Source organism: Microbacterium sp. NPDC086615, assembly GCF_040686055.1.
Taxonomy (GTDB): domain Bacteria; phylum Actinomycetota; class Actinomycetes; order Actinomycetales; family Microbacteriaceae; genus Microbacterium.
The window spans coordinates 55,684-103,383 of the sequence record NZ_JBFBJJ010000014.1; the positions used below are offsets into that span (position 1 = coordinate 55,684).

The 47,700-nt window shown below is 70.9% G+C and carries 39 protein-coding genes (1 of these 39 only partly in view); 14 read left to right on the forward strand and 25 right to left on the reverse strand.

Annotated elements, in window-relative coordinates; translation table 11 throughout:
- Positions 1–1,115, reverse strand: partial view of an MFS transporter gene (locus AB0O24_RS14180; protein ID WP_275799790.1) — the 5' portion only. Its footprint begins 556 nt before the window's first position; the window shows 1,115 of its 1,671 coding nt (coding positions 1–1,115); the start codon lies at positions 1,113–1,115; its stop codon lies off the left edge, out of view.
- 166 nt (positions 1,116–1,281) lie between these two features.
- On the opposite strand from AB0O24_RS14180, the gene AB0O24_RS14185 reads away from it, so the two are divergent.
- Positions 1,282–4,569 carry an adenylate/guanylate cyclase domain-containing protein gene (locus AB0O24_RS14185; RefSeq protein ID WP_275799791.1) on the forward strand — a complete coding sequence of 1,096 codons (3,288 nt, stop codon included), beginning with the start codon at positions 1,282–1,284 and terminating at the stop codon, positions 4,567–4,569.
- A 49-nt stretch (positions 4,570–4,618) separates the two neighbouring features.
- On the opposite strand, the gene AB0O24_RS14190 is transcribed toward AB0O24_RS14185, so the two are convergent.
- The 9 genes from AB0O24_RS14190 to AB0O24_RS14230 all read right to left on the reverse strand — a co-directional run bounded on the left by AB0O24_RS14190 (position 4,619) and on the right by AB0O24_RS14230 (position 16,016).
- Positions 4,619–7,417: an FAD-binding and (Fe-S)-binding domain-containing protein gene (locus AB0O24_RS14190; RefSeq protein WP_363375740.1), complete on the reverse strand. Its 2,799-nt coding sequence runs from the start codon at positions 7,415–7,417 to the stop codon at positions 4,619–4,621.
- Entirely contained in the window at positions 7,414–8,451 is a 1,038-nt protein-coding gene (locus AB0O24_RS14195; protein ID WP_275799795.1) for a PfkB family carbohydrate kinase, read from the reverse strand. The genes AB0O24_RS14190 and AB0O24_RS14195 overlap by 4 nt, the downstream gene beginning before the upstream one ends.
- Positions 8,448–9,320, reverse strand: a complete 873-nt coding sequence (locus AB0O24_RS14200) for a class II fructose-bisphosphate aldolase (protein WP_307384922.1) — start codon at positions 9,318–9,320, stop codon at positions 8,448–8,450. Before AB0O24_RS14200 ends, AB0O24_RS14195 begins: the two co-directional genes overlap by 4 nt.
- A gap of 234 nt (positions 9,321–9,554) precedes the next feature.
- The gene (locus AB0O24_RS14205) at positions 9,555–10,544 is read right to left on the reverse strand and encodes an ABC transporter substrate-binding protein (RefSeq protein WP_307387561.1); all 990 of its coding nucleotides are present in this window, start codon (positions 10,542–10,544) and stop codon (positions 9,555–9,557) included.
- Positions 10,545–10,588: 44 nt separating this feature from the next.
- Positions 10,589–11,671, reverse strand: a complete 1,083-nt coding sequence (locus AB0O24_RS14210; protein WP_307387560.1) for an ABC transporter permease — start codon at positions 11,669–11,671, stop codon at positions 10,589–10,591.
- A complete protein-coding gene (locus tag AB0O24_RS14215) occupies positions 11,668–12,447 on the reverse strand; it encodes an ATP-binding cassette domain-containing protein (protein ID WP_363375746.1) in 780 nt (259 codons plus the stop codon). The genes AB0O24_RS14210 and AB0O24_RS14215 overlap by 4 nt, the downstream gene beginning before the upstream one ends.
- Positions 12,448–12,449: 2 nt before the next feature.
- A complete protein-coding gene (locus AB0O24_RS14220) occupies positions 12,450–13,841 on the reverse strand; it encodes an FGGY family carbohydrate kinase (RefSeq protein WP_363375749.1) in 1,392 nt (463 codons plus the stop codon).
- Positions 13,838–14,875: a hypothetical protein gene (locus AB0O24_RS14225; protein ID WP_275800775.1), complete on the reverse strand. Its 1,038-nt coding sequence runs from the start codon at positions 14,873–14,875 to the stop codon at positions 13,838–13,840. The genes AB0O24_RS14220 and AB0O24_RS14225 overlap by 4 nt, the downstream gene beginning before the upstream one ends.
- Positions 14,876–15,023: 148 nt before the next feature.
- Positions 15,024–16,016 (reverse strand): aldose 1-epimerase family protein, encoded by a 993-nt coding sequence (locus tag AB0O24_RS14230; RefSeq protein WP_363375752.1) that lies wholly within the window; start codon positions 16,014–16,016, stop codon positions 15,024–15,026.
- Positions 16,017–16,143: 127 nt separating this feature from the next.
- On the opposite strand from AB0O24_RS14230, the gene AB0O24_RS14235 reads away from it, so the two are divergent.
- The 5 genes from AB0O24_RS14235 to AB0O24_RS14255 all read left to right on the forward strand — a co-directional run bounded on the left by AB0O24_RS14235 (position 16,144) and on the right by AB0O24_RS14255 (position 22,022).
- Positions 16,144–16,983, forward strand: coding sequence for an aldolase (locus tag AB0O24_RS14235; protein ID WP_275800773.1), 840 nt, complete (start codon positions 16,144–16,146; stop codon positions 16,981–16,983).
- On the forward strand, positions 16,980–18,134 hold the full coding sequence (locus tag AB0O24_RS14240) for a Gfo/Idh/MocA family oxidoreductase (protein ID WP_363375755.1): 1,155 nt from the start codon (positions 16,980–16,982) through the stop codon (positions 18,132–18,134). The genes AB0O24_RS14235 and AB0O24_RS14240 overlap by 4 nt, the downstream gene beginning before the upstream one ends.
- A gap of 127 nt (positions 18,135–18,261) precedes the next feature.
- Positions 18,262–19,257 (forward strand): LacI family DNA-binding transcriptional regulator, encoded by a 996-nt coding sequence (locus tag AB0O24_RS14245; RefSeq protein ID WP_363375757.1) that lies wholly within the window; start codon positions 18,262–18,264, stop codon positions 19,255–19,257.
- A 181-nt stretch (positions 19,258–19,438) separates the two neighbouring features.
- Positions 19,439–20,596, forward strand: a complete 1,158-nt coding sequence (locus AB0O24_RS14250) for an ROK family transcriptional regulator (protein ID WP_363375759.1) — start codon at positions 19,439–19,441, stop codon at positions 20,594–20,596.
- Positions 20,597–20,774: 178 nt separating this feature from the next.
- Positions 20,775–22,022, forward strand: coding sequence for a D-arabinono-1,4-lactone oxidase (locus AB0O24_RS14255; protein WP_363375761.1), 1,248 nt, complete (start codon positions 20,775–20,777; stop codon positions 22,020–22,022).
- Here the strand turns inward: AB0O24_RS14255 and AB0O24_RS14260 are convergent.
- From AB0O24_RS14260 to AB0O24_RS14275, 4 genes are read right to left on the reverse strand one after another with little or no spacing between them, the layout of a single operon-like run.
- Positions 22,019–23,152 carry an alpha/beta hydrolase gene (locus AB0O24_RS14260; RefSeq protein WP_363375763.1) on the reverse strand — a complete coding sequence of 378 codons (1,134 nt, stop codon included), beginning with the start codon at positions 23,150–23,152 and terminating at the stop codon, positions 22,019–22,021. The two genes, AB0O24_RS14255 and AB0O24_RS14260, sit on opposite strands and share 4 nt — an antisense overlap.
- On the reverse strand, positions 23,149–24,075 hold the full coding sequence (locus AB0O24_RS14265) for a hypothetical protein (protein ID WP_363375765.1): 927 nt from the start codon (positions 24,073–24,075) through the stop codon (positions 23,149–23,151). Before AB0O24_RS14265 ends, AB0O24_RS14260 begins: the two co-directional genes overlap by 4 nt.
- Positions 24,069–24,530, reverse strand: a complete 462-nt coding sequence (locus tag AB0O24_RS14270; protein WP_307384902.1) for a hypothetical protein — start codon at positions 24,528–24,530, stop codon at positions 24,069–24,071. The genes AB0O24_RS14265 and AB0O24_RS14270 overlap by 7 nt, the downstream gene beginning before the upstream one ends.
- 22 nt (positions 24,531–24,552) lie before the next feature.
- Positions 24,553–25,140 carry a helix-turn-helix transcriptional regulator gene (locus AB0O24_RS14275; protein WP_307384901.1) on the reverse strand — a complete coding sequence of 196 codons (588 nt, stop codon included), beginning with the start codon at positions 25,138–25,140 and terminating at the stop codon, positions 24,553–24,555.
- A 424-nt stretch (positions 25,141–25,564) separates the two neighbouring features.
- Here AB0O24_RS14275 and AB0O24_RS14280 point away from each other — a divergent pair, with 424 nt between their 5' ends.
- The 7 genes from AB0O24_RS14280 (at position 25,565) to AB0O24_RS14310 (ending at position 35,685) form a co-directional block, all read left to right on the forward strand.
- A complete protein-coding gene (locus AB0O24_RS14280) occupies positions 25,565–28,648 on the forward strand; it encodes a chitobiase/beta-hexosaminidase C-terminal domain-containing protein (protein WP_363375768.1) in 3,084 nt (1,027 codons plus the stop codon).
- 227 nt (positions 28,649–28,875) lie between these two features.
- Complete coding sequence (locus AB0O24_RS14285) at positions 28,876–30,036, forward strand: nucleotidyltransferase family protein (protein ID WP_275799672.1); 1,161 nt, start codon at positions 28,876–28,878, stop codon at positions 30,034–30,036.
- Entirely contained in the window at positions 30,003–31,163 is a 1,161-nt protein-coding gene (locus tag AB0O24_RS14290) for a glycosyltransferase (RefSeq protein WP_275799673.1), read from the forward strand. The genes AB0O24_RS14285 and AB0O24_RS14290 overlap by 34 nt, the downstream gene beginning before the upstream one ends.
- A 79-nt stretch (positions 31,164–31,242) precedes the next feature.
- A complete protein-coding gene (locus AB0O24_RS14295; protein ID WP_275799674.1) occupies positions 31,243–32,145 on the forward strand; it encodes an SDR family oxidoreductase in 903 nt (300 codons plus the stop codon).
- A 158-nt stretch (positions 32,146–32,303) separates the two neighbouring features.
- Positions 32,304–33,665: an alpha/beta fold hydrolase gene (locus AB0O24_RS14300; protein ID WP_275799675.1), complete on the forward strand. Its 1,362-nt coding sequence runs from the start codon at positions 32,304–32,306 to the stop codon at positions 33,663–33,665.
- Positions 33,662–35,212, forward strand: a complete 1,551-nt coding sequence (locus AB0O24_RS14305) for a GMC family oxidoreductase (RefSeq protein WP_275799676.1) — start codon at positions 33,662–33,664, stop codon at positions 35,210–35,212. Before AB0O24_RS14300 ends, AB0O24_RS14305 begins: the two co-directional genes overlap by 4 nt.
- A 128-nt stretch (positions 35,213–35,340) precedes the next feature.
- Positions 35,341–35,685 carry a LysR family transcriptional regulator gene (locus AB0O24_RS14310; RefSeq protein WP_275799677.1) on the forward strand — a complete coding sequence of 115 codons (345 nt, stop codon included), beginning with the start codon at positions 35,341–35,343 and terminating at the stop codon, positions 35,683–35,685.
- Between the two features lie 107 nt (positions 35,686–35,792).
- On the opposite strand, the gene AB0O24_RS14315 is transcribed toward AB0O24_RS14310, so the two are convergent.
- From AB0O24_RS14315 to AB0O24_RS14365, 11 genes are all read right to left on the reverse strand, one after another.
- Positions 35,793–37,433 carry an ABC-F family ATP-binding cassette domain-containing protein gene (locus AB0O24_RS14315; protein ID WP_363375774.1) on the reverse strand — a complete coding sequence of 547 codons (1,641 nt, stop codon included), beginning with the start codon at positions 37,431–37,433 and terminating at the stop codon, positions 35,793–35,795.
- Between the two features lie 12 nt (positions 37,434–37,445).
- Entirely contained in the window at positions 37,446–37,928 is a 483-nt protein-coding gene (locus AB0O24_RS14320) for a hypothetical protein (protein ID WP_275799679.1), read from the reverse strand.
- A 65-nt stretch (positions 37,929–37,993) separates the two neighbouring features.
- Positions 37,994–38,923, reverse strand: a complete 930-nt coding sequence (xerD, locus tag AB0O24_RS14325; protein WP_275799680.1) for a site-specific tyrosine recombinase XerD — start codon at positions 38,921–38,923, stop codon at positions 37,994–37,996.
- 1 nt (position 38,924) lies between these two features.
- Positions 38,925–39,503: an NUDIX hydrolase gene (locus AB0O24_RS14330; RefSeq protein WP_363375777.1), complete on the reverse strand. Its 579-nt coding sequence runs from the start codon at positions 39,501–39,503 to the stop codon at positions 38,925–38,927.
- Position 39,504: 1 nt separating this feature from the next.
- Positions 39,505–41,205, reverse strand: coding sequence for a CTP synthase (locus AB0O24_RS14335; RefSeq protein WP_275799703.1), 1,701 nt, complete (start codon positions 41,203–41,205; stop codon positions 39,505–39,507).
- Between the two features lie 132 nt (positions 41,206–41,337).
- Positions 41,338–43,035, reverse strand: coding sequence for a DNA repair protein RecN (gene recN / locus AB0O24_RS14340; protein WP_275799682.1), 1,698 nt, complete (start codon positions 43,033–43,035; stop codon positions 41,338–41,340).
- On the reverse strand, positions 43,032–43,952 hold the full coding sequence (locus AB0O24_RS14345) for an NAD kinase (RefSeq protein ID WP_058626887.1): 921 nt from the start codon (positions 43,950–43,952) through the stop codon (positions 43,032–43,034). The genes recN and AB0O24_RS14345 overlap by 4 nt, the downstream gene beginning before the upstream one ends.
- Positions 43,949–44,746 carry a TlyA family RNA methyltransferase gene (locus AB0O24_RS14350; RefSeq protein ID WP_275799683.1) on the reverse strand — a complete coding sequence of 266 codons (798 nt, stop codon included), beginning with the start codon at positions 44,744–44,746 and terminating at the stop codon, positions 43,949–43,951. The genes AB0O24_RS14345 and AB0O24_RS14350 overlap by 4 nt, the downstream gene beginning before the upstream one ends.
- The gene (locus AB0O24_RS14355) at positions 44,743–44,913 is read right to left on the reverse strand and encodes a hypothetical protein (RefSeq protein WP_275799684.1); all 171 of its coding nucleotides are present in this window, start codon (positions 44,911–44,913) and stop codon (positions 44,743–44,745) included. The genes AB0O24_RS14350 and AB0O24_RS14355 overlap by 4 nt, the downstream gene beginning before the upstream one ends.
- 19 nt (positions 44,914–44,932) lie before the next feature.
- Complete coding sequence (locus AB0O24_RS14360) at positions 44,933–45,967, reverse strand: HAD-IIA family hydrolase (protein ID WP_275799705.1); 1,035 nt, start codon at positions 45,965–45,967, stop codon at positions 44,933–44,935.
- Entirely contained in the window at positions 45,967–46,572 is a 606-nt protein-coding gene (locus AB0O24_RS14365) for a hypothetical protein (RefSeq protein ID WP_275799685.1), read from the reverse strand. The genes AB0O24_RS14360 and AB0O24_RS14365 overlap by 1 nt, the downstream gene beginning before the upstream one ends.
- Before the next feature lie 42 nt (positions 46,573–46,614).
- Here AB0O24_RS14365 and AB0O24_RS14370 point away from each other — a divergent pair, with 42 nt between their 5' ends.
- Positions 46,615–47,415 (forward strand): hypothetical protein, encoded by an 801-nt coding sequence (locus tag AB0O24_RS14370; protein ID WP_363375781.1) that lies wholly within the window; start codon positions 46,615–46,617, stop codon positions 47,413–47,415.
- Positions 47,416–47,700 lie beyond the last annotated feature (285 nt).

The window sequence follows — 47,700 nt, forward strand, 5'->3', positions numbered from 1 at the left end:
TCGAGGGCGCCGAACACTCGCGCCATCCGGTGCTCGGGCGTCATACGCTGCACGATGGTGTCGAGGTTGATGTCGACGACCGGGTTGGCCGCCCCCACGATCAGCAGCACCGCGATCACGATGCTCACGTGGGGCACGAGCGCGACGAGCAGCAACGGCACCGACCACAGCAGCACGCCGAGGGTCATGTCCCAGCCGAGCCGCTGCCGCGACGCGCGCGCGATCGCAACGAGCCCGCCGACGAGGGCGCCCACACCGAGAACGGCCTCGAGCAGCCCCACCCCCTCGGCGCCGGTGCCGACGATCTGCACAGCGATCACGACGAGCAGCACTTTGGCTGCACCGCCGAGGAAGGTCTGCGCGCACACCTGGCCGGTGACGACACGCAGATCACTGCTGCCGAACACCGTGCTGAAGCCCGCCGACAGCTCTCGCACGAAGCTCCCCGCCTCTTCATGTGCAGCGACGGCCACCGGATTGAGCCGCGAAGGGGGACGTATCAGCACGATGGCGACGACGGCGATCGTCAACGCCACGACGGTGACCCCGAAGACGACGGGCACGCTCGTGACGAAGAGCAGCAGACCGCCCAGGGCCGGTCCGATGAAGACGGCGAGACTCTCGAGGGTCCCGCTGGTGGCGTTCGCGGCGGCGAGCTCACGCGGATGCGCGGCGAGGGTCGGCATCCACGCGCGCTGCGCCGTGCGGAAGGGAGCCACGAGCACACCCGCCGCCCCCGCGAGGATGTACACCGGCCACGGACTGTCGACCTCGGCGACGAGGCAGACGGCGGCGGCGGCGATCACCGCGATCCGGATGCCGAGGGTGATCAGCAGCGTGGTCCGACGCGACAGACGGTCGCTCACCGCCGCGGCGAAGGGAGCGGTGATCGCGGCCGCGGCGAGACGGGCGGCCGTGAGGATCGCGACCGCCGTCGCTCCGCCCTCGCCGAAGGCCCACACCGTCACGGCTGTCGCGAAGGCGAGATCGCCGATCAGCGAGGTGAGCAGTGCGTACTGCATCCGTGCAAGGTTGCGGTTCGCGAATACCGACACGATCGACTCGCGGGTATCGCGGAGCACACCCAGGAGGCGGGCGGCGGGTCGGGCAGTCATCGCGTCACCTCGGCATCGGAGCCCGAGCGTCACCGCCGGGAAACTTTCCCGAATGCTATCGGCCGGCGGTCGCGTCCCTCACGCGGCCGGCGCTTCCGGCCCGGAGCACTCCCGCCCCTAGGCTGAGGGAGTTCGTTGACCGTCCGCTCGCAGAGGAGGCCGTGGGATGCGCTGTACGACGTGCCTCGAACCCGTGGCCGTCGGCGACCTGTTCTGCGCGCACTGCGGATCCTCCCTGGGCGAGTGCGGCGCCTGCGGGTCTCGACTGCCCGCCGGAGCACGCTTTTGCCCAGCTTGTGGGGCGAAAACCGCCGCGGAGGCCGCGGCCGCCGCCGATGGACCCGTTGCGCAACGCCGTGTCGCGTCCGTGCTGTTCTGCGACCTGGTCGGATTCACCACGTTGTCCGAGACACGCGACGCCGAAGACGTGCGGGAGCTTCTGAGCGAGTATTTCACCTCGGCCCGGACGATCATCGCTCGTTACGGTGGGACCGTAGAGAAGTTCATCGGTGACGCGGTGATGGCGGTCTGGGGTGTCCCCACCGCCCACGAGGACGACGCCGAGCGCGCCGTGCGTGCCGGTCTCAGCCTGACCGAGGCGGTCACGTTGCTCGGCGAGCGGGTGGACGTGCCCGGGCTTCGCGCGCGCGTCGGAATCACCACCGACGAGGTGGCCGTCACGGTCGGCGCGGTGGGCGAGGGAATGGTCGCCGGCGACCCCGTGAACACCGCCGCCCGGATACAGGCCCTCGCCCCTCCCGGGAACATCTGGTGCGACCGGACCACCGCCGACTTGATCGCGGCGACGATCGCGACGCGCGCGACGGGTCGCCACGCCCTGAAGGGACGCAAGGGCGGGATCGATCTGTTCGAGGTCGACGCGCCGCTGACCGGGGACGGCGGCGCCGCCCGTCGCAGCCTCGAGGTTCCCCTGGTCGGGCGGCGTCGCGACGTGGCGGTGCTGCGCGAGCTGCTCCACGCGGTCCAGGAGCAGCAGACCCCGCGCATCGCCGTCGTCAACGGACCGGCCGGGGTGGGCAAGTCACGCGTCCTGCGCGACATCGAGGACTATGTCGAAGGCCTCCCCTCCGATGTGCTGTGGCACCGCAGCCGGTGCCTCTCCTACGGAGACGGTGTCGCGTTCGCCGCCCTCACCTCGGCCGTCCGGGTGCGCATCGGCGCGACCGACGGGGACACTCCCGCCGAGGTGCACGACAAGCTGCGCGACGGGCTGCGCACGATCGTCGCCGACGACGGCGAGCGGCAGTGGATCCAGACGCACCTCCAACGGTTGCTCGGGGTCGGCCGACGCGGCGATGACGACGAGACCGACCTCGACGACGCCTTCGCCGCGTGGGCGCGGTGGTTCGAGCTGCTGTCGACGCATGGCCCCGATGCTCCGACGCCCATCGTGTGGATCATCGACGATGCGCATCACGCCGACGCAGGGCTCATGGCGTTCGTCGAACACCTCGTCAGCTCGGTGGCGTTTCCTGGGCTCGTGGTTCTGGTGGCGCGCCCCGAGCTGTTGGAGCGTTTTCCGCGGCTGGCGACCCATCAGCGCGCAACCGTCGTCAATCTCCCGTTGCTGACCGCCGCCGAGATCGAGCAGCTGCTCTCGCTGGTCGTCGAGGACCTTCCCGGAGAGGCGCGCGAAGCCTTGGTGCGCCGCGCCGAGGGCAACCCGCTCTTCGCCGTCGAGACGATCCGCGCCCTGCACGACCGTGCCTTGCTGGAGTCGAGCGGGGCCAAGTTTCCGCGGGCGCCGCTTCGCGTGAGCCACGGCGCCGACCTCGCGATCATCGAACGCATGAGCGCACCCGCCAGCCTGCAAGCGCTGATCGCGAGCAGACTCGATCTGCTCACGGCCGATCAGCGCCGGCTCGTCACGGCGGGGTCGGTGCTCGGGCAGGTCTTCACCCTGGCAGGTCTGCGCTCGCTCACCGGGTTCTCCGAGGCGCAGACGCAGCGCCTCGTCACCGAGCTCGCCGCCCGCGACGTCTTCGCCTGGGTCCGCGACCGTCTCTCCTCCGACGGCGGGCGCCTGTCCTTCCTGCAGCCGTCGGTGCGAGACGTCGCCTACGCGCAGCAGTCGCGTCGGGACCGCGCGGCGCTGCACCTCGCCGCCGTGGAACACCTGCGAGGTGTGAGCGACGCAAACGGAGAACTCGCGGCCGTCATCGCCCAGCACCTCCGCGATGCGCGGACGCTGCTTCCGCCCGACGACGCCCGGCGGGAATCGCTCACCGCGCAGCTGCTTTCGTGGTTGAGCGCCGCGCTTCAGGCTGCCGCCGACGTGGGCGGCGCCGACCAGGTGCTGGCCCTCGGCGCCGAGATCCTCGACCTCGGTTCCGATCCGGCGCTCGAGGTGTCGACCCGCCTCGCCATGGGCGAGGCTGCGATGGCGCAGTCGCGGTTTGCCGAGGTCGCCGACGTGCTCGGGCCGGTCATCACCGGCGCGAGCGATCCCGACGAGCGGGCTCGGGCGGCCGCGCTCGTCGCACGGGCGCACTCCCTCGACGGCGATACGGCACGTCAATGGCAGGTGCTCGAACCCTTCCTCAATGAGGAGAGCCTCGCACCGCTCCGGCCCGAGACGGCCGCGTCCATCGCGCTGCGGATGATGCTGTGGTTCGAGACGCACGCTGAGTGGACCGAGGCCCTGATCTGGCAGGACCGCATGGTGACGTTCGCCGAGCGCAGCGGTCAGCCCGCCGTCATGGCATCCGTCCTCAGCTACGTGGCACAGTCGAGCAGCTTGCGCGGCCACCGCGTGATCGCCCGTGAGCTGCGCCGACTCGCGGTCGACTACGCCCGCGATCATCACCTGACGGCGCAGCTGTCGTCGTGCCTGCTCGTCGCCCACGCGTTCGAACTCGAGGAAGACCTCGAGTCGGCGGTGCAGATCGGCCAGGAGGCGCTGACCGCGGCGATCGCGGCGGGACACGGGCCCACGAAGGAGCAGGCCGTCGCCAATCAGGCCCTGGCCCTGAGCACCCTCGCCCGGTGGGACGATCTCGACGCGCTCGTGGCGGCCCACCCGGTGATCGAGGACTGGATCGCCGAGATCACGATCCGCGTGCAGCGCGCACTGGCCGCCGATGCCCGAGGCGACCGGACCGCAGCGCTCGCCCTGCTCGACACTCCCCTGCGCGAGGACGCCGAGGGCCTCAGTCGCCTGTGGGTGCTCGCGCCCCGCGCCGTGCAGCTGTACCTGCAGGGTGACATCGATGCCGCCCTCGATCTCGCCGAGGAGCTGCTGTCCACCGCGTATCTGTATTGCCGGCTGGTCGACGAGTTCCCCCACCATCTCGGTATGGTCGGCCCCTGGTTCGTCGAGGCGGGCCAACGTGACCGCCTGCGCGATCTGATCCGCCCCGCGCTCGACGCGGAACCCGCCGAGCGCTCCCCCCTCCTGAACGCGTGCCTCACCCGCTTGTTCGAAACGGCGTGAGACGCGGGCGGGCGCCGCAGGGCGACGCCGCACCCGGGCCTCCCGCTCGCTACCGCGTCGCCCGCTCCAGCAACTCCAGCACGTGCACGTACGACTCCCCCGTGGCCTTGGTCATGCCGAGCTCGCACGTGCGGTTGCACGACGCGTGCGCGTCGGCGGCCCACCCCGCCACCTCGGCGGCCTCCGGGGCGGTCGCCGCTTCGGTCAGTTCCGGGTGCAGCATGCCGCGGTCGCCCGCGTAGGCGCAGCAGCCCCACGCGTCGGGCACGCGCACCTCCGAAGCCACGGCCTCCCCCACCGCGCGCAGCGCCGGGTCGATGCCCAGCTGCGTCGACGAACAGGTCGGATGCAGCGCCAGCAGATCGGCCACCGGCGTCGGCGCGAGACGCGGAAGAAGAACGGATGCCGCGAAGGCCACGGCATCCACGACCTCCACGCCCTCGTCGCGGAGGGTGGAGGCGAAGCCCTCCGTGCAGCTCGACGCGTCGCAGACGACCGGTAGGGCACCGTCGCGGGAGGCTTCACGCACCGCGGCGCGGACGCGCGCCGACATCGTCTCGTGCCCCTTCGCGTAGCCCTTCGACGACCAGGGCGTGCCGCAGCACAGCGCATCGATGCCGTCGGGTACCACCGCCGCGACACCCGCGCGCTCGAGCAGGCGCGTGAACGCCGCGGTCGCGCCGATGCCGTCGGCGGGGCCGAACATGCTGCCCACGCAGGCCGGGAGGAAGACCGCGATCGGCTCGACCCCCGAAGAACCGACGACGGACCCCAGCGCCTTTCGCGACGCCCCGCCTGCCGGCAGCTCCGCCGAGTACCGCGGCACGGTATCCGTTCCGAACACCGCGCGCGCGGCATCCGTCATCGTCCGCACCACCGGCACCGGCACCGCGGAGGCGACCGTCAGCGCGACGGCACCGGCCCGCGTGACCGCGCCCCATCCCGTCGCCGCCGCCGACCAGCCCGCGGCGAGCACCGGGTTGGCGTCCTCGCGGCGGAAGCGCTTCATGAGCGTCCCCGTGTTGATGAGCACCGGGCACGCCGTCTGGCACATGCCGTCGACCGCGCACGTCTGCACGCCGTCGTAGTCGTAGTCGTTCTCGAGCTCCGCGGCGATGGCACCGTCGCCGCGCTCCCGGGCGGCGACCGAGGCGCGCCGCACGACGATGCGCTGGCGCGGGGTGAGCGTCAGCGACCGGCTCGGGCACACCGGCTCGCAGTACCCGCACTCGACGCAGCGGTCGGCCTCGGGCTCGATCGACACGGGCGTCTTGAGATTCCGCATGTGCGCGGTCGGGTCGTCGTCGATGATCACGCCCGGATTCAGGATGCCGCTCGGGTCGAGCAGACGCTTGAGCTCGACCATCACGTCGTACAGCTCGTCGCCGTACTGTCGGCGCACGTACGGGGCCATGGTGCGGCCCGTACCGTGCTCGGCCTTGAGATTGCCGCCGGCGTCGAGCACGAGGTCGACCATCGCGTCGGTGAAGCCCTCGAATCGGCCGAGCGCTTTGGCCCCCTCGAACCGGTCGGTGAGCATGAAGTGGATGTTGCCGTCCTTGGCGTGGCCGAAGATGACGCTGTCGTCGTAGCCGAAACGCGCGAAGAGTTCTTGCAGCCCCTCGCAGGTGTCGGCGAGGCGCTCGACCGGCACGACCACGTCTTCGAGCAGCGCGGTGGTGCCGCTCGGTCGTGCGCCGGCGACCGAGGCGTAGAGGCCTTTGCGGAAGGTCCAGGCCGCGGCGCGCTGCACCGGGTCGCTCGAGAAGGCCGCGGGGTCGAGCAGCGCCTGCTCCCCGAGCACGCGCGCGCCGGCGGCCGCGAGCTCCCGCAGCCGGGACGCGTCGTCCGCGTGATACTCCACGAGCAGCGCCGCCTGCGTCGTGGCCTCGAATCCGTGGATCGCGGCGGGCGTACCGGCCAGACGCTGGCCGACGCGGAGGGACGTGGCATCCATCAGCTCTAGCGTCGCCGCGCCCGTCGCCACCAGCGCCGGAAGCGATCGGGTCGCCGCGTCGAGCGTGGGGAACACCGCGAGAGTGGTGGCGATCGCGGGGCGGATCGGCACCGTGCGGAACGTCGCCTCGGCGACGAACGCGAGGGTCCCCTCCGAGCCGACGACGAGGTGCGCCAGCAGGGCCGCCGGGGTGTCGAAGTCGAGGAAGGCGTTGAGTGCGTATCCCATCGTGTTCTTCATCGCGAACTGCCGCTCGATGAGAGCGACGCTCGCGGCGTCGGCCACGACGCGGGAGCGCAGACGCATGAGCCCTTCGACGAGGGCGGGTTCGCGGTCGCGCAGCAGCGCGTCGGCGTCGGGCGCCGCGGTGTCGACGACGGTTCCGGATGCCAGCACCAGCACGAGTCCGTCGAGGGTGCGGTACGAGTTCTCCACCGTCCCGCACGCCATCCCGCTGGAGTTGTTGGCAACGACGCCGCCGATCGTGCACGCGGCCTCGCTCGCCGGATCGGGGCCGAGGCGATGGCCGTGCCGCGCGAGCCGTGCATTGACCTGACGCACCGTGGCGCCGGGCTGCGACCGCACGCGGCGGCCGCCGTCGAGCACGTCGATACGGCCGAACCCCTGCCGCACGTCGACGAGCAGCCCCGCGCCCGAGGACTGGCCCGACAGGCTCGTGCCGCCCGAGCGGAACGTCACCGGGGTCCGCGAACCCGTGGCTGCGCGCAGGATCGCGCCGACCTCGGCCGCGTCGGCGGCGACGACCACGGCCTCGGGGGTCAGCAGGTAGTGCGAGGCGTCGTTGGCGTAGGCGACGCGGTCGATCGCGCGCGTGCGGATGCGCGAGACGTCGGCGACGGCCGCGGTGACCTCGGGGGTGACGGTGCTCATGCGGTCGCTCCGGCGGTGGACGTGCCCGCGGAGGCCGAAAGTTCCCCCTCCGGAGTGAGCACACGCGCGAGATCCGGCTCGGTCTCGACGAGGGCCCGGATGCCGAGCGGCGGCCCCGCGACGACGGTCGAGGCGTGCGCGACCGCGTGCGCCCCCCACTCCGCGGCGCTCGCGGCCGCGACAGCGAGCGGGTCGGCACCCGCGGCGGACGCCGCCGGTGCACGCGTGAGGCCGAGCAGGAAGCCCGCGAGGGCGGCGTCGCCCGCACCGGCGGTGTTGGCGACGTAGGGGGCGTCGGCGCGCGCGAACACCGCGCGGTCCGCGGTCACGGCGAGCAGGCCATCGGCGCCCATGCTCGCGAGCACCGTCACCACACCACGCGCGACGATCTCTCGCGCCGCCATCACGACGTCGCCGAGGGTCGCGAGCGGACGCCCCACCGCCGCGGCGAGTTCGTCGACGTTCGGCGTGAGCAGGTCGATGCCGGCCGGGTCGGCCAGGAGCGCGTCGAGGGCCGCACCGCTCGTGTCGACGGCGACCCGGGCGCCGAGTTCGCGCGCGACCGCCCGCACGACCCCGAGGTCGACGAGTGAACCCGTCCCCGCGAGCTCTGGCACGCTCCCCGAGATCACGAGCCACGGCTCGGTGCGCGCCGCCAGTTCCGCGCGGAGCGTCTCGATCGTGGCCTCCCACGCCTCGGGCGACAGGGGCGGAGTGGGGGCATTGACCTTCGTCGTGGCCCCCTCGGCATCGATGACCGAGGTGTTCACGCGCGTCGCGCCCGGCACCTCGACGATCCGCAGCAGAGGAGCCGTGAGCCCGCATCGGGCGAAGCGCACGTCGTCGGCGCCGAGCACGACCACGGCGGCGGTGTCGGCTCCCCCGGCGGCGAGGGCGGCCGAGACGTTGACGCCCTTCCCGCTCACCTCGCGCGTGTAGCTCTCGGCGCGGGTGAAGGTCCCTCGGCGTAGGGCGGTGACGCGATACGTGGCGTCGATCGCCCCGGCGGCGGTGAGCGTGACGATGCCGGTCATGCGTCCACCCCGGTCGCGACGTTCCGGGTGATCACGTTCCCCGTGATGACGTTCCCCGTGATGACGTCGAGGAAGCGATGCACCTCCTCGGCGACCGCCGCCCGTCCCGGAGCGAGCCAGCGGCGGGGGTCGATGGCATCCGGGTCCCGCTCCAGCTCGTCGCGGACGGCCGCGGTCAGCACCGTACTGAGGTGCGTGCCGATGTTGATCTTGCGCATTCCGGCGCGCACAGCGCCATCGATCCCGGCGTCGGCGACCCCGCTCGATCCGTGCAGCACGAGAGGCACGGACAGGGCTTCGGCGAGCTCGGTGATGAGCCGCTCGTCGAGTCGCGCGCTGCGCTCGCGCATGGCGTGCTCGCTGCCGACAGCGACGGCCAGGGCATCGACGCCGGTGGCGGCGACGAAGTGGACGGCCTCGGCGACATCGGTGCGCACCCCCGGAGCGTGCGCGCCCTTGCCGCCGATCTCGCCCAGCTCGGCCTCGACCCAGGCGCCGACGGCGTGCACACGGGCGGCGACCTCCGCGGTGCGCTCGAGGTTCTCGGCATCCGACAGATGGGCGGCGTCGAACATCACCGAGCGGATACCGACGGCCAACGCCTCGTCGACGAGCGGCTCGTCAGTGGCATGGTCGAGGTGCACCACGACGTCGACGCGGGCGCTCTCGGCCAGGCGCAGGGCCGCGGAGGCGGCCGGGGCCAGCCCGCCGTGGAACGCGATGGCGTTCTGCGACAGCTGCAGGATCACGCCCGTCCGCGCGGCCTCGGCCCCGGCGACGATCGCCTCGGCGACCTCGAGGGTGATGAAGTTGAAGGCCCCGACCGCGCGGTGCGCGGCGAGCAGTTCGGGCATATCGGCCAGCGGCACGGCGGCGTCTCTCTCGTTGGAGGTGGTACGAGCCCGGTGGCTGAGCTCGGTCGTTGCGGGAGCCGGGTGGCTGAGCTTGTCGAAGCCTCCGGGCGGTGGGTCCGGTCCCTTCGACAGGCTCAGGGACCTTCGTTGCGGGAGTCCGGTGGCTGAGCTTGTCGAAGCCTCCGGGCGGGAGGGGGTGGATGCCGGGACCCTGGGCGTGTGCGTCGGGGTCCCGGCATCCGGGGTCGATCAGCAGCTGGACTTGTAGACCGCGTCCTTGCCGTCGCCGTTGATGTTGTCCTTCGTGAGGATGGTGAATCCGGTCTGGATCTTCTCCTCGGTGGGTTCGCCCTTCAGGGCGGCGATGGCCTGCTTGACGCCGTCTTCGCCGATGGTGGCGGGTTCTTGGGCGACGAGGGCTTGGACGGTTCCGGCTTCGAGGGCCTTGACCTGGGCGGGGCCCGCGTCGAAACCGACGATGGTGACCTGGCCCTGCTTGCCGGCCTGCTGGACACCGGTGGCGGAGCCTTCGGCGGCGAAGAGGTTGGCGGCGAAGATGCCGACGATGTCGGGGTCCTTCTGCAGCGCGGCGGTGACGATCTCGGCGGCGGTGGAGGGCTCGTTGTGGGAGTACTGCACCCCGACCGAGGTGAACTTGGAGTCCTTCTTCACGGCGTCTTCGAAGCCCTGCGCGCGGGCGTCGGTGGTGGAGACACCGGGGTCGGTGGAGACGACGAGGACCTTGCCGCCGTTGGGGTTGGCCTTCTGGATCGCCTCGAACGCCGCGGCGCCACCGCCTTCGTTGTCGCTGGAGATCTGCGACACCGCACCCGACGGGTCCTCGAGGGTGGTGTCGACGAGGACGACCTTGATCCCGGCGGCCTCGGCCGCGGCGATCGGGGCCTGCATCGCCGACACGTCGGTCGGCGCGATGAGGAGCGCGTCGGGCTTGGACGCCACGACGGCGTCGACGATCGGCTTTTGGAGGGTGGGGTCGAACTTCTCGGGGCCCTGGGTGGTGACGGTGGCGCCTTCGGCCTTGGCTTCGGCTTCGATGCCGCACTGCATGGAGATGTAGAACTCATCCCCGGCGACGCCCTGCACGAACGCGATCTTGTAGCCGCCGTCGGAGCCGCCCGAGGCGGATCCCGACGAGGAGCCGCCGGAGCACCCGGCGAGGACGAGGGTGGCTGCGGCGCCGAGGGTGGCGACCGCGAGAACCTGCTTGTTCCACTGCATTGTGATTGACCGTTCTCTCTTGATGTGATTCCGGATGCCGGGACTCAGCCGCGGCGTCCTCCGCTGACGAACTTGCGCCAGAGGCTTTGGGTGTTGCCGCGGGTCGCGGCGGTACGACGGACTTGGTCGACGTACACGGCGGTGATCAGCACCGCGCCGACGGCGACCTGCTGCCAGAACGGCTGCACGCCGGTGATGACGAAGCCGTTCTGCAGAACGGCGGGGATGAACAGGCCCACCACGGTGCCGAAGATCGTGCCGACCCCGCCGAAGAGCGAGGTCCCGCCGATCACGACGGCCGCGATGACGTTCAGGTTGGTCTGCGACTGCCCCGCGATCGCGGTCGTCGAGAATTGCGACAGGGCCAGGATGCCGGCGAGTCCCGCGAGCGCCCCCGAGAGGGTGTAGACCGAGATGAGGTGGCGGTCGACCTTCACGCCCACGCGGCGCGCGGCGAGCTCGCTCGAGCCGACGGCGTAGGTGTACAGCCCGAAACGGGTGAAGTGGAGTACCACCGCGCCGATCACGACCACCACGAGGGCGATGACGCTGATGATCGGCAGCGACCCGAAGACGTTTCCGTAGCCGATCGACACCGTCAGCACGGTCGGCACATCGCGGATGTCGACGCCGCCGGTGAGGATCTGCGCGAGACCGAGCGCCATACCGAGCGAGCCGAGGGTGACGATGAGCGGCGGGATCTTCGCCTTCGCGATGAGGAAGCCGTTCAGCAGCCCCCAGCACACGCCGCTGAGGATCGACACGAGGATGCCGATGGTGGCCACGCCCCAGCCCTCGCCGCCGAGCGCCCTCATCGTCAGGGCCGAGACGACGCCCGAGAACACCAGGACCGAGCCGATCGAGAGGTCGATGCCCGAGGTGATGATGATGTACGTCATGCCGACGCCGAGCACCGCGAGGATCGAGGCGTTCTGGATGATCAAGCGGAAGTTCGACCACTGCGCGAACGAGTCCGGAGCGAGCGCGCTGAAGATCAGCACGATGACGATGAGGATGAGCAGGATCTGGAAGGCCTGCGCCTTCAACAGTCCCCTGAAGAAGTTGGGTTTGGTGTCCTCGAACGTGCCGATCGCGACGGTCTCGGTGGGGGGAGTCGTGGTGCTCACTTCTGGTCGTCCTTCGTGACGGCGCCGGTCATGAGCCCGACGAGTTCTTCCATGGAGGTGTCTTTCGCGTTGATGTTCGCGACGCGGGTGCCCAGGCGCAGGACCTGGATGCGGTCGGAGACGTCGATGACGTGCGGCATCGAGTGCGAGATGAAGACCACGGCGATGCCCTTGTCGCGCACGCGGCGGATGGTCTCGAGGACGTTCTTGGTCTGGCGCACCCCGAGGGCTGCGGTGGGCTCGTCGAGGAACACGACGCGAGAGGCCCAGTGCACGGCGCGGGCGATCGCGATCGCCTGCCGCTGACCACCGGACATCTCCCCCACCGGCGACGACAACGACCGCACCGTCGCCCCCAGCTCGTCGAACGCAGCCCGCGACGCGACCGCCATCTCCTTCGTCTTCATGAAGCCGAGAGCACCGGCCAGCCCCGGTCGACGGATCTCCCGACCCAGGTACATGTTCTGCACCGGATCCAGATGCGGAGCCAGCGCCAGATCCTGGTACACGGTCTCGATGCCGAGCGACGACGCGACCTGCGGATTGGTCATCTCGATCGGCTTGCCGTCGAAGAGGATCTCCCCCTCGTCGACCGCGAGGTTCCCCGACAGCGCCTTCACGAGCGTCGACTTGCCGGCGCCGTTGTCACCGATGAGGGCGGTGACCTCGCCCGGGTAGACCTCGAAATCGACATTATTCAACGCCCGAACATGACCGAACTGACGCGACAAACCCCGCGCCTGCAACACGGGCGTGGCCGTTGTGACTGACGACATCGTCAGCTCCTTTCCGTAGTGAGGAGAGAGGAAGAGAGGAACGCCTCGGCGACGTCCTCGAAAGAAGAAGAGGACACCGCGAACGCCGCGAACAGCGCTGCCCCGTAGGCGGTGCCCTCGTCGTGGGTCGAGACAGTGACCTCGGGCAGGAGCGCCGAGCGGGAGCGGACGACGGATGCCATCGACGACCACCCGCCGGTCAGCACGGTCGAGGTCGGCGGCTCGACCTCGCGGTCCATCACCGCCGTGTACTCGGCGAGCATGTCGTTGCCGTGGCGCAGGGCGGCGGCGAACAGCTCCGCGGGGCTGAGCCCGTCGCTCTGCGCGACGATTTTCAGCACGCCGTCGTCGTTGCGCGCACCCGAGACCGCGAGACCGGCGTCCGACACCGTTCCGAGCGCGGGGAGCGCCATGGTCTCGTCGTCGATGCGCGCCCGGCCCACGGCATCCGTGATCCCGAGCAGTTGGAGCACGCGGCGCATGAGCAGGCCCGACTTCGTGCCCGCCAGGAGCACGTACTTGCTGGGGATGACGTGCCGCACACAGTTGATGCCCGCGTGGGCGAGCCGCTCGCGCGCGGCGAAGGGAAGGGTGTCGTCGAGCACGCGCACGAGGGCCTCGGCGGTGCCCATCGAGTCGTAGAGCTGGCCCGTGTGGGTCGCGCCGACCGCGACGGCCGAGACGAGGTGGTCGTGGCCGGCGATGGTGAGCGCGGCCCCGCGGAACCCGGCGGGCATCCCGGGGTCGCTCAGCGTGCCGACGGCCTCCCCCGCGCTGACGAGCTTCCCGAGGATCGACGCGTCCACGCCGAGCACGTCGAGCGCCGCCCGCCAGGGGGTGCTGTCGTCCTGATCGATGAGCCCCGTGCGTGAGACGAGCGAGTACTCCGCGACCCGCGGTCCGCCGAGCGCGTGCACGACGTACTCGGGGACGTTGAGGAACGTCGTTCCGACGAGGGCGATTCCGTTGTCGCGCAGGTGGAGCAGCTTGGCGATGGATGCCAGGGGCCCGACCGGCAGACCCGTTCGGCCCGGGAACTCCGCGCGGAAGGCGTCGGGGGTCGCGATGATCTGCGCGGCCCCCCGCGGGTCGAACCAGGCCATGATCGGCGCGAGCGCCGTGCCCTCGGCATCCAGGAGCACGCCGGCCTCGGCCATGCCCGAGACGCCGAGCGCGACGATGCGGTATCCCTCGTCGAGGCGGGCGTCGGCCTCGGCGGCGAGCTCGTGCAAGACGGAGATCGCCTGCGCGGCGGTCATCTCGGCCCGGCCGTGGTCGAGGTTCGTCCACGGCGAGCGCCGGCTCACGACGAGCACCTGATGCCCCTCGGGGGTGGCCACCAGCAGCTTGGTGCTGGTGGAGCCCATGTCGATTCCGACGACGTAGTCGCTCATCGCACGTCACCCCCGCGGAGCGTGCCGGGCCACCCGGCACCGGGGGCGGCGACGAGGATCTCGGCGGCACCGGTCAGACGCCAGGCGCCGAACGCGTGGGGCACGGCGTAGACCTGGCCGCGCTCGACATCGATCGACCCCGAGTCGGACACCAGCGCACCGGAGCCCTCGCGCACCAGCACCACAGCGAAGCCGGCCTCGCGCGCAGCGGTGTCTCCCGCGGCGTCGAACAGGCGGAAGTACGGGTCGGCCACCGCGGGCAGCAGCGAGCGGAAGTCCGTCCCCGCCGGGGTCTCACCGACGGTGCTGATCAGGGCGTCGAGGGCCTCGGCATCCATCTTCGCGGTCGACACCGACGGCATCACGGCGTCGAAGCCGAGATCGAGATGCGACTCGTCGCGCGTCGACGTCGTGATCGACCACTCGAGCAGGATCGAGAAGTCGGTCGGCTCCTGCACCTCGGCGACGAAGATCCCGCCGTCGATCGCGTGCACGGTGCCCGCGGGCACGAGCACGCCCATGCCGGGGCGGACGACCACGCGGTTCATGCGCGACAGCATCCACTCGCTGTCCTGCGCATCGCGGCGGCGGTCGAGCTCGTCGCGGTCGACGTCCTGGTTCCAGCCGACGTGCACGGCGCAGTCCTCTTGGGTCTCGAGCACGTACCAGGCCTCGGTCTTGCCGTACGGGCAGTCGAGGTGGGCGCTCGCGAATCCGCGGTCGGGGTGCACGTGCACGGGGAGGCGCTGACGCGCGTCGAGGAGCTTGACCAGGATGCCCAGGTCCGCGGCATCCCGTCCCGCACGAGCCCCCACCCACGCGGCGCGATCGCCGGCCACGAGGTCGCGCAAGAAGTCACCGTCGTCGGTCACGGCGAGACCGATCTCGTCGCAGCCGAAGCGCGACACGGTCGAGCCGAGCCACTCCTCGGGCTGACGGTCGGTCTCGGGCACGATCCCGCGCAGCGCCGCGATGCGGTCGCCGCCGAGGTAGAAGTGCTGCACGGGGTTGGGGGGCAGCAGGACGGGCTTCATCGGGCGGCCCCGATCGGCTCAGGGGCGGCCGCGGCGGTCGCTCGTTCGTAGTGCGTCATGGCTGTCCAGACATCGTTGTCTTGCTTGAAGGAGGTCTTCTCGCGACCTCGCGGGATTGAGCATGGGCGTCCGGGACAACGTTGTCAAGTCACAATTCGGTACTCATGACACCGATGTCCAGCCCCAGCTTCCACGACTGCCCCTCCGGCAGCGGGCGCAGCAGCCCACGCTCACGCGCATCCTGACGCCCGAGGATGGTCGCCGCCGTCGCCGGCTCGACGCCGAGCACGACACCGTCGCGCTGCGCGACGCGCCACTGGAACAACCCCGGCAGCGCCGCGGTGTCGAACGAGACCCGGATGCCGAGCCCCGACGGCGCGTGCACCTCGGCACTCACCCGGGTTCCGACCGGAAGCTCGTGCGCGAACACCTGCTCGGGATACGTGTCGGCGGGCGCGGGGAACCGCGCCCAGGTCGCCAGGCCGGCCTCGGCGTCGGCGTCGCGCGGCACGACGCGCTCCGCCGGGGAGCGCAGCAGCGTCCCCTCCTGGATCAGCGGCCGCCCGAGGTTCACGTGGTACAGCACCATGGGCTCGACGGCGCGCGCGCCGCGATTGACGATCTCGTCGCGAAGTTCGATGCGCGCCTCGCCCCGCGGCACGCGGATGCTTCGGCGCAGCTCGAGGTGCGCGCCGAGCACGGTCGCCTCGACGATCGTCGCCTCCACGACGACGGCGTCGACCTGCACCTCCGCTCGGGTCACCGTCGCGGCGAGCGTCGTGTACCGCCCGTGCTGCGGATGCTCGCCCTCGTCATCGCGCGAGGACGGCCCGAACGACAGCAGCCCGCACGTCGTGACGAGCCCGCCGCCGAACGTCGCCCCGAACGCCCCGCCGCTCGGGCGGGGCCACCCCGTGGGCGAGACCCAGGCCAACGGCACCCCGCGGTGCCGCACCTGCCCGAGATCGAGGCCTCGGTCGGGAAGGAGCTCGATGTCGAGGTCGCCCGCGATGACGCGCAGACGCCGGGTTCCGGCATCCGGTCCGTCGGTGCGGATCGACGCCTCGATGGCCGCCTCCGTCCCGCGGCCTCGCTGGCCTTCTCGCCCCGTCGAGATCATCTCGTCGTCCTGCTCGCCCATGAGCTCCGCCTTCCTCGCCGTGTGCGGTCACACGGTAGCAGTCGTTGACAACGTTGTCTCGAGACCGCATACTGACCGTCGAGCGCAGAGCCGCGCCCCGACACGACGCTTCGGAGACCCACACCCCATGTCGAAACCCCGCCTCAACCGCCTCTTCAACGCGCGCTCCGGGCGCGCTCTCGACGTCGCCGTCGACCACGGCGCGTTCCACGAGCCCTCGTTCCTGACCGGCATCGAAGACATGGCCAAGACCGTCGCGACCCTCGTCGACGCCGGGCCCGACGCCGTGCAGCTCACTCTCGGCCAGGCGCCGCTGCTGCAGTCCGTCCCCGGCAAGCAGAAGCCCGGCCTGGTGCTGCGCACCGACATCGCCAACGTCTACGGCGACCCGCTCGAGTCGCCGCTGCACAGCGTCCTCGTTCCGGATGCCATCCAGGTCGCCGTCCGCTTGGACGCGGTAGCGGTCTGCGTGAACCTGCTCGATCTGCCCGGCGAGCCGCAGATCCGCGAGCAGTGCATCCGGTCGATCCTGGCCTTGCGCACCGACGCGGAGCGGTACGGGATGCCGCTGATGATCGAACCGCTGGTCATGCAGACCAAACCCGGCACCGGCGGATACGGCGTCGACGGCGACACCGCCAAGATCGTCACCCTCGTGCGACAGGCCCGCGAGCTCGGCGCCGACCTCATCAAGGCCGACCCGACCGACGACATCACCGACTACCACAAGGTCATCCAGGCGGCCGGCGACACCCCCGTGCTCGTGCGCGGCGGCGGACGCGTCGACGACCGCACGCTCCTCGAGCGCACGAAGGCCGTGCTCGAACAGGGGGCCCGCGGCATCGTCTACGGCCGCAACGTCATCCAGCACGACGACCCCGCCGGCATCACCGCGGCGCTCATGGCGGTCGTGCACGACGACGCCTCGGTCGACGAGGCCCTGACCCTGATCGGTGGTGCCGCATGACCGGCAAGAAGGTCGGAATCGGCATCATCGGCGGCGGCCTCATGGGCCGCGAGATCGCCGCAGCCCTGCGCCGTTGGCCCGCGCTGATCGACCACCCCGCCGAGCCCGAGCTCGTGGCCGTCTGCGACATCAACCCCGCCGCTCTCGAGTTCTTCGAGCGCATCGACACGGTGCAGCTGACCACGACCGACCACCACGAACTGCTCGCCGACCCGCGCGTCGACGTCGTCTACATCGCCGTGCGTCACGATCTGCACGAGCGGCTCTACGTCGACACGATCCGCGCCGGCAAGGCGCTGCTGGCCGAGAAGCCGTTCGGCATCGACCGCGCCGCCGCCGACGCGGTCGTCGCGGCCATCGACGAGACGCCCGATTCGTTCGTCCGTGTCTCGAGCGAGATGCCGTTCTTCCCCGGCGCCCAGTGGGCCGTCAACTACGTGAAATCGGGCGCGCTCGGCCGCATCGTCGAGGCGAAATGCACCTTCCTCCACGCCAGCGACATCGACGTGAACAAGCCGCTGAACTGGAAGCGGCAGAAGCAGTTCTGCGGCGAGGCCGGGGTGCTCAACGACCTCGGCATGCACACCTGGCACGTCCCGCTGCGCCTGGGCTGGACGCCCGAGAGGGTCATCGGCGTCCTGCAGGACATCGTCACCGAGCGCCCGGGTCCCGAAGGGACGCCGCAGCCGTGCGACACGTGGGACAACGCCGTGATCCACTCGTGGGCCCGGCACGACGGCGCCCCGTTCCCCCTCACGACCGAGACCAAGCGCATCGCGCCGGGGCAGAAGAACACGTGGGAGTTCGAGGCCATCGGCATGGACGGCGGCGTGCGCTTCAGCACGAAGAACCCCAAGCAGGTCGAGGTGTTCGCCTTCATCGACGTGCCGGGCGTCGGCCGCGAGCAGAGCTGGCAGAAGGTCGACGCGGGCAGCCAGTCGGTGTGGCCGACGGTGACCGGGCCGAACTTCGAGTCCGGATTCTCGGATGCCATCCTGCAGATGTGGGCGGCCTTCCTCGCCGAGTACGTGGGTGAGCTGGGCGACGGCTTCGGCTGCGTCCGCCCCAAAGAAGCGGCGCTCACCCACCGCTTGTTCGCCGCGGCGATCGCCTCGCACGAGACCGGGACGTTCGTCGCCCCCGAGCACTGATCCATCCATCCGGGCGCGCCACCTCACCCGGCGCGCCCGGATTCCCCGCCGGGAGCGGCGAGCCGGATGCCGCCGCGCGGCTGCCTATGCTCGGAGGACGCCGCCCGACGGCATCCCGAGGAGACGCATGCGCAAATCCGGCCGCCCCACGATGATCGACGTCGCCGCCGAAGCCGGCGTGAGCCTGAAGACCGTCTCGCGCGTGGTCAACGGCGAGCCCCACGTCGACCCCGCGCTGACCGAGCGCGTGAACGCCGCCGTCACCCGCCTCGGCTACCACCGCAACGCCCTCGCCGCGAACCTGCGCTCCGGCAGCCGCGACACGATCGGCTTCATCGCCGCCGACCTGTCGAACACCTTCTACATGGCGGTCGCCGCCGCCGTGTCGTCGATCGCGGCGCGCCAGCGCATGCACGTGGTCATGGCCTCCAGCGAAGAAGACGCCGACATCGAACGCGCCCTCGCCCTCGACATGTGCCAGCGCCAGGTCGGCGGGCTGATCGTGGTGCCCACCGCCGCAGATCACTCCTACCTCGCGCGAGAGGTCGAGTTGGGCACCCCGGTGGTCTTCCTCGACCGCCCCGGAAGCGGCATCCCCGCGGACGCGATCCTGCTCGACAACCGCGGCGGAGCCCGGTCCGCCGTCGCGGAGCTGCTCGCCGAGGGGCATCGGCGCATCGCCGTGCTGCAGGACTCGCTCGGGATCTACACGATGGCCGAGCGCTGGGAGGGGGTGCGCGACGCCTTCGCGGCCGCGGGTCACACACCCGATCCCGCGCTCGTGGTCGAGAACCTGCACACGCCGACCGCCGCACGCGACGCGATGGAGCGCCTCCTCGCCGCCGACGACCCGCCCACCGCGGTGTTCTGCGCCAACAACCGCGCCACGATCGGCGCGCTGGAGTCGATCCTGCCGCGCGGAGCCGACGTCGCCATCGCGGGATTCGACGACTTCGAGCTCTCCCGGCTGCTGCCCCGACGCATCCGCATCGTCGACTACGACGTCGCCGACCTCGGCACGCGCGCGGCGCAGACCCTGCTCTCCCGCGGGGCCGAACCGGCCACCGGGTCGCACACCCAGCTCGTGCCGACACGCCTCGTCGACCGCGGCGGAGTGGGCTGATCCGACGGGCGGCGAATCCGGCGGGCGAGCCGGGCACCTCGGCGTCGACGTCCTCCGCATAAACGCGATCCGCGCACAGAAACACGCTGTGCTCGCGTTTCTGTGCGCGGATGGCGTTTATGGCCGCGAACGGAGGTCCCGGATGCCGACGCGTCGACGCGCCACATGGCACAGTGGACGAATGGTCACCGCGAGCAGAGGCGACGGCATGCGCCGCGCCAATCTCGCGCTGGTGCTGCGCACCGTGCACCGCGAGGGCCCCCGCTCCCGCGCGGCCCTGACCGAGGCAACGGGCCTGAACCGCTCGACGATCGCCGATCTCGTCGGCGAGCTCGTGAGCGATGGCCTCGTCGTCGAGCGCGCCCCCGATCCGATCGGCCGGGTCGGCCGCCCGTCGCCCACGGTGGCCCCCGATCCGCGTGTCGTCGCGGTGGCGGTGAACCCCGAGGTCGACGCGCTCGACATCGGCGCCATCGCGCTCGATGGCACGCTGATCGCCCGCGAACGCCTCCCGCAGAGGCGGCTGCTGACCCCCGAGCGCACCGCCGAGATCGTCGGCGAGCGCCTCGCCGCCTGGGCCGAAGGACCGCTCCGCGATCGCCGCACGGTCGGTGTCGGAGTCGCGGTCCCCGGTCCCGTGCGTGCCTCGGACGGCCTCGTGCGCACGGCCCCGCACCTCGAATGGACGGATGCCGCGATCGGCACGCTCATCGAACAGGCGACGGGATTGCCGGCCCGGGTGGGCAACGACGCCGCGCTCGGCGCTGTCGCCGAGCACCTCTTCGGCGCCGCGCGCGGCGCCCACGACGTCGTGTACCTCAACGGCGGCGCGAGCGGCATCGGCGGCGCGGTGATCGTCGACGGCACCTCGCTCGGCGGCGCGGGCGGATACGCGGGCGAGTTCGGGCAGAATCGCCCCGGGATCGTGGATGCCGCCGACCGCCGGGCCGCCGACGGGGTGCTCGAAGACGAGGTGAGCCGCTCGCGGCTGCTCACCGCCGTGGGGCTCGAGGGCGGTGACGACGCGGCCCTGTCCGACGCCCTGGCATCCGCGTCCGACCCCCTCGCGCACGCCGAGGTCGATCGGCAGCGGCGGATCCTCGCGACAGCTCTCGCCAACGCCGCGAACGTACTGAACCCGGCGGTGATCGTGCTCGGCGGATTCCTGGCCGTGCTCGCAGAGCGCGATCTCGACGGGCTCGACGCAGCGGTGCGCGCGCAGACGGTGCCCGCGTGCGCGGAGAGCCTGCGTCTCGCGGTCGCAGAGCTGGGCGAGGACCGGTTGCTCGTAGGCGCGGCTGAGGCGGTCTTCGAGGCCGAGCTCTTCCCGGGGCGCTGAGCGTTCCCACCGGGGCCCCGCGGCGTGATGCGGGGAGGACCAGGGACGAGCGGAGGACACCCCCGGCCGACACGTCCTCCGCTCGTCCCCGCCCCTCCTTTCCGCCCCGCGAGCGCGCCGCGCCGGCCCCGACGTCGGCGACCCAGGGCAGGATGGACACGTCGACGCGAGGAGAACCATGACCGAGACACGCCCCGCCGGAGCCACGTGGTCGGGAAACCACCGCTACCGCGCCACCGAAGTGCTGCTGCCCGCCGACCTCGACGAGCTCGCCGAGGTCGTGGCATCCGCCCGCACCCTCCGCGTCCAGGCGACGCGGCACACGTTCAACGACGTGGCCGACTCCGACGCGGCGCTGGTGTCGCTCGAGCGCATGCCCACCCGCATCCAGGTGACCGGCGACCGCGTGCGCGTCGAGGGTCTCGTGACGTTCGCGCAACTCGCGCCCGTGATCGAGGCCGAGGGCCGCGCCCTGCACAACCTCGGTTCGCTCCCCCACATCTCCGTCACCGGCGCCACCGCCACGGGTACGCACGGTTCCGGTATCCACAACGGCAACCTGTCGAGCGCCGTACGGGCGGTCGAGATCATGGATGCCGAGGGCCGAACGCACCGCATCGACCAGACGCACGCGTGGTTCCCCGCCGCCGCCCTCAGCATCGGCGCCCTCGGTGTCGTCACCGCGGTCGAACTTCAGACCGAGCCGACCTACCGGGTGACGCAGCAGGCGTACACCGGCGTGGCGTGGGACGACATCGTGGCAGACCCCGAGCGGGTCTTCGGCGGCGCGCGCAGTGTCAGCGTCTTCACGACCTGGGGCGACCCGGCCCACGATCTCGTCTGGGCGAAGAGCGACGACGGCGCACCCGACCGGGTCGAAGAGCTGGGCGGTCGACCCGTCGGAGACGACATCCACCTCGGACGGATCCGCACCGTCGACAACACCACCCCGCGCGGGACCGTCGGCCCGTGGCACACGCGGCTCCCGCACTTCCGCGCCGACGCCCTCCCCAGCGACGGCGACGAGATCCAGTCCGAGTACTTCGTCCCGTTCTCGTCCGCGCGCGAAGCCCTTGCCGCGGTGCGGGCGATCGCGCCCGCATTCGACGCGCACCTCCTCGTCACCGAGCTGCGCACCGTCGCCGCCGACGAACTGTGGCTGAGCCCCGCGTATCAGCGCGACGTGCTCGCGATCCACTTCACCTGGCGCAACGACACCGCGGGCGTCCTCGGCGTGCTGCCCCACATCGAGACGGCGCTCTCGCCGTTCGACGTCCGGCCGCACTGGGGCAAAGCCTTCACCATGCCCGGAGACGCCGTCCGCGCCACGCTCCCCCGCGCTGACGACTTCCTCGCGACGGCGAGGGAGGCGGACCCGCGCGGCGTCTTCCGCAACGACTTCCTGCGGCGGACGCTGGGGCTCTAATCGGCGCGCGGGAGCCCGCGCAAGAACCCGGTGATCGCCCCGCGGAACCGCTCGGGATCCTGGTTCGCCTCGTTGCAGTGCCCCGTCGCGTCGAACGCCACGAGCGAGGCCTGCGGATGCCGCGCCGTGTAAGCCGTCGAACCGGTCACCGGCACCACCGGGTCACGCAGACTGTGCACGATGAGGGTCGGCAGAGCCGGCGCGGGACGCGGGCCGTCGACCCAGTTCAGCGCGCGGGCGTCGACCGCCTCGATGAGTCCGAGTACCCGCGATCCGAGCCGGCTTTCGAGCACCCGCAGGGCGGTGGCGCCGACTGAACCGGGGAGGTGCACGCCCCGCACCGCGCGGGCGACGATCCGGTTCCAATCCAGGGCAGGGGCGACGAGCACGAGACCGGTGATCGCCGCGCGATGACGCGACTCCTCGAGCGCGAGCATCGCGATCGTCGCCCCCATCGACCACGCCACGAGCACGATCTCGCGCGCGCCGTGCTCGACGGCGTAGCTGATCGCGTCGTCGACGTCGCGCCATTCCCGCATCCCGAGCGACGAGGGCAGCGCCTCGGCGGGAGCCGCTTCCTCGTCACCCGCGTACGACACGACGAGCGAGGTCCACCCGGCGTCGTGAGCGGCGGGGGCCGAGCGCAGCGCGCCGGACCGGCTCGACCGCAGGCCGTGCACGTGGATGGTCCAGCGCGCGGCATCCGGATCCCCGATGACCCATGCTCGGGCATCCCCGCCGCGCCGGAGGGGGATCGCGACGTGCTGCGTCGGGCCCACCTCCTCGGGGGCCCCGATGCTCTGCGAGGTCCATGCCCCTCGCGCGGGTCCGTCGGCCAGGCCGTCCGGACGCGCGACGAGGGATCGGACGATGCGCGCTCCGTCGTCCCGCACGATCTCGCCGACCGTGAGGTGCGTGCCGTCGTCGAGCCAGACGCCGTACGTGCCCGGTTGCCGACTCTCGGCGGTCGCGGGCACCGAGACGGTGTCGCCCTCGATCTCGACGGGGACGAAGGGCTTGGCGGCGCGCGGTGCGATCAGGCGCCGGGCGACGTAACCGCCGAGCGCGAGATGCAGAGCGCCGACGGCCGCCGCGGCGATGCCGGTTCCGACGATGAGGCGGCGAGTCATGCGCGGTCTCCTGAAGTGGGACGGGTGAGGTGGGTGTCGATGGCGTCCAGCAGAGCCCGCTCCTCGCCCCGCAGGGGGGTCGAGGAGGCGATCGCGTCGTCCTCGATCGCGACGCGCAGGGTGTGGAGGCGGGTGTCGAGGTCTCCGGCCATCGCGGGACCGACCGGGACGCTCGCCGCGCGCTCCCGAGCGAGCCGCTCGGCGCGTGCGAGCAGGTCCTCTCCCCGACGGCGGATTCCCGCGGTGGTCCGGGATGCCACGAAGATCCCGATCACGAACGAGACCACGCCGAGGTAGAACAGCGGGTCGAACAGGGCGCTGACGACGGCGTTCGGGACGAAGAACCGCGTGAGGGTGAGGTCGACGACCTCGCTGAGACAGCCGAGCACGATGCCCGCGGCGCCCACGCGGAACAGCCGGCGCGCGACGGGGAGCGAGGTGCGCGCCGAGCGGAAGAGCAGGACCCCGACCAGGGCGATTCCCGACATGTGCAGGATGCCGTAGGCCCACGCACCGGTCGACGTGTGCGCCGCCGTCTCGAGGAACAGGAACGATGAGGGACCGCGCTCCGGCATCGCCACGAAGAAGACCACGGCGAACAGCGCTGCCAGCGTCAGCGGGAAGCCCCACCGGAGGGTCCTGATCCGCGCGCTCGCAGGAGCCGTGCCGGCCTGGATGCCGAGCCACAGCGCGACCATCGTCAGCACGTTCTGCACGAGTTTGAGCACGTTGGTTCCGCCGAGCGGACTGTCCAGCGTCGCGAGAGGGATGACGGTGCCCTGGGTGAGGAGAGCGATGACGCCCAGGAGGGCCGCGAGCCAGGCGATCCGCGCGCGCGGTTGCCGCCATGCGACGCGCGCCCGCAGAATCACGACGAGCGCGAGTCCGACGAGCGCCGCGTCGATGAGGAGCATGGTCACCATGCGAGCTCCGCCACCCTCGGGCTGGCGTATATGAGACGCGCGATGGCGTGGGCGACGTGTTCGGCCACGAGCTCGGCCTCGACCTGCACCGTGTCGAGATCGGGATTGGCGTGCGGGGCGACAGACGAGCGTTCGTGCACCGCGCCGCAGCAGTGCGCGTCGTCGAGAAGGTGGCCCAACTCGTGCGAGGCCGCGAACTCGCGATAGACGGGCGCGTCGGCCGCCCGGACGTGGATGGTCCCCTCGCGACGATCGGGGAACGAGACGAGGTAGCCGGTCAGCGTGCCCCACGATGCGGTGTCGGTCTCGGCGATGACCCGGAGCCGGATGCCGACCGCCTGCTCGACCGCGCGGACGACCTCGTCGAAGGTCGCCCCCGGAGCCAGCGTCGTGCGGGCGAGCGCGCGATCGCCACGCGTCCGCACCCGCGCGAGCATGTCGTCGGTCGCCGTCACCGCCGCCTCCCCGTCCGGTGGATCATGACGCCGGCGGCCTGCCCCGGAGAGATCGTGCGATCGCGCGGAGCGCGTCGGGAGACATCTGTCCGAGCGCGCGGAACTGGATCCTCTCTGCGCCCGCCTCCCGCATCGCGTCGCGCAGTTCGAGTTCGGCCTCGGTCCGATCGGTCAAGGCTTCGTCGGTGTGATCGGTGAGGTATTCCACGGGGACGTCGGCCCACTGTGTGATGAGTCGGAGCACCTCTTCGTCGAGGACCACCGTGTTCGTCGTGGCGGTGAGCAGGGTCCGCGCGCCGTCGGCGGCACGGGGATCGACGGCTTCGAGATGATCGAGCAGATCCGACTCCGATGCGGCGTGACCGGCGACCAGGCGACGCACACGCTGGGCGACGGGAGCGGCGGGTACGCGCATCTCGATGCGAGGGGCCGAGTCGGGGCTCGCGAGCTGCTCGGGCGTCACCTCAAGAACGGCGGCGAGCGCTTCGATGTCGTTGGTGTTGTACGGCAGCGAGAAGCCCGCGCGCGACTGGTAGTAGCTCTTCGTCATCCCGGCGCGACTGATGAGCTCGCCGACGGTGAGCCCTTTCGCCCTCCGCAGGCGATCCACATTCGCCACCACTCGCCGGGAGTACCGAGAAGGTGGTCCGACAGCACCCCGACCCACGTTTCGATCGTAGACGACCCGCACGCTGATCGTATTTACATGAATCGATGAGTGCTATTTACGACCCTCTGTGCTTGGATGAAAACAGAGACATGGTGCGAGGCCCCCGACTCCTCCGTCGCTCACTGCGCGTCGGATGACGCCCGGGCCGCCCCAGTTCTCGTCAGCGGGCGCGGCGGCATTGGGGGACGCCGCGCCCGCTGCATCTCACGTGAGGTTCACGCCTTCCCGCGAATCGGTAGCCCGACTACCTCTGCTACCTTTTCATCAGCTCTTGTGCGCACGAATTCCCCCGGATTACGCTCGACGGCAATCAGGGCCTGTAGTTTTACTACTTGACTTTCGCCCTCGAAGACGACGGAGTCTCATGCGATCCCCCCACCCCCTGCGCCGCTGGACGGCGCTCTCCACCACCGGCGCGGTGATCGCGTCCCTCGCGGTCGCGGGCACCGTGTCGCCGGCCACCGCCGACACGACCGCCACGATCTCGGTCGACACCGCCACCGTGGTGCAGAACGATTTCCTCGGCATCGGCGTCAACGTCATCCCATCCGCCCTCATGGGGCGTTCACGCGGATTCGGATACTCGGATGCCGACTGGGCGGTGGACGCCGAGCGCATCGCCACCATCCGGCCCAAGGTCGCGCGCGTCTGGTTCCAGATCGACTGGATGGAGCCCGAGAAGGGCGTCTACACCTGGGACAGCGACCGGATGAAGGCTTTCTACGCCTACCTCGACGCGTTCAAGGCCGCCGGCACCGATATCGAGCTGAACTTCGGCTGGAAGGTCGGCTCGACCGTCCACGACTGGTTCGGCATCCCCGGCGTCGACCCGTGGACCAGCGCCCCGGCCGACAACGCCGCGTACGCGGCATCCGCCTCCGCTCTGATCGACCAGCTCAAGAACGTCCGCGGGTACGACAACGTCAAATACCTCACCTATTACAACGAGCCCAACGGCAGCTGGGACTTCGAAGCCCCCGGCGATCAGCAGGCCGCCTACGTGCAGATGGCGCAGGCCGTGCACCAGCGGCTCGTCGCCGACGGACTCCGCGACGAGGTCGAGATCTGGGGACCGGAAGAGACCGGCGCCCCCGCGTGGACCACCTACATGGCGCAGAACGGCGGCGACGCGTTCGATCAGTACAGCTTCCACACCTACGGCGACTCGTACGGCTCGGTCCCGGCGAGTATCAACGCCCGCAAGAGCGTCGCCGGGGGCAAGCCGGTGAACATGTCCGAGTTCGGCTGGTCGGACGACAACGCGAGCGGCTGGGACTCGGGGTATGCCAATTACGTGATCGCGGGCGCGAACCTGGGGCTGCATTCGCTCCTGGTCTGGCAACTCAACGGCACCTGGACCGTCGACCCCGACGGCGACACGAACGGCACGTACAACATGTGGGACGCCCTTCCGCTCGGCCTCGAGCCGCGCAAGACGTTCCTGTCGGCGGGGCTGCTGAACCGCTACGTTCCGGCGCACAGCCAGGTGCTGCAGTCCAGCTCATCGACGGCGGACGTGCGCACCGCCGCGTTCCGCGACGCCGCGGGCGAGTACACGCTCCTGGTCGAGTCGAAGGGAACCGCTCCGACCGACCTCGACGTCTCGTTCGGTTCCACGGCGATCGGCAAGGACTTCCACCGCGTCGTCTACGACAACGATCTCGTCCCCGACGAGAACGCGCTCCTGCCCGCCGTTTCGGCCACGCTGCCGGCGGGAACGGGCTTCTCCGATCAGCTCGACGAGGGGTACTCGTTCGCGATCTACACGACGGCCGACCCCGCCGTCCAGGTGCGTTTGAGCGATGCCGACCCCACGGTGGCGTCGGGTTCGACCCTCGCGCTCACCGCCGATGTCATCGACGGCGCTCCCGGCGTGACGTGGTCGGTCGACGGCACGGGCAACGGCTCCGTGTCGAGCTCCGGCGTCTACACCCCGCCCAGCGTCGACTCGGAACGCAAGGTCGCTGTCCGCGCCACCAGCACCGCCGACCCGACGTCGTCGGCGGTCACCCTCGTGACCGTGACCCCGCAGCTCACGGCGAGCCGCGTCGATCCCGTGCAGTTCGACCTCGACAGCGGCGTCTACGCCGGCTCCGAGGTGCTGACACTGTCGACGCCCACCGCGGGCGCACAGATCCGGTACACCACCGACGGTTCAGAACCGACCGCGAGCTCCACGCTCTACGAACGCCCCCTGATCCTCCCGGAGACCTCCACGAAGCTCTACCGCGCGGCGGCTTTCGCAACGGGAAAGCAGGCCTCGGGCATCACGAGCCGCCTCTTCAAAGTCGGCGGCGTCTCCCAGGGTCCCGACGGCTACACCCTTTGCGCGAACGAGGGCGGAACGTGCTTCTTCTCCGGTCAGCAGAGCGTGGCGTTCGGCGGCGACGGACTCTTCACGTACCAGGCGAAGACGGGCCCGGTCTCGTGCGACGCGGCGACGCTCGGCGACCCGAACCCCAACGGGACGCAGAAGTGCTACGTCAGCCCCGAGCTGCCGTCGTCCTACCCGCTGGTGACGCTCACCAACGCCGGCTTCGAGAAGCCCGGCGGGACGAAGTCCAAGACCGGCCCCTTCACGAACGGCTGGACCTTCAACAGTCGCTCCGGCATCCAGAACGGTCAGGGACCGCTCGGGCCGCCGACGCCGTCGGAGGGCCAGCAGGTCGGATACCTCAAGACGGATGCCGGGGTTCAGGGCACCATCTCGCAGGAGGCGGCGTTCCCCGCCGGGGAGTATCAGGTCGTCTTCGCCCTCTCGGGACGATCCGGCTATCCCGCGCAGAGCTTCGACGTGCTGTACGACGACACCGTGATCGGCTCGTTCGCGGTCGGCTCGACGAGCTCGTACGAGACCAAGCGGACCCCCGCCTTCACCTCCGACGGCGGTCGCCACACGATCACGTTCCGCGCCACGGCGCCCTCGGGCGACCGCACCGCGTTCCTCGACGCGGTCCGGATCGAAGCCCCGGTCCCGCCGGAGCCGGCGCAGCTGCAGAACACCGGCTTCGAGGCTCCGTCCACGACGGGCGTCAAGTCGGCGCCGTTCACCGAGGGCTGGTCGTTCGTCGGCCGCAGCGGCATCCAGCACAACGGGAGTGCCTTCGGGGCGCCGTCCGCGCCCGAGGGCACCCAGACCGCGCTGCTGCAGTCGCGTGACGGGCAGCACGGATCGTTCTCGCAGACGCTCGACATGGCAGCCGGTGACTACACACTGACCTACCAGGCGTCGCGACGCCCCGGGTACAGCGCGGTGCAAACGGTGCAGGTGCTCATCGACGGGGTCGTCGTCGACAGCTTCGCTCCCCCGACGGCGACGTTCAGCTCGCACACCTCGCCGACCTTCACGGTTCCGGCGGGCGATCACGAGATCATGTTCCGCGGGTCGGCAGCCTCCGGAGATGCGACGGCATTCATCGATCAGGTGGTGCTGACACCGATTCCCTGAGCCGGGACGACGGCGATCACGAGCGGGGGCTCGGGCGGTGCGCCCGGGCCCCCGTCGCGTCGGTCCGCGGGATACCTTCCCCTCGCACTCGTGGAACGGGTGAGACGCCGCAAGGTCGCGGGCGAACTGCAGCGCGCTCGCCCGCGGGAACACGCGCCGCGACCGAACCGCCCCGATCCGACGCGGTCACACTGGGAGGTCGACTCCGCCTTCCCGAGGACCGCCGCATGTCTTTCACTCCCTTACCCGACGAGCGGTGGATTCCCGTGGCCTTCGGCGCTCTCGACGCGCGTGGCATCCCGACCCTGGCCGCCGAAGCGGACGTTCTCGCCGTTCCGATCACCCCCGGACCGGCGCTCTGCCTCGTCGGCGACGGCGCCACGCTGTGGCGCGAGCTCGTCGATGGCGCACCCCATCCACCTCGCGAGTTCTCGCCGGAGGAGAACGTCGTTCTGGAACATCTCCGAGACAGGGGTCTGGTGGTCGTGGGCCGAGCCCATCCCGCCGCAGTGACGCGCCTCGATCCTCCGGCGCTCTCCTCTCCGCTGCACGAGCTCGTGTACGCCCTCGTCCAGCACGTCGCGGCCTCCCTCGGCATCCGGTGCGTGTTCGTGAAAGGCCCCGCCCTGCATCACCAGGGTCTGCGTGAGCGCGAGCATTCGGGCGATGTCGACGTCTGGTGCGACCCCGCCCGGTGGGATGAGCTGGCCGCCGCTCTCGCCCCCTGGGGGTGGGAGCGTGAGCCCGACCCGTGGAGGGGCACCTCCGTCCACCACACCGCGACGATGACGCCCACGTCATGGGGGTGCGAGATCGACATCCACCGCCGCTTCCCGGGGCTGACGCTCGACGACTCCGAGGCCTTCGAAGCACTCCTCGGGTTCTCGACCACGATGCGCGTCGCGGGTGTCGCCGTCTCGGTCCCCTGCCGCGATGCCCATGCCGTGATCTTCGCCCTGCACACGGTGCGGCCCGCGGTGGGGAGGCCTGTCACCGAGCACGACCATCGGGTCGCCCAGATCATCCTCGCCTCGGCGGGCGGGGCGATCGAAGCCGCCCGCAAGCTCGGGGCCGTCCCCGTCCTCCGCGCGGACCTTTCCGTGTCGTTTCCCGGCATCGACCCGGGTCCCGATGACGGGGCCCCTCGCGACTGGTTCCATCGCGCGCAACCCGATCTCCCGCGCGCGTACCTCGTCGCAGTGCGCTCCCTCCCATGGCGCGAGCGCGCCCGGGCACTACGCAACCTCGCATGGCCGCCAGACGACATCGCTCTCGCCTCCGCCCGGCGCGCCGGCGAACCGACCGAGGATGCCGGTCGGGCCCGACGCCGACGCCTGGTTCGCGGCGTTCGCTCATGGACACCCGTCTTTCGTCGGAGCCGGCGATGATGGCCTCGAACCCGAACCGCGGGCTCCTCGTTCACGAATGGATCGCGCCCGCCGGTGGGTCGGAGAACGTCCTCGAGGCGATGACACGGGCCTTTCCCACGGCCGACGTGCAATGCCTGTGGAACGACGCCCCCGCTCGTTTCTCGGACAGACGCGTGCGAGAGACGTGGCTCGCGGCGACTCCGCTGCGGCACCACAAGGCTCTCGCCGCCGCCTTCTGCCTCCCGACATGGCGCCTCCTGCCACGAGGCGCTTACGACTGGATGCTGATCAGTTCGCACCTGTTCGCTCATCATGCGCGGGTCCGCTCAGCAACGGACGACACCCGCGACATCCCGAAGTACGTGTACGTCCACACGCCCGCTCGCTACATCTGGACGCCCGAGTACGACCCTCGCGGACAGGGGCGGGTCGTCCGGTCGGCAGCCCCCGCGTTCCGTGCGATCGACCACCGACGAGCTGCGGAACCGATCGCTCTCGCGGCGAACAGCCGTTTCGTCCGCGATCGCATCGCTCGCTCGTGGGGACGTGAAGCCGTCGTCATCCCCCCTCCCGTCGATGTGCGGGCGATTGCCGACGTCGCCACGTGGGAGCGGCAGCTGAGCGATGGCGATCGGCGTGTCCTCGATGCCCTTCCCGAGGTCTTCGTCCTGGGGGCATCGCGGTTCGCGACGTACAAGCGCCTCGACCTGGTCATCGACACCGCCGAACGTCTCGGGCTCCCGGCCGTCATCGCCGGAAGAGGTCCCGACGAAGCGGCTCTTCGCGACCGCGCCGTGCACGCACGGATTCCCGTCTCCGTGGTCGTCTCTCCCTCGGACGCCTTGCTGCGAGGCCTGTATCGGGCGGCGTCGGTGCTGCTCTTTCCCGCGATCGAAGACTTCGGCATCGTTCCCGTGGAGGCGCAGGTGGTCGGAACCCCCGTCGTGACGGGGCCGGTCGGCGGACAACTGGAAACGTACGTCCCGGGAGTGACGGGCGTCACCGCGACCGGACTGAGCCCGCGCGAGCTGGCCGCGGCGACGTCGACCGCGCTGGATCTCCCCCGGTTCGACGGCGTCGAGGTCACCGCGAAGTTCTCCTCCGGCGTCTTCGAGGAGCGCATCCGCCGCTTCGTCACCGGGTGAGTCGCCGCGCCGCAGGAGCGGCATCCGTCCCGCCGTCAAGGCCGCGCGCCACGGCGCGCGCCCTGCCTACCGTCGCTTCATGACCACCGATCGCGATCAGTTCACCTTCGACAACCCCGTCACCCGCTACGCGCGTGTCGAGCCCCCGATCCAGCATCAGCCCGAACCGGGTGTGCAGGCCGACATGACTCCGATCCCCGACCTCGGGGAGAAGACGTACCGCGGTCTCGGCCGCCTCGAGGGACGAAAAGCACTCATCACGGGAGGCGACTCCGGCATCGGTGGAGCGGTCGCGATCGCGTTCGCGCGCGAGGGCGCCGACGTCGCGATCGTGCACCTTCCGGACGAGCAGCGGGACGCCGACCACATCCTCGAGCAGATTCGGGATGCCGGACGCACCGGCGTCTCGATCGCCACCGACATCACCGATCCCGACGCGTGCCGCGAGCTCGTCGACCGTGCTGCAGAGGCGCTCGGCGGCCTCGACATCGTCGTCAACAACGCCGGAAAGCAGGTCATGGTCGAGAGGGTCGACGAGCTGTCGGACGAGCAGTTCGAGCTCACGTTCCGAACCAACGTGTTCGCGCCCTTCTGGATCACCAAGGCGGCCCTCGCGCACTTGCCCGAGGGCGGGACCATCATCAACACCGCCTCGCTCGAGGCGTACGTGCCCGCCCCCGACCGCCTCGACTACGCGGCGACGAAGGCGGCCATCAACAACCTGTCGAAGGGGCTGGCCCAGCAGCTGGCGCCTCGCGGCATCCGGGTCAACGTGGTGGCTCCGGGACCGACGTGGTCAGCCCTCCAGGTGAGTCAGGGTGTCTCCGACGATCAGATGGAGCACTTCGACGACGAGAGCACCTACCAGCGCGCCGGACAGCCCGCGGAGATCGCCCCCGCGTTCGTCTTCCTCGCCTCGGCCGAGTCGAGCTACGTGTCGGGCGAGACGCTGAACGTCAACGGAGGCATGGTCACGCCCTGATCTTCACGCCCGGGCCGAACCCCTCCGTCTCCGCGTGCGAGACCCTCGTCTCGCGCGTTTCCCGGGGGCTCGGCCCGGGGCGTGCGACCGCACTTGCGCATATCGTCCGAATTGGCAAGCGGCCCGTTCCCGACCGGAGCGTGCGCGAGCGTGATGGCATGCCCGTCACCCTCTTCCTGCTGCACGCGCTGGGTTCCAGCGCCGAGGAGTTCCAGCCCCTCCGCGATCTGCTCGACGGCACGGTCGATGTCCGCGGCGTCGACCTCCCCGGCTTCGGCGAACTCGCGTCTGCTCCCGACTCCTCGCTCGACGCCACCGTCGAGCACGTGGTCGACCACCTCGCCCGCCACGCCCGGGGACGCTGGATGCTCGGCGGGCACAGCATGGGCGGAAAGGTCGCCGCGCTCGTGGCATCCCGGGTCCTCCGCGGCGACGCGCCCCTGACAGGTCTCGCCGGGATGGTGCTGATGGCGCCCTCTCCGCCGCGCCCCGAGCCGATGGACGAGGAGCGACGCGAACGCATGCTGTCGTGGGTGGCCGACGGCTCCCTGTCGGACCAGGATGCCGAGACGTTCATCGATCAGAACACCGCCGAGTCGCTCGAACCTCAGGCACACGAACGCGCCCTGACCGACCTCCGGCGCACCTCCCCCGCCGCCTGGCGCGCGTGGCTCGAGACCGGGAGCCGGGTCGACGCCTCCGCCGAAGTCGGGACGCTCGACCTTCCGGCCCTGGTGCTCGCGGGCGCCGACGACGCCGACCTCGGCGCGGCCGCTCAGCCCGAGCTGCTGGCATCCGTGTACCCCCGTGCGCGCTTCGTCGCTCTGGGCGACACCGGCCACATGATCCCGCTCGAGCGCGCCGCCGAAGCCGCCGAAGCGATCGCGCAGTTCGTCGCCGACGAGGTCCTCCTCGGGCCCGTGATGCCGGACGACTGGGCCGCCCTGATCGCCGGCGACCGCGTGGATGCCCGGGTGCGCGGCATCCTGAACCGCCGTGCGGTTCCCGATGACCGTGGATACGCCCCCGTCGTTCTCGATCTCGCCCAACTCACCCTGCTGCGCGAGATCGCCGACCTCGTCGTCCCGCAGGACGGGCCCGCGATCGACATCGCGGCGCGCGTCGATACGCAGCTCGCGCGCGGCGAAGGCGACGGCTGGCGCAACGCCGAGCTCCCACCCGACCCGGACGCCTACCGCGCCGGCCTCGACACGCTCGCCCGCGTCTGGCCGACCGATCCGACGGAGCGCGCGGACGTCCTGCGCGCGGCGATCGAGGGGACGACGGATGCCGACGGCCCCCTGAACGCGGGTCGGCTGAAGCTGTGGCTCGAGGACGTCCGCAACGACCTCGTCCGTCAGTGGCTCGCCCACCCCGCGAGCATGGCGCTCATCGGCTACGACGGTTTCGCGACCGGCGGCAGCCCGATCCGCGGGTACGTGGAACTGCGGCTGGGGCGCCGCGAAGACTGGGAGCCCGTCGGCGTCGGCGGCACCGTAGCCGAGGGAGACGCGGCATGAAGCTCGAGCAGATGCGCACGTTCGGCACCGACGAGACCGTCGACGTCGTGGTCGTCGGCACCGGTGCGGGCGGCGCTCCGCTGACCGCCGAGCTGGCGAAGAAGGGCCTCCGCGTCGTCGCGATCGAGGCCGGACGCCACTTCGCCCTCGACGACCTGACGCCCGACGAGAGCGAGGCGGTCGAGATCAACTGGATGTCGGAGCGCCTCAGCGGCGGCGACGACCCGACCGCGTTCGGTCCCAACAACAGCGGACGCGGCGTCGGCGGCTCGATGCTCCATTGGGGTGCCTTCACGCCGCGCCCCGATCGCCGCGACCTGGCGCTCCGCACCGAGACGGGCGAGGGCCGCGACTGGCCCGTCGACCCCGACGAGTTGCTGTCGTACGTCGAACGCGTCGAGGGCGACATCGGGGTGTCGGGGCCGACGCCCTACCCCTGGGACCCATCACGCCGCTACGCCTACGCGCCCGCGAAGCGCAACGCTCCCGCGAACCTCGTGGCCAAGGGCTGCGATGCCCTCGGGGTCACCTGGGCAGACGCGCCGGCCGCGGTCCTCACCCGTGCGCGGCTGCAAGAGCACCACGGCGAGCGCGGTGCGTGCGTCAACTGCGGCGAGTGCCACCAGGGGTGCCGGACGGATGCCAAGGCCTCCACCGCCAACACCTACCTGCCCGCGGCGGTCGCCGCCGGAGCCGAGATCCGCGCCGAGGCGATGGTGCACGCGATCGAGCTCGACGCCCGCGGTCATGTCGCCGCGGTGGTCTATCGGCAGAACGGCGTGGACGTGCGTCAGCGCTGCCGCACGCTCGTGCTCGCGGGCGGCGGGGTCGAGACCCCGCGTCTGCTGCTGCACACGGGCCTGGCCAACGACAACGGCCAGGTCGGTCGTAACTTCCTCGCCCACGGCGCGACGCAGGTGTGGGGACGCTTCGATGAGCCGGTGCGCGGCCACCGCGGCTACCCGTCGTCGCTCATCAGCGAGGACATGATGCGCCCGGCCGACGCCGACTTCGCGGGCGGGTACCTCGTGCAGAGCCTGGGCGTCATGCCCCTGACCTTCTCGACGACGCTCGTGCGCGGCGGCGGCCTGTGGGGCCCGGAGCTCATGCAGCGGCTCGAGCAGTCGCGATTCATGGCGGGGATCGGTATCAACGCCGAGTGCCTCCCCTCGGACGACAACCGGCTCGAGCTCACCGCCGAGACCGACGAGTTCGGCATCCCGCGCGCGCGGGTGACGTTCACCGCCGGCGCGAACGAGAAGGCGCTCGACGCGCACGCGACGGCGTTCATGCTCCGGGTGATGGAGGCTGCGGGGGCGCGCGAGACGATGGTCCTGGCCCGCACGGCCCACACGATCGGCACCTGCCGCATGTCGCTGGACCCCGCCGACGGCGTGGTGGATGCCGACGGCCGCTCCCACGAGATCCCCAATCTGTGGATCAGTGACAACTCGGTGTTCCCGTCCGCGATCGCCGCCAACCCGGCACTGACGATCATGGCCCTGTCCCTTCGCACCGCCGACCGCCTCCTGGCATCCGTCGCCTGATCCCGACCGTCGTCTCTCCCCGCCGCCTCTCCCTATCGAGTGTCCAGGACACGCCGCATCCGCGCCGCGCGAAGCGGCGTGTCCTGGACACTCAACGTCTCGTCGCGTGACACGGGAGAATGGATGCCATGAAGCTCGAGCATCTCCGCCGGTTCGCCGTCCTCGCCGAGGAGCTGCACTTTCCGCGCGCGGCCGAGAAGCTCGGCATCCCCCTCCCCTCCCTGTACACGACGCTCGACAAGCTCGAAGAAGAGGTGGGGCAGCCGCTCGTGCAGCGGACCCCGCCGACGCGCCTGCTCCCCGCCGGCGTCCTGCTCCTCGACGAGGCGTACGCCCGCATCGCCGACGCCCCGCCCCCCGCGCCGCGGCAGAAGGCTTCGGGCGGCGGCAAGGCGAAGGCGTCGAAGGGCAAGGGCCGCGCCCCCATCGTGAAGGGCCAGCCCAAGCCGTACAAGAAGCGCCAGGGCCGCTGATCCCGTCGCACCACGCATAAACGCGATTCGCGCACATAAACGCGTTCTGCACGTGTTTCTGCGAGCGGATCGCGTTTACGTGCGTCCTGGCGCGCGGCGGAGTCCGCCTACAGCTCGGTGACCGCGCCGGCCTCGACCCGCCAGCGGCGGTCCGTCTCAACCGCCGAGAGCATCCGCCGGTCGTGCGTGACCAAGAGCAGCGTGCCCGTGTACGACTCCAGGGCCTGCTCGAGCTGCTCGATCGCGGGCAGGTCGAGATGGTTCGTCGGTTCGTCGAGCACGAGCACGTTGACGCCCCGTGCCTGCAGCAGGGCGAGGCCCGCGCGCGTACGCTCGCCCGGAGACAATCCGTCGACCGGCCGCATGACGTGGTCGGCTTTCAGCCCGAACTTCGCCAGCAACGTCCGCACCTCGCCGGAGTTCATCTCGGGAACGAATCCCTCGAACGTCTCGGCGAGCGGCCGCGCTCCGACCAACAGCGATCGCGCTTGATCGATCTCGCCGATCTCGACGCTCGCCCCCAGACTCGCGGTTCCGTCGTCCGGCGTCTGACGGCCCAGGATGCCACGCAGCAGCGTCGACTTCCCGGCACCGTTCGGCCCGGTGATGCCGATCCTCTCGCCGGCGTTCACCTGCAGAGAAACAGGGCCGAGGGTGAAGTCGCCCTGACGGAAGACCGCCCCGGACAGCGTCGACACCACGGAGCTCGAGCGCGGAGCCGAACCGATCGTGAACTCGAGCTGCCACTCTTTGCGCGGTTCCTCGACCTCCTCGAGTCGCGCGATCCGGCTCTCCATCTGGCGCACCTTCTGTGCCTGCTTCTCGCTCGACTCGGTCGCGGCCTTGCGGCGGATCTTGTCGTTGTCGGGCGGCTTCTTCATCGCGTTGCGCACGCCCTGGCTCGACCATTCCCGCTGGGTCCTGGCGCGCGCGACGAGGTCGGCCTTGGTGTCGGCGTACTCCTCGTACTTCTCGCGGGCCTGGCGACGCAGCGTCGCGCGCTCTTCGAGATACGCGTCGTAACCGCCGCCGTAGACCCGGTGCGAGTTCTGGGCGAGGTCGAGTTCGAGCACCCGTGTCACCGAACGGGCGAGGAACTCGCGGTCGTGGCTGACCAGCACCACTCCCCCGCGCAGGCCTTTGACGAACGTCTCGAGTCGTTCGAGGCCGTCGAGGTCGAGGTCGTTCGTCGGCTCGTCGAGCAGGGCGATGTCGAAGCGCGACAGCAGCAGCGCAGCCAGGCCCACGCGAGCCGCCTGACCTCCCGAGAGGCCCGTCATCTCGGCATCCGGTCCCACCTCGAGTCCGAGATCGGCCAGCACCTGCGGCATCCGTTCGTCCAGGTCGGCGGCGCCACTCGCCAGCCACCGCTCGAGGGCCGTGGCGTAGGCATCGTCAGCGCCGGCGACCTTGGGGTCTCCGAGCGCCGCGGCGCTGGCATCCATCTCGCGCGTCGCCTCCGCGCACCCCGTCCGCCGAGCGATGTACTGCGCGACGGTCTCGCCTGCGACGCGCTCGTGCTCCTGCGGAAGCCAGCCGACGAAGGCGTCGGCCGGCGCGAGGCTGATCGACCCGCCCTGAGGCTCGTCGACTCCCGCGAGCAGACGCAGCAGCGTCGACTTGCCCGCACCGTTGGCCCCGACGACACCGACGACGTCGCCCGGCGCGACCGTGAGGTCGACGCCCTCGAAGAGCGTGCGGTGCCCGTGGCCCCCGGTGAGGTTCTGCGCGACGAGGGTGGCGGTCATCCCCCTAGTCTCTCAGGGCGCGAGAGCCGCGCCACGGACCGCCGCAACGCGGTGAGCGTCATCGCGCTGGATGACCCGCGAGATCGTCAGCGCGCAGATCGCCACGATGAGCACCGGCGCACAGACGCCCAGGAAGAAGGGCAGGGTTCTCCACACATCGCCCGCGCTCTCCTGGTATCCGACCACCACGATGACCGTCCATCCGACGGCGAGGATGGTCGCGCCGCTGGCAGCGATGCTCACCGCTCCCGGACGCAAGCGCGACCGGACCGCGCGGACCCGCAGACAGATCACGGTCAGCAGCGGCGCACCCCCAGCAGCGACGACCACGCAGAGCATGCGAGCGATGTCGACCGGTGAGGCGTCACTCCACGACACGAAGGGAGCGATACCGAGCGAGAAGATTCCCGACACCGACGCAACCAGGATCACCGGGATGTAGAGCAGCGACAGCCACCACTTCCCTTCGGTGTTGTGCTCCGTGACGATGCTCATGCGCCCGATCATTCCTCTCGCCGCTCTCGATGTCGGGGAAACACCCCGGAGAACACGTCTGCCGCTCACCGCGCCCGCGGATGCGCGGTGGCGTACACATCGCGAAGAGCGTCGGCGGTGACGTGCGTGTAGATCTGCGTCGTCGCCACGGAGGCGTGCCCCAGCAGCTCCTGCACCACGCGCACGTCCGCACCGCCCTGCAGCAGGTGCGTCGCGAACGAGTGCCGCAGCGTGTGCGGCGAGACGTGGGCGGTCAACCCCGCCCGCTCGGCCGCGGCCTGGATGATGAGCCACGCGCCCTGCCGCGACAGCGGCGCCCCCCGGACGCCCAGGAACAACCGGGGTGTGGCCCGCCCCTTCGCCGCGAGCGCTGGGCGCACCCGCGTCAGGTAGGCCTCGATCGCCGCGCGCGCGTACGAGCCCACCGGCACCACGCGCTCCTTGTCGCCCTTGCCGCGCACCCGCAGCAGATCACCGTGCGCGGTGTCATCCACGTCGAGGTGCACGATCTCCGACACGCGGGCTCCCGTCGCGTAGAGCAGTTCCAACAGCGCGCGATCTCGGACCGCGGCGGGATCGGCAGCCGACGCGTCGGCAGACCCCGGCCCCGGTCCCGCGGCATCCAGGAGATCTTCCACCTGGCTGATCGTCAGTGCCTTCGGCAGCCGTCGCGGCGTCTTCGGGGGCCGCAGCCGACTGCTCGGATCGTCGTCGACACGTCCTTCGCGCACCAGGAAGCGGTGCAGCCCCCGAACAGACGACTGCAGTCGCGCGAGCGACGATGCCGCGGGGGGTGGTTCGGCCGAGGCCCGTTCGGCGACGAACTCGGTGACGAGCGTCGGCGTCACCGTCTCGATCTGATCGACGCCACGCGCGCGCAGCCACTCGACGTACACGGCGAGGTCGCGCCGGTAGGCGGACACGGTGTGGTCCGAGAGCCCGCGCTCGAGCGCGACGTGCCGGAGGTAGGTCTCGACCGCGCGCTCGAGCTCCACGTCAGCTCGCGGCGGCCTCGCGTCGAAGGACCTCGGCGGCGGCGAGCGCGCCGGTGGCCAGGATGCCGTTGCGCAAGCGTCCCGCCAGCACCCCGTCGACGACCTCGGCGAGCGGCACGCGCTCGACGCGCATGTCGGACTCCTCGTGCTCGCGTTCGTAGTCGGTCTCGACCGATCGGAGCCCGCGGGCGAGGAAGACGTGCACGACCTCGTCGTTCCCGCCGGGGGTCGTGTGCATCGAGATGAGGTGCTGCCACCGGTCGGCCTCGAGGTCGACCTCTTCGGTCAGTTCGCGCTTCGCCGTCTCGATCGGCGGCTCGCCGGCGACGTCGAGGAGACCGGCCGGGATCTCCCAGTCGCGCTCCTTGATGGGGTGTCGGTACTGCTGGATGAGCACGACACGCCCGTCGTCGTCGATCGCCACGACGGCCGCCGCGCCCGGGTGCTCGACGTACTGCCGGGTCATCTGCCCGTCGCCGTACCGCACGGTGTCGCTGCGCACGTTCCACACCGCACCCTCGTAGACGAGGTCGGTCGAGATGATCTCGAGATCCACCCGCTCGTCGCGCAGCTCGCCCATGTCAGTCCTCCTCGACGTCGAACAGCTCGCTCGAACGGTGGCGCTCGAGCGCCGCACCGACGAGCCCGCGGAACAGCGGGTGCGGCTCGGTCGGCCGCGACCGCAGCTCGGGGTGCGCCTGTGTGGCGATGTAGTACGGGTGCACGTCGCGCGGCAGCTCCACGAACTCGACGAGATCGAGGTCGGGGTTCAGACCCGAGAACACCAGACCCGCATCGCTGAGCTGCTGCCGATAGGCGTTGTTGACCTCGTAGCGGTGACGGTGACGCTCCGAGATGCGGTTCGCGCCGTACAGTTCGGCCGCGAGCGACCCCTCGGCCAGATCCGCGGGGTACAGGCCCAGACGCATCGTGCCGCCCAGGTCGCCGCTCTCGAGGATGTCGACCTGCTCGGCCATCGTCGCCACGACCGGGTGCGCAGTGTCGGGGTCGAACTCGCTCGACGAGGCTCCTTCGAGGCCGGCGACCGTGCGCGCGTACTCGATCACCATGCACTGGAGGCCCAGGCAGATGCCGAGCGTCGGGATGCCCTGCTCGCGCGCGAAACGCAGAGCTCCGAGCTTCCCCTCGATGCCGCGGATGCCGAACCCGCCCGGCACGATGATGCCGTCCACCGCGGAGAGGGCCTTCGCCGCGCCCTCGGGGGTCTCGCAGAGGTCGGAGGGGATCCACGTGATCTTCACGTGCGTCTCCTGACCGAAACCACCGGCCTTAATCGCCTCGGTGACCGAGAGGTACGCGTCGGGGAGGTCGATGTACTTGCCGACGAGGCCGATCGTGACCTCGTGCTTGGGGTTGTGCACGGCTTGCAGCACGCGCTGCCACCGCGACCAGTCGACGTCAGCCGCCTTGTCGATGTCGAGCGCGTCGACGATGTAGGCGTCGAGCCCCTGGTCGTGCATCATCGTCGGGATGTCGTAGATGCTCGGCACGTCGATCGCGTTGACCACGGCGTCTTCGTCGACGTCGCACATGAGCGCGATCTTGCGCTTGTTCGACTCGGTGACGGGGCGGTCGCTACGCAGCACGAGGGCGTCGGGCTGGATGCCGATGGAACGCAGCGTTGCGACGGAGTGCTGCGTCGGCTTGGTCTTCTGCTCGCCGGAGGCCCCCATGAACGGCACGAGCGAGACGTGGACGAAGAACACGTTCTTGCGGCCGAGCTCGTGGCGGATCTGTCGCGCCGACTCGATGAAGGGCTGCGACTCGATGTCGCCGACCGTGCCGCCGATCTCGGTGATGATCACGTCGGGCTGCGGGCTCTCGCTCGCCTGCAGGCGCATGCGGCGCTTGATCTCGTCCGTGATGTGCGGGATGACCTGCACCGTGTCGCCGAGGTACTCGCCGCGGCGCTCGCGCGCGATGACCTGCGAGTAGATCTGGCCGGTGGTGACGTTCGCCGCCTGGCTCAGTTCGATGTCGAGGAAGCGCTCGTAGTGGCCGATGTCGAGGTCGGTCTCGGCGCCGTCGTCGGTCACGAAGACCTCGCCGTGCTGGAACGGGTTCATCGTTCCCGGGTCGACGTTGAGATACGGATCGAGCTTCTGCATCACGACGCGCAGACCGCGGGCCGTGAGGAGGTTGCCGAGGCTTGCCGCCGTCAGGCCCTTCCCCAGGGAGGAGACCACACCTCCGGTGACGAAGATGTGCTTCGTCGTGAAGGTCTTGTTGTCTGAATTTCCCGCCGCGTCCGAAGTCTGCATCACGGGCTTCGATCCTATCAGTCGCATCTGTCCGGTGAGCTCGCGGATCCTCTCCGCCTCGTCCGGAAGTCTGGCACCGACCTCCGACATCCACGTCACGGGGTCGTGACGATCGCGGGTCGATCCGTCGGATCAGTCGCTGGTGCGCCCGGTCTCGAGCAGTTCCCGGGCGTGCGTCAGCGCGGCATCCGAGTCGCTCAACCCCGAGAGCAGGCGCGCCATCTCGGCCTCCCGCTCCGCACCGTCGAGCCGACGGACACTGGATGCCGTCACCGCGCCGTCGTGGCCCTTGACGACCGTGAGGTGGTTGCCCGCGAACGCGGCCACCTGCGCGAGGTGCGTGACGGCGATGACCTGCGACGACTCGGCGAGGCGCGCGAGACGGCGGCCGACCTCGATCGCCGCCGCGCCGCCGATCCCCGCGTCCACTTCGTCGAAGACGAACGTGGGGACCGGATCCACTCCGGCGATCACGACCTCGATCGCGAGCATGACGCGGCTGAGCTCGCCACCCGAGGCGCCGCGCGACACGGGCCGGGGGTCGGCGCCGGGGTGCGGCGCGAGCAGGATCGACACCTCGTCGCGCCCGTGACCCGCGGGGGTCGCGGGGGCGACGTCGACGGTGAGACGCGCGTCGGGCAGGGCCAGGGCGTGCAACTCCTCGGTGACCGCGGCGCCCAGTCGCGCAGCTGCCTCCCGCCGTGCGGAGGTCAGCGTCTCGGCAGCCGCGTCGAGTACGACGGCCGCCGCATCGCGCTCCTTCTCGAGGCGCTGCAGGCGGTCGCCGTCATCGTCGAGCTCCACCAGACGGGCTGAGCCCGTCTCGAGCAACGCGATGGCAGCATCCACCGATCCGTGTGTTCGCGTCAGCCCGGCGAGCACCGCGCGCCGCTCGTCGACGGCGGCGAGTTCGTGCGGCCCGGACTCGTCGAGATCGGCCAGATAGCCCGACAGCGCGACGGACGCGTCGGTGGCGCGGTACCCGAGGTCGGCGACCTGCTCCCCGATCGCGGCGAGTGCTTCGTCGCTCGCGGCGATCCTCTCCAGGGCGCGACGCGCCTCGGCGAGGAGAGTGATCACGTCGGCCGCGCCGTCTTCGTTCGAGAGCGCGGCGTGCGCGGTCACCGCCGCGATCCGCAGCTCCTCGGCGTTCGCGAGACGCTCGGCACGGCGGGCGAGCTCCTCCTCCTCGCCCGGAAGGGGCGCGGCTGCCTCGATCTCGGCGATCGCGGCGCGGAGCTCCTCGGCCTCCCGCGCGCGCGCGTCGCGGTCGGTCGTGAGCGTGGTCAGCTCGGCATCGAGAGTCCGCCAGGTATCCCACGCCGCGCGATAGGCGGAGCGCGCGACGGTGATCGTCTCGCCCCCGAAACGATCGAGAGCCTCGCGCTGCGCCGACGACGACTTCAGCCGCAGCTGGTCCGACTGTCCGTGCACGACGACGAGTTCGTCCGCCAGGTCAGCGAGCACGCCCGCCGGAGCGGTGCGACCGCCGACAGTGGCGCGTCCTCGTCCTTCGCTCGAGACCGTGCGGCCGAGGTACAGCTCGGCGGATCCTTCGCCCACGGGCTCGACGTCGCCGCCGGCTTCGCGCACGCGAGCAGCGACCGGACCGTCCTCGGGGACGATCCAGACGCCCTCGACCGCTGCCTGCGCCGCGCCCTTGCGCACGGCGCCGGAGTCGGCGCGTTGGCCCAGGAGAAGACCCAGTCCGGTGACGACCATGGTCTTACCGGCGCCCGTCTCGCCCGTGATCGCCGTGAAGCCGCGCCCGATCGGCAGCGTCGCGTCGGCGATGACGCCGAGGTCGCGAAGTCGCATCTCCTCGATCACGAGGCACCTCCCGACGCGCCGCGCCATCCCGTGACGGGGAGACGGAACTTGCGCACGAGTCGTTCGGTGAACGCCGCAGGATGCAGGCGCGCGAGACGAACCGGCCGCGACGAGCGGCGTACGACGACCCGAGCACCCGGGGGCAGCTCGTGCGAACGGCGCCCGTCGCACCACAGGATGCCGCTTCCGCTCGTGCGTTCGAGGACCTCGACCGCGACGCTCGCGTCCGGGCCGACGACCAGAGGTCGGGCGAAGAGCGCGTGCGCGGACAGCGGAACCACCGCGATCGCCTCGACGGTCGGCCAGACGACCGGACCCCCGGCGGAGAAGTTGTATGCGGTCGACCCGGTCGGAGTCGCGATGACCACCCCATCGCAGCCGAACGACGAGAGGGGGCGCCCGTCGACGGCCATGACCACTTCGAGCATGCGCTCGCGGCTGGCCTTCTCGACGGTCGCCTCGTTCAGGGCCCAGGTCTCGTAGATGACGCGGTCATCGGCATCCTGGATCTTGACCGCCAGGGCGAGGCGCTCCTCGACCGTGTAGTCCCGAGCGATCACGCGACGCACCGCGTCGTCCATGTCGTCGCGCTCGATCTCGGCGAGGAAGCCGACGTGGCCCATGTTGATGCCGAGAATGGGAGCCGTACTCCCCCGCACCATCTCGGCCGCGCGAAGGATCGTCCCGTCTCCGCCGAGCACGATGGCGAGCTCGACGTCGTCGATGCCCACGTCGGTCCCGAGAGTCGCAACGCCCTCGAGCGACAGGCGTTCCGCGAGCTCCGGCCGGTCTTCGGCCGAGACCACGGGCACAGCCCCCGCCGCAAGCACCGCGGAGATGATGCGCTGGGCTGCCTGGACGGTGTCGTCGCGGCGCGCGTGGACGACGAGGAGGATTCGGCGATCGCTGGGGGTCATCGGCTTCCGGTCAGTCGGGTCACGGTGCTCTCCCATTCTGAGGGGTCGGTGCCGCGAGCGGCCGAGAACCACGCGACGTACTCCTGGTTGCCGTGGGTTCCGACGAGAGGCGACGAGATCAGGCCGTTCGTCTTGAGCCCGGCGTCCCAGGCGGCCCAGAGCACACTGTGCACGGCGTCGGATCGCAGGGCCGGATCGGTGACGAGCCCGCCCTTGACCGCGGTGCGCCCGACCTCGAACTGCGGCTTGACCAGCAGGACGACATCGGCGTCCGCCGCGGCGGTGTCGACCACCGCGGGCAGCACGTGGTGCAGGGAGATGAAGGAAAGGTCGCCCGTCACGAGCGTCGGGCGTTCGGCGACACCCGTGGCTTCTGCGAGCGAGGCGGCGGTCATGAACCGCACGTTATACCCCTCGACCGACACCACGTCGGGGTCGGCCGCGAGGGCTGTGGACAACTGGCCGTGCCCGACGTCGACGGCGAGGACCGGACGCGCTCCGCGCTCACGGAGCACCTGCGTGAACCCGCCCGTCGACGCCCCGAGATCCAGGGCGACGCGGCCCGGGACCTCGATCTCGAAAGCGTCGAGGGCGGCGATCAGCTTGTGGGCACCCCGACTGACGTAATGGTCGGGGCTCGCCACCTCGATCACGCTGTTCTCGTCCACCGTGGCGGAGGACTTGACGACCGCTCTCCCGTCGACGCTGACCTCGCCCGCGGAGATCAACTGCGTGGCGTGCGAGCGCGATCGCGCCAGACCACGGGCCGCGAGTTCGGCATCCAGGCGCGTCATGCGCGTGCGGCCGGCGGCGCGTCGCGAGGGCCGGACTCCAACCTTCGCGCCAACTCGTCGTGCAGCGCCGCGTACGCGTCCGCCCGGGTGTCCAGCGGCTGCTCCTCGATGATGCGCAGTCGGCTGATCAGCTCGGCGTCCGCGTCGTGCTCTCGGCTCTCCGACATGGATGCCATGGTACCGGCGTCAGCGCACGCGGAACGGGTCCGCGTAGAGCTGCTCCGGAACGCGGAACCCGAAGATCGCACGGCCGGAGTTCCAGATCGCGGCCGCTCCTGCCCTCAGGAGATCGATCTGGCGCGAGCCCTCGGACACGATGCGGAGATCGACGCCGTCGATCTCGACGACAGCGTCGCCGACGCGAGTCCGCTCACCCTTGACGATCGTCGCAGGGTACGGCTCGAACAGCTGGCGCAGGTCGGAGACGATGAAGTCAGGACGCTGCGAGGGCGGAGCCGCGAGCACCTGTTTCGGACGATCGATCCCGGTCAGGACGAGGAGCGACGCCATCTCGGCGGCTCGCGCACCCTGGATGTCGGTGTCGAGGCGATCGCCGATGAACAACGGATTCCTCGCGCCGGTGCGGGTCACCGCCTCGTCGAAGATGGGACGCTCGGGCTTCCCCGCGATCGTGGCGAGACGTCCCACGGCGGTGTGGACCGCCGAGACGAGGGTGCCGTTTCCCGGCGCGATCCCCCGGGCCTGCGGAATCGTCCAGTCGGTGTTCGTCGCGACCCACGGGATGCCGCCCTCTTCGACGGGGGTGGCGAGCGCGTAGGCGGCTTCCGCCAGCTGCGCCCAGCCCACCTCGGGCGAGAATCCTTGCACCACCGCAGCGGGTGCGTCCTCGGCGCTGCGCGTCACGACGAAGCCGGCCTTCTCGACCTCGACAACAAGACCTTCTCCGCCGATCACGAGGAGCGTGGAGCCGGCCGGAACGAGGTCGCGCATGAGTCGCATCGCCGCCTGAGGGCTCGTGACGACATCGCCCGCCGCGACCCGCAGCCCCAGCGACGACAGATGAGCGGCGACGGTGGCATCGGTACGGGACGCGTTGTTCGTGATGTACCCGAGTCGACGCCCCTCCTCCTGCGCGCGATTCAGACTGTCCACGGCATGCGGAAGCGCGCCCGGGCCGGCGTACACGACGCCATCCAGGTCGGCGAGGACGACATCGACCTCGTCGAGTGGCGTCGCCTCACGCTTCGCGCGCCCGAGGATCACCGCGACTCCTCCGCGTCGTCCGCGTCGTCCGCCACCGTCTCCATGTCGACGGCCTCGTCTTCGTCCACGTCCGCGACGGGAATGACTCCGGATGCCACGTCCACGCCGCCCTCGTCATCGATGAGGTCGATCTCTTCGACGACGATGACCTCGCGATCGGCGACACCGGACGCGGCGTCGAGAGCGTCCGAGGCGATCTGCGCGCGGCGCTCCCACTCGGCAGCCTCGTCGAGGCGCCCCAGCTCCTCCAGAACGGCAGCACGCGCCGAGAACAGCGCCGGACTCCACTCGAACGCGCGGTCCGGGTCGGCCTCGGGGATGTCGAGCTCCTGTAGCGCACGATCCGTCTGTCCGAGATCCAGACGAGCCCCGGACATCGCGATCGCCAGTTGCACGCGCACCGGGACGGACAGCGTCATCCGGTCGACCGCGCGTCCCTCCTCGAGCGCACGATCCGGGCGTCCGACACCGCGCTCGCTGTCGACGATGAGCGGGAGCTGCTCGTCGGAGCCGGTGATCCGCCTGTGAGTACGAAGTTCACGCAGTGCCAGGGCGAAGTCGCCGACCGCATACGCGGTGATGGCGACAGTCTCGCGAACCACCCCAACACGCCCCGCACTGCGAGACGCTGCCAGGGCGTGCTGGTGGGCGAGCTCTGGCTCCTCATCGATGAGGCGGGCCGCCATGGCGAGGTGCCGGGCGACGTTCTCCGCGTTGTCCTTGCTCAGGGTCTTCAGTTCGTTGCGCGCCGCGCCCGGAAGGTCCCACGCCGTGATCTCTTCGGGGATCTCAGGACCGCGCTCACGGCGGTCTTGCGGCGGCCGGGTCGCACGCGAGTCTTCGCGGTCGAAGCGACGGGGCGCTCCGGCCCCGGGGCGCCGGTCACCGGACGGGCGCCGAGCGTTCCCGGTGAACTCGCGCGACTCTCCGTCACGCCGCGGGCGCGCCGAAGTATCACCCTCGCGACGGTACGGACGGTCCCCGTCACGCCGGGGTCGGTCGGCTCCCTGGCCGTCACGACGATAGGGGCGATCCCCGTCCCGGGGCGGGCGGGAATCGTTGTCGCGGCGGAAGGGACGCTCACCCTCCCGACGGAACGGGCGATCGCCGTCTCGCTGCGCACGACCGGTCCCCGGGTTGTCGCCTCGGTACGGCCGATCCCCGTTTCGAGCAGGGCGGGCGTCGTTGTCACGGCGGAACGGACGGTCGCCGCTCCGCGCCGGGCGACCGGCGCTCTGACCATCACGGCGGGCGGGACGATCGCCATCGCGCGCGGGCCGCGAATCAGCGTTCCGGCTGAACGGGCGGTCGCCATCGCGCCGAAACGGACGATCACCGTCACGAGCGGACCGGCCTGCGCCCTGAACGTCGCGGCGGAACGGCCGGTCATCGCGCGCCGGACGCGCGTCGTAGTCGCGCCGATACGGACGGTCGCCACCCCGTGACGGCCGTCCGTCGCCTTCGCGTCGCGGACGGGCGTCGTTGTCACGGCGGTATGGACGGTCCCCGCGCGAGGAACCTCCGGATGATGACCGCCCACGACCGGATGCGCGGTCGCCGGAGCGCCCTTCGTTGCCCTTGCGATCGTTCGCGTCGTCCGTCGACATGACTGTCCTCCCCGGGAAAAACTACCCGTAAATGCGAAATGGCCACCCAGCTTTGGGTGGCCATTTCGTTAGAAGAAGTCCGGCGGTGTCCTACTCTCCCACAGGGTCCCCCCTGCAGTACCA

What these genes read in the sequence shown, in the direction of transcription:
- AB0O24_RS14215 (WP_363375746.1), bottom strand. Translation starts at nt 12,447, where the DNA reads ATGTCGTCAGTCACAACGGCCACGCCCGTGTTGCAGGCGCGGGGTTTG.
- AB0O24_RS14315 (WP_363375774.1), bottom strand. Translation starts at nt 37,433, where the DNA reads ATGACCGCCACCCTCGTCGCGCAGAACCTCACCGGGGGCCACGGGCAC.
- AB0O24_RS14335 (WP_275799703.1), bottom strand. Translation starts at nt 41,205, where the DNA reads ATGCAGACTTCGGACGCGGCGGGAAATTCAGACAACAAGACCTTCACG.
- AB0O24_RS14260 (WP_363375763.1), bottom strand. Translation starts at nt 23,152, where the DNA reads ATGACTCGCCGCCTCATCGTCGGAACCGGCATCGCCGCGGCGGCCGTC.
- AB0O24_RS14255 (WP_363375761.1), top strand. Translation starts at nt 20,775, where the DNA reads ATGACCGAGACACGCCCCGCCGGAGCCACGTGGTCGGGAAACCACCGC.
- AB0O24_RS14235 (WP_275800773.1), top strand. Translation starts at nt 16,144, where the DNA reads ATGTCGAAACCCCGCCTCAACCGCCTCTTCAACGCGCGCTCCGGGCGC.
- AB0O24_RS14220 (WP_363375749.1), bottom strand. Translation starts at nt 13,841, where the DNA reads ATGAGCGACTACGTCGTCGGAATCGACATGGGCTCCACCAGCACCAAG.
- AB0O24_RS14195 (WP_275799795.1), bottom strand. Translation starts at nt 8,451, where the DNA reads ATGACCGGCATCGTCACGCTCACCGCCGCCGGGGCGATCGACGCCACG.
- AB0O24_RS14290 (WP_275799673.1), top strand. Translation starts at nt 30,003, where the DNA reads ATGGACACCCGTCTTTCGTCGGAGCCGGCGATGATGGCCTCGAACCCG.
- AB0O24_RS14295 (WP_275799674.1), top strand. Translation starts at nt 31,243, where the DNA reads ATGACCACCGATCGCGATCAGTTCACCTTCGACAACCCCGTCACCCGC.
- AB0O24_RS14205 (WP_307387561.1), bottom strand. Translation starts at nt 10,544, where the DNA reads ATGCAGTGGAACAAGCAGGTTCTCGCGGTCGCCACCCTCGGCGCCGCA.
- AB0O24_RS14240 (WP_363375755.1), top strand. Translation starts at nt 16,980, where the DNA reads ATGACCGGCAAGAAGGTCGGAATCGGCATCATCGGCGGCGGCCTCATG.
- AB0O24_RS14230 (WP_363375752.1), bottom strand. Translation starts at nt 16,016, where the DNA reads ATGGGCGAGCAGGACGACGAGATGATCTCGACGGGGCGAGAAGGCCAG.
- AB0O24_RS14310 (WP_275799677.1), top strand. Translation starts at nt 35,341, where the DNA reads ATGAAGCTCGAGCATCTCCGCCGGTTCGCCGTCCTCGCCGAGGAGCTG.
- AB0O24_RS14300 (WP_275799675.1), top strand. Translation starts at nt 32,304, where the DNA reads ATGCCCGTCACCCTCTTCCTGCTGCACGCGCTGGGTTCCAGCGCCGAG.
- AB0O24_RS14285 (WP_275799672.1), top strand. Translation starts at nt 28,876, where the DNA reads ATGTCTTTCACTCCCTTACCCGACGAGCGGTGGATTCCCGTGGCCTTC.
- AB0O24_RS14225 (WP_275800775.1), bottom strand. Translation starts at nt 14,875, where the DNA reads ATGAAGCCCGTCCTGCTGCCCCCCAACCCCGTGCAGCACTTCTACCTC.
- AB0O24_RS14355 (WP_275799684.1), bottom strand. Translation starts at nt 44,913, where the DNA reads ATGTCGGAGAGCCGAGAGCACGACGCGGACGCCGAGCTGATCAGCCGA.
- AB0O24_RS14330 (WP_363375777.1), bottom strand. Translation starts at nt 39,503, where the DNA reads ATGGGCGAGCTGCGCGACGAGCGGGTGGATCTCGAGATCATCTCGACC.
- AB0O24_RS14350 (WP_275799683.1), bottom strand. Translation starts at nt 44,746, where the DNA reads ATGACGCGCCTGGATGCCGAACTCGCGGCCCGTGGTCTGGCGCGATCG.
- AB0O24_RS14265 (WP_363375765.1), bottom strand. Translation starts at nt 24,075, where the DNA reads ATGGTGACCATGCTCCTCATCGACGCGGCGCTCGTCGGACTCGCGCTC.
- AB0O24_RS14345 (WP_058626887.1), bottom strand. Translation starts at nt 43,952, where the DNA reads ATGACCCCCAGCGATCGCCGAATCCTCCTCGTCGTCCACGCGCGCCGC.
- AB0O24_RS14190 (WP_363375740.1), bottom strand. Translation starts at nt 7,417, where the DNA reads ATGAGCACCGTCACCCCCGAGGTCACCGCGGCCGTCGCCGACGTCTCG.
- AB0O24_RS14185 (WP_275799791.1), top strand. Translation starts at nt 1,282, where the DNA reads ATGCGCTGTACGACGTGCCTCGAACCCGTGGCCGTCGGCGACCTGTTC.
- AB0O24_RS14305 (WP_275799676.1), top strand. Translation starts at nt 33,662, where the DNA reads ATGAAGCTCGAGCAGATGCGCACGTTCGGCACCGACGAGACCGTCGAC.
- AB0O24_RS14280 (WP_363375768.1), top strand. Translation starts at nt 25,565, where the DNA reads ATGCGATCCCCCCACCCCCTGCGCCGCTGGACGGCGCTCTCCACCACC.
- AB0O24_RS14245 (WP_363375757.1), top strand. Translation starts at nt 18,262, where the DNA reads ATGCGCAAATCCGGCCGCCCCACGATGATCGACGTCGCCGCCGAAGCC.
- AB0O24_RS14320 (WP_275799679.1), bottom strand. Translation starts at nt 37,928, where the DNA reads ATGAGCATCGTCACGGAGCACAACACCGAAGGGAAGTGGTGGCTGTCG.
- AB0O24_RS14250 (WP_363375759.1), top strand. Translation starts at nt 19,439, where the DNA reads ATGGTCACCGCGAGCAGAGGCGACGGCATGCGCCGCGCCAATCTCGCG.